This window comes from Coprobacter fastidiosus (genome assembly GCF_982245605.1).
Genome location: NZ_CEVCIF010000024.1, coordinates 1 through 54,538, shown reverse-complemented (window position 1 = coordinate 54,538; position 54,538 = coordinate 1). Strand labels below are relative to the sequence as shown.

41 protein-coding genes are annotated in these 54,538 nt (G+C 39.5%); 28 read left to right on the top strand and 13 right to left on the bottom strand.

Translation table 11 applies throughout. The annotated features are described in order from the left end of the window. The first annotated feature begins 418 nt into the window (after window positions 1-418). Together AC0UMU_RS07830 and phoU are read left to right on the top strand one after the other, a co-directional pair. Window positions 419-2,932 (top strand): glycosyl hydrolase family 95 catalytic domain-containing protein, encoded by a 2,514-nt coding sequence (locus AC0UMU_RS07830; RefSeq protein WP_288640073.1) that lies wholly within the window; start codon window positions 419-421, stop codon window positions 2,930-2,932. A 163-nt stretch (window positions 2,933-3,095) separates the two neighbouring features. Further along, window positions 3,096-3,764, top strand: a complete 669-nt coding sequence (phoU, locus tag AC0UMU_RS07825; RefSeq protein ID WP_031258360.1) for a phosphate signaling complex protein PhoU — start codon at window positions 3,096-3,098, stop codon at window positions 3,762-3,764. A gap of 66 nt (window positions 3,765-3,830) precedes the next feature. Here the strand turns inward: phoU and creD are convergent, their stop codons facing one another. From creD to AC0UMU_RS07790, 7 genes are all read right to left on the bottom strand, one after another. After that, window positions 3,831-5,177 (bottom strand): cell envelope integrity protein CreD, encoded by a 1,347-nt coding sequence (gene creD, locus AC0UMU_RS07820; protein WP_022600676.1) that lies wholly within the window; start codon window positions 5,175-5,177, stop codon window positions 3,831-3,833. Window positions 5,178-5,240: 63 nt separating this feature from the next. Further along, entirely contained in the window at window positions 5,241-5,543 is a 303-nt protein-coding gene (locus tag AC0UMU_RS07815; RefSeq protein WP_278585373.1) for a winged helix-turn-helix domain-containing protein, read from the bottom strand. Next, window positions 5,543-6,160, bottom strand: coding sequence for a hypothetical protein (locus AC0UMU_RS07810; RefSeq protein WP_031258362.1), 618 nt, complete (start codon window positions 6,158-6,160; stop codon window positions 5,543-5,545). Before AC0UMU_RS07810 ends, AC0UMU_RS07815 begins: the two co-directional genes overlap by 1 nt. Before the next feature lie 446 nt (window positions 6,161-6,606). After that, window positions 6,607-7,782, bottom strand: a complete 1,176-nt coding sequence (locus AC0UMU_RS07805) for a TolC family protein (RefSeq protein ID WP_022390507.1) — start codon at window positions 7,780-7,782, stop codon at window positions 6,607-6,609. Continuing rightward, window positions 7,779-10,868 (bottom strand): efflux RND transporter permease subunit, encoded by a 3,090-nt coding sequence (locus AC0UMU_RS07800; RefSeq protein ID WP_288640070.1) that lies wholly within the window; start codon window positions 10,866-10,868, stop codon window positions 7,779-7,781. The genes AC0UMU_RS07805 and AC0UMU_RS07800 overlap by 4 nt, the downstream gene beginning before the upstream one ends. 15 nt (window positions 10,869-10,883) lie before the next feature. Then, entirely contained in the window at window positions 10,884-12,035 is a 1,152-nt protein-coding gene (locus AC0UMU_RS07795) for an efflux RND transporter periplasmic adaptor subunit (RefSeq protein ID WP_288640069.1), read from the bottom strand. Window positions 12,036-12,144: 109 nt separating this feature from the next. Then, entirely contained in the window at window positions 12,145-12,531 is a 387-nt protein-coding gene (locus AC0UMU_RS07790) for a DUF6769 family protein (protein WP_288640068.1), read from the bottom strand. A 614-nt stretch (window positions 12,532-13,145) separates the two neighbouring features. Here AC0UMU_RS07790 and AC0UMU_RS07785 point away from each other — a divergent pair. The 6 genes from AC0UMU_RS07785 to AC0UMU_RS07760 all read left to right on the top strand — a co-directional run bounded on the left by AC0UMU_RS07785 (window position 13,146) and on the right by AC0UMU_RS07760 (window position 19,145). Beyond that, entirely contained in the window at window positions 13,146-13,970 is an 825-nt protein-coding gene (locus tag AC0UMU_RS07785; RefSeq protein WP_009319148.1) for a MotA/TolQ/ExbB proton channel family protein, read from the top strand. 19 nt (window positions 13,971-13,989) lie between these two features. Continuing rightward, window positions 13,990-14,607 carry an ExbD/TolR family protein gene (locus AC0UMU_RS07780; protein ID WP_288640067.1) on the top strand — a complete coding sequence of 206 codons (618 nt, stop codon included), beginning with the start codon at window positions 13,990-13,992 and terminating at the stop codon, window positions 14,605-14,607. A 24-nt stretch (window positions 14,608-14,631) separates the two neighbouring features. Continuing rightward, window positions 14,632-15,300 (top strand): ExbD/TolR family protein, encoded by a 669-nt coding sequence (locus tag AC0UMU_RS07775; protein WP_270738097.1) that lies wholly within the window; start codon window positions 14,632-14,634, stop codon window positions 15,298-15,300. A 23-nt stretch (window positions 15,301-15,323) separates the two neighbouring features. After that, window positions 15,324-16,154, top strand: a complete 831-nt coding sequence (locus AC0UMU_RS07770) for an energy transducer TonB (RefSeq protein WP_278585356.1) — start codon at window positions 15,324-15,326, stop codon at window positions 16,152-16,154. A gap of 347 nt (window positions 16,155-16,501) precedes the next feature. Beyond that, window positions 16,502-17,461, top strand: coding sequence for a PstS family phosphate ABC transporter substrate-binding protein (locus AC0UMU_RS07765; protein WP_288640065.1), 960 nt, complete (start codon window positions 16,502-16,504; stop codon window positions 17,459-17,461). Between the two features lie 31 nt (window positions 17,462-17,492). Then, entirely contained in the window at window positions 17,493-19,145 is a 1,653-nt protein-coding gene (locus AC0UMU_RS07760; protein WP_288640064.1) for a tetratricopeptide repeat protein, read from the top strand. Window positions 19,146-19,220: 75 nt separating this feature from the next. On the opposite strand, the gene AC0UMU_RS07755 is transcribed toward AC0UMU_RS07760, so the two are convergent. Both AC0UMU_RS07755 and AC0UMU_RS07750 read right to left on the bottom strand, forming a co-directional pair. Then, on the bottom strand, window positions 19,221-19,811 hold the full coding sequence (locus AC0UMU_RS07755) for an aminotransferase class IV (RefSeq protein ID WP_009319141.1): 591 nt from the start codon (window positions 19,809-19,811) through the stop codon (window positions 19,221-19,223). Further along, window positions 19,795-20,778 (bottom strand): aminodeoxychorismate synthase component I, encoded by a 984-nt coding sequence (locus AC0UMU_RS07750; RefSeq protein ID WP_022389804.1) that lies wholly within the window; start codon window positions 20,776-20,778, stop codon window positions 19,795-19,797. The genes AC0UMU_RS07755 and AC0UMU_RS07750 overlap by 17 nt, the downstream gene beginning before the upstream one ends. A 296-nt stretch (window positions 20,779-21,074) precedes the next feature. Between AC0UMU_RS07750 and AC0UMU_RS07745 the strand changes: the two genes are divergently transcribed. Continuing rightward, window positions 21,075-23,384 carry a two-component regulator propeller domain-containing protein gene (locus AC0UMU_RS07745; protein WP_288640062.1) on the top strand — a complete coding sequence of 770 codons (2,310 nt, stop codon included), beginning with the start codon at window positions 21,075-21,077 and terminating at the stop codon, window positions 23,382-23,384. A gap of 101 nt (window positions 23,385-23,485) precedes the next feature. Here AC0UMU_RS07745 and AC0UMU_RS07740 read toward each other — a convergent pair whose 3' ends face one another. Then, window positions 23,486-24,493 carry a class II fructose-bisphosphate aldolase gene (locus tag AC0UMU_RS07740; protein WP_288640061.1) on the bottom strand — a complete coding sequence of 336 codons (1,008 nt, stop codon included), beginning with the start codon at window positions 24,491-24,493 and terminating at the stop codon, window positions 23,486-23,488. 277 nt (window positions 24,494-24,770) lie between these two features. On the opposite strand from AC0UMU_RS07740, the gene speA reads away from it, so the two are divergent. The 4 genes from speA (at window position 24,771) to AC0UMU_RS07720 (ending at window position 29,234) form a co-directional block, all read left to right on the top strand. Then, the gene (speA, locus tag AC0UMU_RS07735; RefSeq protein WP_022389510.1) at window positions 24,771-26,666 is read left to right on the top strand and encodes a biosynthetic arginine decarboxylase; all 1,896 of its coding nucleotides are present in this window, start codon (window positions 24,771-24,773) and stop codon (window positions 26,664-26,666) included. A gap of 33 nt (window positions 26,667-26,699) precedes the next feature. Continuing rightward, window positions 26,700-27,458 carry a tRNA pseudouridine(38-40) synthase TruA gene (gene truA / locus AC0UMU_RS07730; RefSeq protein ID WP_288640060.1) on the top strand — a complete coding sequence of 253 codons (759 nt, stop codon included), beginning with the start codon at window positions 26,700-26,702 and terminating at the stop codon, window positions 27,456-27,458. Between the two features lie 107 nt (window positions 27,459-27,565). Further along, the gene (locus AC0UMU_RS07725; RefSeq protein WP_022389508.1) at window positions 27,566-28,468 is read left to right on the top strand and encodes an EamA family transporter; all 903 of its coding nucleotides are present in this window, start codon (window positions 27,566-27,568) and stop codon (window positions 28,466-28,468) included. 136 nt (window positions 28,469-28,604) lie between these two features. Continuing rightward, on the top strand, window positions 28,605-29,234 hold the full coding sequence (locus tag AC0UMU_RS07720) for a DUF3256 family protein (protein WP_169721119.1): 630 nt from the start codon (window positions 28,605-28,607) through the stop codon (window positions 29,232-29,234). A gap of 18 nt (window positions 29,235-29,252) precedes the next feature. Here AC0UMU_RS07720 and AC0UMU_RS07715 read toward each other — a convergent pair whose 3' ends face one another. Further along, window positions 29,253-30,539, bottom strand: coding sequence for a hemolysin family protein (locus AC0UMU_RS07715; RefSeq protein ID WP_009319133.1), 1,287 nt, complete (start codon window positions 30,537-30,539; stop codon window positions 29,253-29,255). A gap of 622 nt (window positions 30,540-31,161) precedes the next feature. Here AC0UMU_RS07715 and AC0UMU_RS07710 point away from each other — a divergent pair. The 7 genes from AC0UMU_RS07710 (at window position 31,162) to AC0UMU_RS07680 (ending at window position 40,799) form a co-directional block, all read left to right on the top strand. Beyond that, window positions 31,162-33,000, top strand: coding sequence for a hypothetical protein (locus tag AC0UMU_RS07710; protein WP_302275750.1), 1,839 nt, complete (start codon window positions 31,162-31,164; stop codon window positions 32,998-33,000). 24 nt (window positions 33,001-33,024) lie between these two features. Next, complete coding sequence (locus tag AC0UMU_RS07705) at window positions 33,025-33,738, top strand: hypothetical protein (RefSeq protein ID WP_302275751.1); 714 nt, start codon at window positions 33,025-33,027, stop codon at window positions 33,736-33,738. Between the two features lie 49 nt (window positions 33,739-33,787). Next, a complete protein-coding gene (locus tag AC0UMU_RS07700; protein ID WP_302275753.1) occupies window positions 33,788-36,397 on the top strand; it encodes an Ig-like domain-containing protein in 2,610 nt (869 codons plus the stop codon). Window positions 36,398-36,408: 11 nt separating this feature from the next. Next, window positions 36,409-36,891, top strand: a complete 483-nt coding sequence (locus AC0UMU_RS07695; protein ID WP_302275755.1) for a hypothetical protein — start codon at window positions 36,409-36,411, stop codon at window positions 36,889-36,891. Window position 36,892: 1 nt separating this feature from the next. Beyond that, entirely contained in the window at window positions 36,893-38,353 is a 1,461-nt protein-coding gene (locus AC0UMU_RS07690) for a hypothetical protein (RefSeq protein ID WP_472300952.1), read from the top strand. A 322-nt stretch (window positions 38,354-38,675) separates the two neighbouring features. Next, complete coding sequence (locus AC0UMU_RS07685) at window positions 38,676-38,948, top strand: HU family DNA-binding protein (protein ID WP_009319124.1); 273 nt, start codon at window positions 38,676-38,678, stop codon at window positions 38,946-38,948. A 279-nt stretch (window positions 38,949-39,227) separates the two neighbouring features. Further along, the gene (locus AC0UMU_RS07680; protein ID WP_039928655.1) at window positions 39,228-40,799 is read left to right on the top strand and encodes an Rne/Rng family ribonuclease; all 1,572 of its coding nucleotides are present in this window, start codon (window positions 39,228-39,230) and stop codon (window positions 40,797-40,799) included. A gap of 60 nt (window positions 40,800-40,859) precedes the next feature. Here AC0UMU_RS07680 and AC0UMU_RS07675 read toward each other — a convergent pair whose 3' ends face one another. After that, a complete protein-coding gene (locus tag AC0UMU_RS07675) occupies window positions 40,860-41,732 on the bottom strand; it encodes a nucleoside phosphorylase (RefSeq protein WP_009319122.1) in 873 nt (290 codons plus the stop codon). Between the two features lie 378 nt (window positions 41,733-42,110). On the opposite strand from AC0UMU_RS07675, the gene hisS reads away from it, so the two are divergent. Continuing rightward, window positions 42,111-43,472 carry a histidine--tRNA ligase gene (gene hisS, locus AC0UMU_RS07670; RefSeq protein ID WP_472300955.1) on the top strand — a complete coding sequence of 454 codons (1,362 nt, stop codon included), beginning with the start codon at window positions 42,111-42,113 and terminating at the stop codon, window positions 43,470-43,472. A 6-nt stretch (window positions 43,473-43,478) separates the two neighbouring features. Beyond that, the gene (locus tag AC0UMU_RS07665) at window positions 43,479-43,979 is read left to right on the top strand and encodes a GNAT family N-acetyltransferase (protein WP_472300957.1); all 501 of its coding nucleotides are present in this window, start codon (window positions 43,479-43,481) and stop codon (window positions 43,977-43,979) included. A 69-nt stretch (window positions 43,980-44,048) separates the two neighbouring features. Here AC0UMU_RS07665 and AC0UMU_RS07660 read toward each other — a convergent pair whose 3' ends face one another. Continuing rightward, entirely contained in the window at window positions 44,049-45,854 is a 1,806-nt protein-coding gene (locus AC0UMU_RS07660) for a MutS-related protein (RefSeq protein WP_472300959.1), read from the bottom strand. A 222-nt stretch (window positions 45,855-46,076) separates the two neighbouring features. Between AC0UMU_RS07660 and AC0UMU_RS07655 the strand changes: the two genes are divergently transcribed. The 6 genes from AC0UMU_RS07655 (at window position 46,077) to AC0UMU_RS07630 (ending at window position 54,461) form a co-directional block, all read left to right on the top strand. After that, window positions 46,077-46,463 (top strand): DUF1573 domain-containing protein, encoded by a 387-nt coding sequence (locus AC0UMU_RS07655; protein WP_022600696.1) that lies wholly within the window; start codon window positions 46,077-46,079, stop codon window positions 46,461-46,463. Between the two features lie 12 nt (window positions 46,464-46,475). Continuing rightward, a complete protein-coding gene (locus tag AC0UMU_RS07650; RefSeq protein WP_473979907.1) occupies window positions 46,476-47,564 on the top strand; it encodes a DUF1573 domain-containing protein in 1,089 nt (362 codons plus the stop codon). A gap of 28 nt (window positions 47,565-47,592) precedes the next feature. Further along, on the top strand, window positions 47,593-48,690 hold the full coding sequence (gene meaB, locus AC0UMU_RS07645) for a methylmalonyl Co-A mutase-associated GTPase MeaB (protein ID WP_009319116.1): 1,098 nt from the start codon (window positions 47,593-47,595) through the stop codon (window positions 48,688-48,690). 81 nt (window positions 48,691-48,771) lie between these two features. After that, window positions 48,772-50,811 (top strand): cation:proton antiporter, encoded by a 2,040-nt coding sequence (locus AC0UMU_RS07640; RefSeq protein WP_122304369.1) that lies wholly within the window; start codon window positions 48,772-48,774, stop codon window positions 50,809-50,811. 348 nt (window positions 50,812-51,159) lie between these two features. Then, the gene (locus AC0UMU_RS07635; RefSeq protein WP_472300964.1) at window positions 51,160-53,430 is read left to right on the top strand and encodes a glycosyl hydrolase family 95 catalytic domain-containing protein; all 2,271 of its coding nucleotides are present in this window, start codon (window positions 51,160-51,162) and stop codon (window positions 53,428-53,430) included. 38 nt (window positions 53,431-53,468) lie between these two features. Then, complete coding sequence (locus tag AC0UMU_RS07630) at window positions 53,469-54,461, top strand: family 43 glycosylhydrolase (protein WP_288640768.1); 993 nt, start codon at window positions 53,469-53,471, stop codon at window positions 54,459-54,461. Window positions 54,462-54,538 lie beyond the last annotated feature (77 nt).

Sequence of the window (54,538 nt, the reverse complement as noted above, 5' to 3'; positions counted from 1 at the left end):
AGCATCTGCCTTACAAGCAGAGGGTCGGCGGTTCGAATCCGTCAACGCCCACTTTCTAAAGTGAAAGCATGTCGAGTAAGACATGCTTTCGCTTTTTTTTGTGTTTGTCCGGAAATCAAAAAGATCGGTTAAGCTTTCGGATGTTAGAAGACTATTCATAAAAAGTCGTTTTTTCTAATTATGGATTGTCTATACAATAAGAGTCTGTTTAAATTTTACTCGGGTCAGGTTTTGAGAATTTTTTCCGTGTATGTTTTTCTATTTTTACGAGGATGATAGCGAGCTATTTGACGAGGGAAAACGGGGGAAAAGACCGGAAGAAAACACAAAAATGACCTGATAATATTTTTTGTCGGAAAATTTAGATAGGCTCTAAATATTGTTGATGATTATTCTTTGAACTAAATCTAAATTATACATGAGAAGAGTTGTAGTGGCAGCTGGATGCATTTTCTTGTTATCGTGTGTATATATCAAAGCCGAAGAATGTTATGCAGAACAAACTTCTGTTGCAATCGCTTGCGATACGGTCGATTATACTAAAGGTTTATCTGTTTGGTTCGATACTCCGAATGATCTTTCGGGGAAAGAAATTTGGACTGTGAATAACGGGAACTCTGGCTCTAATCCCGATTTTGCGTGGGAACAGCGATCTTTTCCGATAGGGAATGGCAGTTTCGGAGGAAATATTTTGGGATCGGTTGAGACAGAACGTATAACATTGAATGAGAAATCTTTATGGAAAGGCGGACCTAATGTCTCGGGAGGTGCACGATATTATTGGGATGCCAATAAGGAGGGGTATAAAGTTTTGGATCAGATACGGCATTCTTTTATTCAGTTTTCAGGAATTAATTCCGTTGCTACGGAGTTGACCCGGAATAATTTTAATGGAAAATGCGGGTATGAACCGGATAGTGAGGAGTCTTTTCGTTTCGGGAGTTTTACTACTATGGGTGAGTTTCATATCGATACGGGAATCGCAGAGTCCGAAATATCCGATTATCGGCGGATACTCTCTCTCGATTCAGCCTTGGTAGTCGTACAGTTCAATGCAGGAGGGGCTTGTTTTTACCGTAAGTTTTTCAGTTCATATCCTGACAGTATAATGATATATCGATTTGAATGTACAAGACCGGGGCGACAAAATCTGACTTTCCGGTATGTGGCGAATCCTCAGGCTTCCGGATCGGTTGAAGCAGACGGAACTACCGGTATTGTTTATAACGGTCGTCTCGACAGTAACGGTATGCAGTTTGTCATTCGGGCAAGAGCGGTAGCGGAAAGTGGTACGGTGACGGTGGAAAATGGCGCGATTAAGGTAATCGGGGCTGATAATGTAACATTCTATGTGGCGGGAGATACCGATTATAAAATGAATTATAACCCGGATTTTAACGATGACCGAGCTTATGTAGGAGTCGATCCCGTTATGACGACACAGAATAATCTTGATTTTGCATTGGCAAAAGGGTATGATGCGGTTTATAATGCCCATCGGGCAGATTACTCCGCTCTTTTTGATCGAGTGAAGATAGACTTGAATGAGAGTAAACTTGTTTCCGATATTCCTACCGACATGCGGCTGTCGAATTATCGGAATGGCATTTCGGATCATTATTTGGAAGAACTTTATTTTCAATTCGGTCGTTATTTGCTTATCGCGTCTTCTCGTGCGGGTAATCTCCCGGCAAATTTACAAGGACTTTGGCATAATAATGTAGAAGGTCCTTGGCGGGTAGATTATCACAATAATATTAATTTGCAGATGAACTATTGGCCGGCTTGTCCGGCTAATTTGAGCGAATGTCAAACTCCGTTGATCGAGTATATTCGTACATTGGTAAAACCGGGAGAACGTACGGCAAAAGCTTATTATGGTCCGGACACTCGAGGCTGGACTACATCTGTTTCATCGAATATATTCGGCTTCACTTCTCCATTGAGCAGTCGGGACATGTCATGGAATTTCAGCTTTGTAGCAGGGCCTTGGCTGGCGACTCATGTATGGGAGTATTATGATTATACTCGGGATGAGGATTTTTTGCGAACTACGGGGTATGAGCTGATTAAAGGCAGTGCAGAATTTGCAGTGGACCATTTATGGCATAAACCTGACGGGAGTTATGCAGTAGCGCCATCAACGTCTCCTGAACATGGACCTGTCGATCAGGGTGCTACTTTTGCTCATGCTGTTGTGAGAGAGATTCTTTTGGATGCTATCGAGGCGAGCAAGATTCTTAATGTCGATGCTTCGGAGAGAGAAGAGTGGCAAGAGGTTCTTAATAAACTGATGCCTTATAAGATCGGTCGTTACGGACAACTGATGGAGTGGTCTGCAGATATAGATGATCCTAAGGATAAACACCGTCATGTAAATCACCTGTTCGGACTACATCCGGGACGCACTATCTCTCCGATTACGACTCCGGAGCTTTCCACGGCATCGAGAATCGTATTGGAAAAACGAGGTGACGGTGCTACCGGCTGGAGTATGGGATGGAAGTTAAATCAATGGGCTCGTCTGCATGACGGTAACCATGCATATCTTTTATTTCAGAATCTTTTGAAAAACGGCACGGCCGATAATTTGTGGGATATGCATCCGCCTTTTCAGATCGATGGTAATTTCGGAGGAACTGCCGGAATAATAGAGATGTTGATGCAGAGCCACATGGGATTTATTCATTTGTTGCCGGCGCTTCCGGATAAATGGGCTTCTGGGGATGTCATAGGGTTATGCGCAAGAGGAAATTTTGAGGTTGATATTCATTGGGAAAAAGAAGAGCTTGTTAAGGCTGTTATTCGGTCTGGATCAGGGGGAATGTGTAGCATTCGTTATAAAGATTCTATGGTGAATTTCGATACAAAAGCCGGCAAAAGTTATTCTTTAATTTATGATAATTCGTTATTCCGAATTTTGGAAAATTAGGAGTAATAATGTTTTTGGGGGGTAGGATTATAGGAGGTTATTCTTGTTTTATTGTAAGAGCATTTAAGTTTTTTGATAATATTTTTTTTGATTTTGTCATTGTATTGTAATATCTATTTTGTCCTTTTGCATTATTTTAGTATAATGCGATAAAAGATCGGAAATAATGAGATATATAGAGAAAGAACTGGAAAATTTGAAAGATGAAGTCCTTGAAATGTGGACTTTGGTTTATTCGCAGTTGAATCGGGCAGGAGAGGCGTTGCTATCTTTGGATAAAGACCTTGCACGAGAGGTGATTTACCGGGAAAAAAGAGTGAACGCTTTTGAGTTGAAAATAGATAGTGATTGTGAGGATATTATCGGTTTGTATACTCCTGTTGCTGTAGATTTGAGATTTGTATTGGCGATGCTTAAAATCAATACTAACCTGGAACGTATTGCTGATTTTTGTGAGGGAATGTCTCGATTTGTTATCGATTATCCGCAAATCAGCGTAGATGCGGAATTATTGGATAAAACCAATTTGCGTGAGATGCTGGATACGATTAAGAAAATGATGGAAAAAGGAAAAGAAGCTCTTACGGAGGAATCTTCTTCTATTGCCGTAGGAATTTTCGATATGGATAACAGGGTCGATGAGATTAATCGTCAGGCTACTCATATTGTCGCTCGCTATATACAAGATAAACCCGACCGGGCAGATGAGTGTCTTCATTTGATAGGAATTATCCGGAAAATGGAACGTATAGGCGATCACTGCAATAATATGGCGGAAGAGATAATTTTTTATCTGGACGCTAAAGTCTTGAAGCATTCTACTAAAAAATAGGATATATGTTTGATATAAAAAATACGGGTGATTATTTAAAAGATGATCACCCGTATTTTTTATATTTTATCTTTTATTTATAGGAGTATTCCAGTTTATTTTCAGAGAACAATACATGATGATCGCCAGTATGATAAATAATCCTATACTTCCGACTAATAGTGCATAGATCTCCATTTGGATGAGAATAAATATATAGATGTATAATAATAGTAACATCCCTCCTATTGTTATCGCTGTTTTTTTGATTTTTAATATTCCGCTTAGGTAGAATGTGAGCAACCCGATTGTCATTATTGTCGCTATTGCATAGGAAAGGGAGAAGTTAAGATGTTCGGAGATGGATACTAAAAGAGTATAAAACAGGCATAACGCCAGACCGATTAACAGGTACTGGAACGGGTGGATATTTTTCTTCTGTAAAACCTCTGCAAAAAAGCAGATTACGAAAGTGAGAATGATGATTAGGAATGCATATTTTATAGAACGTATTGATTTTTGGTATTGATCGACGGGTAGGAGAAGATTTACTCCGAAAGACGAATCATTTAAGTCTATATTCCATTTTTCGGCGGTGAAGACTTGCGGATAGTTCCGGTTCAGATTCAAGATTTTCCAAGTTGCTGAAAATCCGTTTTCGGAAACTTGTCTGCTCTCAGGAAGAAATGCTCCGGTAAAGCTGGGTGTCGAGCAGTTTGATTTTAGGGAGACGAGTGTCGTTTCTCCCAATGGGGTGAACATCACCGATTCAGAACCTTTTATCCGGAGATCTATATTGAACGGTACATCTTCGTCCCTATCTGATAATGATACGGAGCAAGATACCCCTGAAAAGATAAGAAGATTATCTACTCCGGAATTAAAAGACAAAGTCTCGTTTTTCCATTTTCCTTCTACTTGTTCAGTGATGCCGCGTAAATCTGAGATACCTACTATCAGTTTTGCTTCATTTAAGAGAAATTCTTGTCCGGTGATCTTTTTTTGCTGTAAGTATGCAATATCGAATGAGCCGGTAAGTTTGAGAGATGAACGATAAACGACAATATCGTATAATCCTCTTTTCAGGTCTTCTGTTTCTAAATTTCCTGAAATATGCAGCTCTTCCGGTAAGATATATAAATACCGTATTTCGGCTTGTCTCGTTTTATTTTCTTGCTCGATATATTCTTTATAAGGAATTACTAACATCGGGCCGGTTATGTTTTGAGGTTTACTCCATTTTTGCTGTACTTCTGCAGATGCTTCATTTGCCGTTCTATTCCTTTCCGTGATCATGTTCTGTACCATCGTAATCGGTATGATCAAGGCGATAATTAGTAAAGCGATTAGAATAATCTTGATTGTCAGAGCATTGCTTTTGTTGTTTCTCTTTTTTACTTCTTCCTGAATCGGAGTCAATTCGGTCTGTTCCATAGTCGAATATTTTAATTAATAATTAAAAAGTACTTTGCATTACAAAGTTTATAAATAAAAAAATTATAGGTTTTGACTTTTTAAAAAATCTTCTAAAGCCCGAATGTGGGAAATGAAAGCTTCCCGTCCTTCGGCAGTAATGGAAAATCTGGTATTGGGTTTGCGCCCTATGAATTGTTTATTGCTTTTTATGTATCCGAGTTCTTCTAAATTTCGGGAGTGACTTGCCAAATTACCATCGGTCAGATCGAGCAAATTCTTGATGGTGGTAAAATCAACGGAATCATTTACCATTAAGATCGACATAATCCCTAATCGGACTTTGCTTTCAAAGGCTTTATTGATATGTTCGAGATTAGGTTTCATTATTTTCTTCGGTCATATTTCAGGTAAAAGAAGACTCCGTAGATGATATGAAATAGTCCGAATCCAGCAACCCAGAAAAGCAATCCGTATCCGGGGACAAAGCTGTCTATCAACCCTAATATCAATTCTGCGTACCCCAGATAACGGGTATTTGAATAGGTATATTTCGAACCGTTGATTAAAGCTATACCATAAAATATCAACATGATAGAAGATGTGAGACCGTAATGTTGTTGCAGCAGTAAAGAGAAACAAAGGATTCCTCCAGCTAATAACGGGACAAAGAAGTTGATTAACAGACGTATGGATATTGAATCTAATCGTAGCCTGAGACCATTCTTTTTTGCTTTTATCCAAGAAAGATAAAATGCTGTTATTAATGATATAGTCAATAGTATCAGTGCCAGAATGACGATGATTTGTAATCGGTAGGGTGTGTTAATGTTTAAGGTCGTAATTTTTGTAGGGTCAAGTATGTAATAGGCAATGTAAGCTCCGATAAAGGCATATATGCCGACAAATATTGCAGATAAACCGCTTAATGAGAGAAACTTGGAAGACTTCTCCATCAGGTTTTTTATTTCGCTTAATGTGCTTATTACTTCTTTATTTTCCATTTTGTTTCTGTAATAATAAAGTACTTTGTTTTGCAAAGTTGCATAAAAAAATTGTAAAAACAAATTTTTACGTATTTTTTTATCTGAGAAAAGAACTGGAGAAGTATGTATCGTATAGAATCTTTTTGCAAAATAAAAAGACTGTTCCGAAATTCCGGAACAGTCTTTACTTGTCATTACAAAAGAAACAAGATCATTTTTCTGTTTTGCTATTGGTCGGTAAAACTCATCTATCGGTTACAGTGTTTTTGAAGCGAAAGTTTAGTAGTCCGATTATGAAAGATAATCACTGCCATGCAAAAATCAGATGATGCTAATCTCTTTTGTTCACAAAATCATGTTATTCCATCGGATATAACGATCAAGTTATAAAGATATAAAAAAAGAAGTAAGGAAAACAACCGTTTTCTACATTTTGATGTTATAGCGCAACTTTTTGTTAATTTTTACAACTTGTATCGATACATTTGAGAAACGATTTGCTGATATTGGTTTTCTAATTGTAAATAATTTTGCATGCTCTCATATACCTGATTTGCTTCGATAAAATATTCTATCATCGAGAGCTGACCGTTTTCAAGGGCTTTGTTGAGTAAAGAGAGTGTTTTTTGGGATTGTAACAGTTTGTTGTATTCTTGCATAGAGACTTTTAAATTGGTCGCCTGATCATAGAGTTGTCGCAAAGTAGAAAGACTTTGCAGGCGGGTGTTTTCTAATTGCATTTGAGTATATCCGCTTAAAGCTTTTGCCTGTTTTATTTTGTTTCGGTTTTCAAATAGCGGAATAGAAATACCGAACGATATGCCGTTATATTTGTCTGTGGGCTCCATTTCTCGTATGTAACCAATCTCGAATTTAGGAAACCATAGGGATTTGCTTAGCGAAATATTTTTTCGAGCTACTTTCAGTTCGTTTTCGAGTGAACGTAATTCAGGGTCAGCGGCTATGGCTTCTTGACTGTAAATTTCAAAATTTTCCGGAAAATCCACAGGGGAATAATCGGTTAGCTCTTCTCCGATCGGTAAATTTCCATTTAAAGTTTGTAATTCTTTAAGTTTATTATTCCGTTCGGTTTCTATCAACCGCATTTGTGTTTTTATATTATAAAGTTCTAATTCTATTTTGTTGGTCTCCAAGATATTTGCATCACCGGTAGATAACCGTTTCTGATACAGGGCCGAGAGTTTCTGTACATTCTGAAGCCTGAGGCTCAGTAACTTTTGTTGTTGAAAGAGAGAAACCAGATCGAGACAGATTGTTTTTGCATTAAGCAACACTTGCTGGCGGACGATCTGTTTTTGCTGATCATACAAGTCTGATTTTAGATCATAGAGCTGGTTTTTATGAACATATACCGATGGAAAGTCAAAACTCTGCGATACTGACAACTCTCCGGTTTTTCCTATCGAGGCCGGTTTTCCCCATTTCCGTTCGTATGATACATTCGGGTCGGGCAGAGTGTTTTCTGTTGCTGCTTCCAGTTTTTTAGAAAGGGTCAGTTGTTCACTGGCTTGTAATTCTTTATTGTTTTTTTCGATAGATCTGAGTATCGATTCGATGTTGTTCTGTGCCGCTAAATTTCCGGCACAGAACAACAAGAAGACAATTATATAGAATTTCATAAGTCGCTTTTTTTATGGTTCATAATCTGATAAACAATGGGAACGATAAATGCGTTCAATAGGGTAGAGCTTAATAATCCGCCTAAAATTACTTTTGCCATCGGGCTTTGGATTTCGTTTCCCGGTAGATCTCCACCTATTGCCAATGGAATGAGAGCAAGAGCGGAAGACAGGGCTGTCATTAAGATCGGGTTAAGACGATCTAATGATCCGTGTATGATGGTATCTTTCAGATTATAGCCTTCGTTTTGAAGATGGTTGTAGTGTGATACCAGCAGCATTCCGTTACGGGTAGCGATACCGAATAGCGAGATGAATCCGATAATTGCAGGAATACTTATTTCTCCGGATGTCAGTTTCAGCATGATAACTCCGCCGATCAAGGCTAAAGGGAGATTTAGCAAGATAATGCCTGATTGTTTTGCATTTCTGAATTCGTGATAGAGTAATAGGAATATTACCAATACCGAAATCATTGACGTCAGTAATAACGTCCGGGATGCGGCTTGTTCGCTTTCGAACTGACCACCGTATTCAATATGATAATCTTCTGGTAGCTTTATTGTTGCATTTATCTTTTCTTGTATATCTTTTACGACCCCGTGCAAATCCCGGTCGGCAACATTTGCAGAAATTACGATTTTGCGTTTGACATTCTCCCGGTTTATCGTATTCGGGCCGGATGAAGAAGAGATGTCTGCTACATAAGACAACGGTATTTTTGTCCCGTTTGCATCGATCATCAGATTTGCTATTTTTTCGATTTTGTCCCGTTCGTCATCCCGGACCTTTACCGTAAGGTCGAATGAACGTCCGTTTTCGTATACTTGAGATACAACTTCCCCGGCTAATGCAATATCGATGAATTCGGTAAATTCGGGCAGTGTGATGCCGTATTTGGCAAGCATGTCGCGTTTCGGATTAATTTTAAGTTGTGGGCGTTCGATTTGCTGTTCTACATTCAGATCGACGACTCCTTCGACATCTTTTATTGCCGCTTTTATTTGGTTGCCCAAAGAAAACATTTTGTTCAGATCATCACCGAACAGCTTGATTGCGATTTTTGCTTGTGTTCCGGATAGCATGGCATCGATACGGTGAGATATCGGTTGCCCTATTTCTACGTTTACTCCGGGCAAACTTCCCAATTTCTCTCGGATGTCGGCAATCATTTCTTCATGAGAACGTTCCCCCCGTTCATAAGGAGCCTCTATTTCAGAAACGTTTACCCCTAAGGCATGTTCATCCAGTTCTGCACGTCCGGTTTTTCGGGCTACAGTTTTGATTTCGGGGACAGATAACAGTAATTGTTCTGCCCTCTGTCCGATTCGATCCGATTCTTCAAGAGAAATTCCCGGTAACGTACTGATATTTATGGTAAACGAACCTTCGTTGAACGGAGGTAGAAAACTTCGTCCTAATGTGAAGAATAGTGCCAAAGAAACGATAAATAATCCGATCGTCGATCCTAAAACCTCTTTTTTGTGGTGTAAAGTCCACACTAAAGCACGTCCATATACCTGTTTCAGATTTCGAGCGACCCACGGTTCACGGGAGAGTTTTTTATCATTTTTCTTGTCGGTCAGCAGGTAGCTGCAGAGTACCGGAGTCAGGGTAAGAGCTACTACTGTAGAGGCAAATAGAGCTATGATAAATGAAATACCGAGAGGCATCAACATTCGTCCTTCCATACCGCTTAAAAAGAATAGGGGAACAAAGCTGACGATAATGATGAGTGTTGAGTTGAGTATCGGCATGCGTACTTCTTTGGATGCTTCGAAAATTACATCTATCGGACGTTTGCGTTCGTTTTCCGGTAACAGGCGGTTTTCTCGTAATCGTTTATATACATTTTCTACATCGACTATCGCATCATCGACCAAAGAGCCGATTGCAATTGCCATACCTCCCAGACTCATTGTGTTTATAGTAAGTCCCATAAAGTGAAGAGTCAGTATCGATACCAATAAGGAAAGGGGCAAGGCAACTAAAGATATAACGGTAGTCCTTAAATTCATCAAGAAAAAGAATAAGACGATTATGACGAAAACAGAACCTTCGAACAGAGATTTTTGTATGTTATCGATCGAATTGTCGATAAAACGGGATTGTCGGAATACATCGGTGGAGATGTGAATATCCGCCGGCAAATTTTTTTGTAATTCTGCAACGGACTGATCCAGTTTTTCTGTCAGTTCGAGCGTGCTGGTATTCGGTTGTTTGGTAACCGTGATCAATACGGCAGGTTTCCCTTTCTCTGAAGCCATACCGAGTTTGGGCGCTTTGTTTCCGATTTGAATGTCTGCAATGTCTTCAAGTAGAACCGGAATGCCGTTTATTGTCTTTACTGCTGCTTTAGACAGCTCATCGATATGATTTGTCGAAACTACACCTCTGACGATATATTCGTTACTGAATTCGTATAATATACCACCGTTTGCATTTTGATTCATGTTCCGGGTCGTGTTCATGATCTCGTTCAGTCCTATGCCGTAGTGCTTCATGCGGGCCGGGTCGAGCAATATCTGGTATTCTTTGATTTCACCTCCGATAACCGTTACTTGGGCGACACCACCGGTGGAGAGAAGTCGCGGTCTGATTACCCAGTCGGCCAAAGTGCGTAAATCCTGTAAAGACGTAGAATCGGATGTGATGCCGAGTATCATGACTTCTCCCAATATAGAAGATTGCGGTCCGAGAGTAGGAGTCCCGACATTTGCCGGTAAACTTTCACTCATTACTGCCAGTTTTTCGGAAGTTATCTGGCGAGCTCGATATATGTCCGTACCCCAGTTGAACTCTACCCATACGACAGAAAACCCCGTTGTCGAAGAGGAGCGCACGCGGCGTACGTCTGTAGCCCCGTTAACAGCCGTTTCTACCGGAAAAGTAACGAGGCGTTCTACTTCTTCAGGAGCCATGCCCGGAGCTTCTGTCATAATTACGACCGTAGGGGCATTCAGGTCGGGAAATACATCCACTTCCATTTTCATGGCAGTATAACTGCCGATAAAAAATAAAAGTATGGCTGCAAAAAGTATTAATAACCTGTTATGCAGCGAATAGCTGATAATTTTATTTAGCATAATCTGTTCCTCCTGTTAATGGCTGTGAGAATGACCTTCGGGAATAATGCTGCTGTTTGCCGCAAGTTTTACCTGGTAAGCGCCTTTGGTTACGACACGGTCTCCGGGTTTTATTCCTGAGAGGATTTGTACTTCTTCTCCGTCGTTGACTCCAAGAGTAACTTCTTGTTTTTTGTAACCTTCTTTATCGAGCTGGAGATATACGAAATAACTTCCTTGTTCTTCGGTGAGGGCTGTTACCGGAACAGTTATTACGTTATTCATATTTCCGGATAAAAGAAAGACTTCGACATAAGATCCGGGTATAATATCGCCCTTATTGTCGAATTCGAATATGACCGGAAGATAAAAAGACCCGTTGCCGGAGGAGCGTCCGTATGATTTTAGTTTTCCATTGAGACTTTCTAATGTATAGACTTTGTCGTTATACGGAGTTTTAAAATGGGCGGAGGTCAGTGTCGGAAGGAATTGATAATATCGTTCTGAAACTTCGGCCTTCAACATTAACCGACGATTTTGAGAAATGTTCAGTAACGGTTGGCCGATTTCGACATAATCACCGTCATTGACCAGTTTGCTTTTTATGAATCCGTTCATCGGAGATGCGATTGCAATACCGTTGTCCCCTTGATGTCCGGCAGTGGCTTTCCAAGCTACACGAGCGGTTTCATAACTGCTCAATGCTTGGTTATATTCTTTTTCGGATATGATTTTGTCTCGATAAAGGATGGCCGCACGTTCATATTCTTTTTGGGCGGTTCGGTAAGTTATTTCAGCCTTTTCAGCCGGATCTCCGTCCTGTATGTTTTGGGCTGAAATAGAAAGCAATATTGTGCCTTTATTTACGGCAGAACCTTCGGTAAGGGATGCTTTCCCGAAAGAGACTATTCCCGAAGAGGTTGCTGCAATAGTCATATCGTCTCCTTGCGCGGCAAGAACTTGTCCGGATGTTTTAATGACATTTCGGAATGTCTTGGGCTGTATTTCCGATATGACTATACCTGCTGCTTGAGCTTTTTCTTCGGTAAAAATTATTTCGTCTTCATGTTCGTGATCGGTATCGACTTCGTTTTGTTGATGTTCGTGATCGACATCTTTGGGGGTATTGTTATTGCATCCGGCAAAAAAATAAGCCGAGGCAATAATACATATTATAATATGTTTCATTGAAAATTTGTTTTTAATCTGATAATATTTCGTGACGGACTACTCGTTACTTATCGTACACAATAAAATCTCGACACGATAAAATTGAAAATTGTCGTTTTATATATAATCAGATTAAATGGGGTGGAGCTCGTAATCCGGAAGAGAGGCCTTTGTATTCAGAAATGCAAAAGTCTTTATGAGGAATAGGCAACGTTGTACATTCCGTTTCGTCCGGTCTGAAATCGAAAGAAGTGATTGTTGCGGGAAGTGCAATGAAAATATTTGACTGGAGGTCGGGATTTCCGGTAGAAGTCCGGTAAGCAGCAAAACGCGCAAGACAGTCAGTTTCACAGTCAGGCCGGTGTGTAATATCCCGATTTTGTTCGTTTTCGGGAATTTCGGATAATTGCAAGCATATTCTACCGTCGATATGGTGGTGATGAGGCACAATTGTAACGAGCAACATGCAGCATGCCGCTAACCAAAGAAAAGGTAGAAGTACTTTTTTTTTCATTAAAATAGTTCTTGTGCAATTGCTCTTTGTGTACAAAGGTAGTAACAAAAGATCGGATTAGGGAAATGGATACTCGTGTTTTTTTATTTTTAACAAGAATGTTTAGTCTGTTCGGGGCAAGAACTTTTGTCGGTATTCGTCTCTGCATTTTTTGTGAGCAAAGTGGCTTATAATTAAATATTTATTTTGTTACAAAATGCAGAAATTCGTTGTCCGAAAATTTTTTATGGTAAGAAAAACATTAATTTAAAGTTTATATTTGAAAATAATCCTATATAAGCTTGCTGACAAAAAAAACGCATAATTTTTTTCTTTGAAAATAATGTACTACATTTGACCCATAAAAGTTGCTTTAATAGCGGTATTCTTTGGAAAATTTGGAAAAATGCCATGTAAAACAATATCCTGCCTGAGGTTCCGTTGTTTTATAAATAGGTGTTGTTTCGAGGTTACCGATATTGTAAATTATGACAAGACGGTTTTTTATTGCGGAATTTGGAGAACACGGAAGATTAAAAGCTCTTTAAATAGCGTTATAGGAACTCAAAATAATAAAGAAAATAAATTATCAAACTATTTTAATTTAACAGTCAACCACTTAGAATTTTTTTATTATGGAAACTAAAAAAACTGAAACTAAAGCTAAAAAGAAAACATTTCGTGGCATTGAGTCTGCATTTCTTGTGATTGTAGCATGCTTTATTATTGCTTTGTGTATTTTCCATTTCATCTTGGGAAATCCTGCAAACTTTATGGATAATGATCCTACAGGACATCCGCTGCCTGGAAATATGTTGGGTACTATCTATAAAGGAGGTGTAATCGTGCCTGTTCTTCAAACTTTGTTACTTACCGTATTGGTATTGAGTGTTGAACGTGCATTCGCTCTTATGAAAGCTAAAGGTAAAGGAAGCACGACTAAATTTGTTGAAAACATTAAAGCTGCTTTGGCAGACGGTGATATTCAAAAAGCTCAAGCTATTTGCGACAAACAACAGGGTTCTGTAGCAAGCGTTGTTACTTCAGTGTTGAAAAAATATGCTGAAATGGAAGCTAATGATACTTTGACTAAAGAACAGAAACTTGCTTACATTCAGAAAGAAGTTGAAGAAGCTACCGCTCTTGAGTTGCCGACATTGGAACAAAATCTTTCGGTTGTGGCTACGATGACAACATTGGGTACGTTGACCGGACTTCTCGGAACTGTGTTAGGTATGATCAAGGCATTCGCCGCTTTGGCAAATGCTGGTGCTCCCGACTCAATCGCTCTGTCAACCGGTATTTCCGAAGCACTTGTAAATACAGCTTTCGGTATCGGTACTGGTGCGTTAGCCGTTATTTCTTATAACTTCTTTACCAGCAAAATCGATAAAATTACCTATGCTATTGATGAAGTAGGTTTCTCTATCGTACAAACTTATGCAGCAACTCACAAATAATTAAAGACTTGTTGAGATTATGCCAAAAATAAAAGTAAAAAGGAAAAGTACGTTCATCGACATGACGGCGATGAGTGACGTGACTGTACTTTTGCTTACGTTTTTTATGTTGACCTCTACTTTCGTACAAAAAGAACCTGTACAAGTAGCGACTCCGGCATCTGTTTCGGAAATTAAGATCCCCGAAACAAATATATTGCAGATTCTGGTAGATCAGAAAGGTAAGATCTTTATGAGTCTGGATAATCAGGATAATCGGGTCGATGTATTGCAAAATGTAGGCAGAGAATACGGTATTGAGTTTACTCCTGAAGAAATCAATAAATTTAAACTGATGAATTCTTTCGGAGTTCCTCTTGCCCAGATGAAGTCTTTTTTAGCTCTTCCGACGGACAGGCAGGATGTTATCTTGAAAGATTACGGGATTCCCATCGATACGACGGCCAATCCCTCTAACGAGTTTAAAGCTTGGGTTAAAACAGCCAGGAATGTGAACGGAGATTTGAGAATTGCAATTAAGGCGGACAGAACGACTCCTTATTCCAGAATAAAAGAGATTATGTCATCTTTACAGGATATCAGGGAGAACCGTTATAATCTGATTACTACGCTTAAGAGTATTCCCGCAGATAATTAATAACAGTCATAAAGGAAAAATATTATGGCAGAAGTACAACAAAAAGATAACGGGGGAGGCAAAGGTAAGCAGAAAAAGATGACGATCCGCGTGGACTTCACTCCTATGGTGGACATGAATATGCTTTTGATCACATTTTTCATGCTTTGTACATCATTGAGTAAGCCGCAGACGATGGAAATCAGTATGCCTTCCAATGATAAGTCTATTACAGAAGAAGACCAGACGAAAGTTAAAGCGTCTCGTGCCATTACGTTGATTCTGGGGGGAGATGACCGAGTATTTTATTATACCGGTGAACCTAATTATGAGGATTACACTTCATTAAAAGAAACTACGTATGAAGCCGATGGTCTGAGAGCGATGTTGATGGGACGTAATGCAGAGATCGTTGCCAAAATAAAAGCTCTGAAAGCTGAAAAATTGGAAAAGAAATTTTCAGATGAAGAGTATAATAAACGGGCGATTAAGATCAAGGATGTAAATACTGCTCCCGTAGTAATGATAAAGGCAACAGATGATGCGACTTATGAGAATCTTGTCGATGCTCTTGATGAGATGCAGATTTGCAGCATCAGTAAGTATGCGATTGTTGATATAACCGAAGGTGATGAGTTCTTGTTGGATAACCTTGAACAGAAAGGAAAACTGACGGAGAATATCGATCGGGATCAATTAAAGAAAACTAATTAGTACTCATTTAAAAAAGAAGAAAAATGGCAAAAATAGATTTAACTTCGAAAGAATGGTGCGATTTGGTTTTTGAAGGACGTAATAAGAGCTATGGAGCATACGACTTGCGTATGACTTCTTCGAAACGACATAATGTTGCAATGCTTATTATATTGATTGTAGCAGTTGTTGGTTTTTCGCTCCCTTCTTTAATTCGTATTATGACTCCTGAGAAAGTAGAAGATTTTACGGTTACAGAAGTAACGCAGTTGTCAGATCTTCCTAAAGCAGAAGTCAAGAAAAATGAAGAATTGAAGCCGATGGCTCCGACGACTCCTCCTCCTCCTTTGAAGAGCTCTATCAAATTTACGGCTCCGGTCATAAAGGATGATAGTGAGGTTTCCGATGAAGAAGATATCAAATCGCAGGATGAATTGGCTGCTAATAGTAAGATCGCTATTTCTATCGCCGATGTAAAAGGTAATGATGAGATAAACGGACAGGATATCGCGGATTTCAAGGAATTCGTTCAGCCTGAAGCTCCGGTAGAAGAAGAAAAACCGTATCAGGCCGTAGAACAGATGCCTCAATTCCCTGGTGGTGAAGCAGCATTGCTGAAGTTTATCAATGAAAAGATCAAATATCCTATTCCTGCACAGGAAGCGGGTATTCAGGGACGTGTGGTAGTGCGTTTCGTAGTTTCTAAAACCGGTGAAATCAAGGATGTAACGGTTTTGAGAAGCGTCGAATCCTCTTTGGATAAAGAAGCTGTGCGAGTTATCCAAATGATGCCTAAATGGATTCCGGGGAAACAGAACGGTAATAATGTTCCTGTTTATTTTACAGTTCCTGTAGTGTTTAAACTTATGCAGTAAGATTGTTGTTATTATATTAACAATATCACCTAAAGTACTCCGCTCCTCTATGTCTTCAGATGTAGGGCTGCGGGTATTTTAGATTAAATACCTATAGTTATGGAAACAGAAAATGATCTTCAAAAGCCGCAGAAACCCACAAAAAAAATTAATATGGGTTATATTTTCGGGATATTTATGATCCTGATTTATTTTGGGATGGCTTATCTTTTAATTTTTACGCCTCTTTTTGAAAACACTTTTTCAGAAATATTTCGGTATAGTATAGGAATTGTTTTCGCAATATATGGTATCTTTAGGGCCTATAGACAAATTAGAAACCAGAGGTATAGTTAGGAGATTTTATAATGAAAACAAAAAGATCATTCTGTCTTTCAGTTTGTGCAGCATTTATCCTTGCGGGGATTTTTGCGGCATGTAATTCCTCGAAGAAAAAAGGAATTAGCGAAACCCCTACGTCAGGACTTATCAAAATAAGTGCAGACCAAACCTTTGAGCCGATTATGGAGCAGGAGATAGATGTTTTTGAAGGGCTATATCCTAAAGCGAATATAATACCGGTTTATGCCGATGAGGTGGATGTTGTAACATCTCTTATACAAGATAGTGTGAGGTTGGCAGTTACGACCCGGAGACTTTCTCCGAAAGAAGTAGAGACTTTGAATGCCCGGAAACTTTATCCGAAAGAAGTAAAAATTGCTACGGATGGAGTCGCCCTCATTGTAAATAAAGCAAATCCGGATACGTTGATTACTATGGACCAGCTTCGCCGGATTCTTACGGGAGAAGTTACGGAATGGAGTCAGATCTATCCTGAATCTAAATTAGGTAAATTGCAGCTTGTATTCGATAATCCGAATTCAAGTACGGTGCGTTTTGCAATAGATTCTATTTGTGCGGGAAAACCTTTGTCGAAAAATCTGAATGCTCAGGATAACAATGAAAATGTAATCGATTATGTTTCGGAAGTGCCTAATGCTATCGGTGTAATCGGAGCTAGTTGGATCGGAAATAAAAATGATTCGACGCGCCTCTCTTTCTCAGATAGAATTACGGTGATGGGTGTCAGTCGGGATGATGTAGCTTATCCGTCGAATAGTTATCAGCCCTATCAGGCTTATTTGGCAATGGGATTATATCCATTGACCAGAGATGTTTATATAATAACTACCGATCCCAAAAGCGGTTTGCCGAGTGGGTTTACTACATTTGTCGGATCGGATAAAGGTCAGCGGATTATTTTGAAGACCGGAATTGTTCCGGCGACACAAGCAATCCGTATCGTAAATGTAAGAGAAAATTTATAATAATAATATATAATAGAAAACTATAGAAATTATGCGAACTAAGTCAATGTTACTTGCTTCTTTTCTTTTTATCGGAGGAGTGGTGAGCTCTGCTTTTGCAGAATCGTATACGGATGGTATCGAATATTTTAAATCAGGGCAACCCGACAGGGCGAAGATCATTTTGGATAAAACTTTGAATGACCCGTCTACTAGAAAGGCCGAGGCATATTTTTATTTAGGAGAAATTTATTCGGGAATGAATAAATTAGATTCTGCCGGTATGTATTATGAAATGGGGTTACAGGCAGATCCTCTTTATCCTTATAATTCGATCGGTAAGGGTAAATTGATGTTGAAAAGTAATAAAAAAGAAGCTGAATCTCTTTTTAAAGCTGTAATCAAATCGGATAAAAAGAATCCTGAGATTTATCTGGCCATTTCAAAAGCATATTATGAAAATGTAATGCCTGAATATCAGAAGTATCTGGACAAAGCCTTGGATGTAGATAAAGAGTATGCACCTATTTATGTATTCGAGGGTGATATTTTGGTCAAAGATAAGAAATATGGTGAAGCGTGCGGTTTTTATGAAATGGCACAAAACTTCGATGAAAACTGTCTGGAAGCTTATGTGAAATATTCGAATATTTATTTTCCTATTAATGCGGGGCTTGCCATCGCCAAATTGGAAGATCTGTTAAAACTGAAACCTAATTCTGCTATTGCACAACGCGAATTGGCCGAGGCGTATTTTAAGGATAGCAAATATAATCAAGCCGTAGAAGCTTATGCCCGTTATATGGCTAATCCCAATCATTTCGAAAGCGATCAGTCTCGTTATGCAGCGCTGCTTTTCTTTGATAAGAAGTATCAAGAATCTCTGGATCTTGTAGATAAAATGATTGTAAAAAATCCGAATGATTTTATTTTGAAACGTTTGGCGATGTATGACAATTATGAGCTGAAAAATTATGATAAAGCTCTCACTGCAGCAGAGACATTTATGAATACTCCGGGAAATCCCCAATTCAATACACAAGATTATATTATTTATGCAAATATATTGATTGAAAACAAATTGGCGGATAAAGCCATACCGGTATTGGAAAAAGCTATTTCTCTTGATCAAGAAAAGATCGAACTTTATAAGGAATTGAGCGAAGCTTACCGTGCTGCTGGAGATATGCTGAAAAGTGCTGATGCGTATAATGAGTATATGAAACGTAATCAGGATGTCAGCCTGACAGATTACTTCTTCTTGGGTACGATTTATTATCGTGCTGCTTCTGCCGAAGCACCGGCAGCCGAAGCAACTCCAGAGGAAAAGGCTGCAAAACTTGCTATTCAAAAGCCGATATATCAAAAAGCCGACAGTTTATTTGCTATTGTAGCAGAGAGAGCGCCGGAAGATTATCGCGGACATTTGTGGAGAGCCCGTGCGAATTCCGGTCTTGATCCTGAAACGACAGAAGGATTGGCAAAGCCATATTACGAAGCTCTATTGACTGTTCTTGAAAAGGCTCAGAATCCGAATAAGGCGGCGTTACTAGAGGCTTATAAATATATCGGTTTCTATAATTATCAAAAAGAGTATGCTGCAGGAAAGAATGTTTATCCTGAGACCCGCAAATGGTGGAGTAAGATGTTGACTATCGATCCTAATAATGAGATCAAAGCTCTTTTGGATCAACTGCCTCAATAAAAATCATTTTCTTTCGGAATCGTTCCGATAATTAAATATTAAGAACTCCCGATAGATATTGTCTGTCGGGAGTTTTTAAATATTTATACTTGTTATGGGTAAGATGATTTCTCCGAAACCGATCATTGCATTAAATAGAGAAATATGTTTGTATTTGCTAATATCATCGGTAGAAATACGAGCTTCATGTATTGTGCTTTGTTTTAGCAGGCATTCCCTTTGTATCCCTTTCAGTAGAGGGCTTTCCGGAGTTTCCCATCTGTTCCCATCCGAAAAAGCCACGTTGCAGATAGAGGTGTCGGTAATCAGATCGTTTTTGACGATTAGAATATCATCATATTTTTGTCTGGATGCAAATAATCGGTTTATTGTTTCCCTATTCGTTGTTTTCCATGAATATTCGATAGTATTATCTTTTACCAGTCTCAAAGACGATACAGGACGTACTTGATAAGGGATATATTCTATGGATACTATTTCTTTGTTATAGATAATGCGGCATTTAGTTAATTCTTTATAAGGGGAAGGGTCGATTATATTATCGATATTTATTTCATCTATCTTTCCGAAAAAGTGTAGTCGAGTAGAATTTAATCTTTGATTGTGTAGATCGATATTGAACGCTTTACCGTCAATAATTCGTATGGTTTCAATGAATAGGGACATATACTTTTTGTTTCATTTCATTATATTCTTTAATCACATCGCTTTGTGCGGTTATGCCTCCTCCGCTTTTAAAAATCTTTTTATTTCCTTGTTGTTCTATAAATCTTATCATAACGGCGCTTTCTAATGTCGATTTATTGCAATATCCCATGATCCCGGTGTAAAATCCTCGATTATAAGTTTCGGCAGACCGTATAATTTTCATGGTAGCCTTTTTAGGTGCACCTGTAATTGAGCCGGCAGGGAGAAGATTGTAGAGAATGTCTCCGACTTTTTCAGGGAAGACGAGCTTAAGCTTTCCTCGTATTTCGGAACTGACTTGTAGAAGTTCTCCTTTATTGGTTATAATTTTGTCTATATACCGATATCGGGGTACGTGTACATTATTGGCTATTTTGCTCAAATCATTTCGTATGAGATCTACGATCGTTGCATGTTCTGCACTTTCTTTAGGATCATTTAATATTTGCATTTCGGCATCCGGAACTCTGGAATCTATCGTTCCTTTCATTGGAAAAGAAGATATTTCATCATTGCAAATTTGAATAAAGATTTCCGGAGAAAATACGGTTAGCTGATTTTTTATCCAAAGGCGATAAGGGGCTTGGCTATGTTCGAAAATTTCTTTTAATGAAAGATTCGTTTCTACCGAAGTTGCACAAGTCAGGTTCGTTAAATACGAATTACCTCGTAATATATTTTCTTCTATTATAGAAAACGAGTGCCGATATTCACTGAAAGGGATAAATTGAGGTTTCCATGTTATCGGTAAAGAGATATTTTTGTGACCTTTCGGACAGTTCGTTACTCCGTTAAAGTCATATAGAATTAAGTCGGGATCAATATCGGATAGTTCGAGAATGTAGGCTTCGTCTCCTTGATAATTGATGATAAATATAAATTCTTTTCTGTATTTTCCGAGATTATTTAACTCTTTAATAATATCGGTTTGTGAGAATAAGTGCATAAGTTGGTAGATTTGTTTTGCAAAAATAAGGGCTGTACTCTGATTTTTATGAAAAATATATTTGAATTTTAAGGCCAGTCTAAATTTTTCAATGAAAAATACTATCAAGTTATCTATTGTTTTTCGGTCTATTTCCCTACTTCGCAGTCATGTTGCTGCGTTTCTTAGCAGAAAAAATATTCTCGAAACAGTTCTCAAAAAATATGTCCATATAAAATTTAGACAGGTTCTTAGATGTATGATTTGTGTTGATTCTTGAGAATAATTTTTATATTTGTCTCAAACTACTATTCCCCATGAAACTCTTAGTCTTTATTTTATCATTGGCTATTATAAATATTCCGGTTTGCTTATCTCAGGGGAAAAAGGTATTGCAAATCAGTTCTTATACTGTTGACGACGGATTATCTCATCGAGTGATATCTAATATAATACAGGACTCTAAAGGATATATCTGGATGGCGACATGGAATGGGTTGTGCCGCTATGACGCTTCTCGTTTTGAAACATGGAATATGTTACCGAACGGTTCGACGATAGGAAGATTACTTCGAATAGCAGAAACAGAAGACGGGCATATTTATTGTCATAATTATAATGATAGCGTTTATATTTTTGATCCAGTTACTTGTAGATTTATGCAGTGTACAGGAGCTGAGCAATTAATTTCTTATCCGCCTAATCCTTATTTATTGCAAGTCGAGCAAGGCGGATTGCTTATTATCCACCGTGATTCTGGAGAGCGATATTTTCTTCCTGTGAAGAGTAATAAACGGTTGAAGAATACTTTGCATGCCTCATTTTTTGATAGACAGGGTAATTTTTGGGTCAATTTTGATGATGTTTTATATAAATTATCGTTTTCACCGGAATCTTATACTTACCGGACACATATAAAAACAGAGAATTCTTTACTTTTTGGAGATGAGATCAGAGCGATTGCATGTAGTACAAAATCCGGACGATTGTGGATCGGTGCTAAAAGCGGAGATATTTATGTTTATAGTAAGGAGGGAGATTTTGAGGGGTATCTTTCGAAAAATGGGTCTGTAACGCAAGTTCCTGTCCATTTCGGTGCTAATGCGTATGTGATAAAAGAGGATAGATCGGGAAGAATATGGATCGGGACAAAAGGAGATGGTCTTTATAGCCTTGTCCCTGAGGGAGATAAAAAATATACTGTCAGTCATTATACGCAAAAGTCTCATGGGTTGGCTGATGATCGGATATATTCCTTGTTTTTTGATGATTCGGACAGATTGTGGATCGGGACGTTTGGTAATGGATTTTCTATTGTCTCTGTGAGGGGGAATAGTGTGAATTTATTAAAGAACGGACTTCCCGGACAGCGTATCAGGTGTATAGGGCCTTTTGAGGCGGGTCTTATTTGTGCCTCAACTAATGGATTGTATCTTGTTGACAGCTCAGGAAGGGTGTTGCAAAAAATCGGGAACTCCGATTTTACATTTGTTCATAAGTCCAATAGAGGGGATATATATGTTTCTACGATTGGGGCGGGTATTTTCAGATTGTGTTCAGAATCCGGACATTGGCAGCTTATTCCTGTTAGATTAGGAAATGTTTCTTATGATGTCGTATTATCTATTGCAGAAGAACTTTCGGGAAATATTTGGTTTGTGTCTGATAATAGTCTGGTGCGGTTGTTTACAGATGGAAACATACAAACTTTCAATCAAGATTTTTTCGGGAAAAATATCACTTTCTCAGAAGGTATTCCCATGCTGAAGGATAATAAGCTTTTCTTAGGTACGGCGGACGGTTTTATAGAAATGAGTTTAGAATCTTCGGAAAAATTTCTTCCTCCTTTATATTGGAGATATATTCAGGTCGAGGACTCTTTGATTGTCCCGACAGATAGTTTGTTGACCGTTCGTTTGGGAGAACATGTCCGGATAAGTCCTGTGGCTCTGGATTATCGGCCGGGAACTATACGTTATAGTTATCGTTTGGATGCTGATACCGTTTGGCGAGATCTTGATTATGGTAAAGTTATAGAGTTGGATAATTTGTCAGAAGGCAGCCATGTGTTGACGGTCCGTTCTACGGATAGTTACGGTATGTGGATGAATAATGATCGTGCGTTTATAATTGACGTACGCTCTTCCTTTTATAAAGGAGTAGTATGGTTTATTGTGATAGGCTTATTGGTCGTTGTTTCGATTTTCTTGTTTTATAATCGTCTACCTTTTGTTTCGAGGAATTCATTGCCAGATATATCTCCTTCATTGCCAAAAGTGGACTTTTCTCCTGACGAGCAATTTTTGGAAGCGGCAAAATTGTTTGTAGAGTCGAATATGGATAAGCCGGAATTGTCTGTTGATGATTTTGCTGCTTATATGGGGATGAGTCGTACGATTTTGTATAACCGTATGAAAGATTTGCTTGATAAGACTCCGGCGAATTTCATAAAAGAGATGAGAATTAAACGAGCGGTACAATTGTTGAAATTAAATATATATACTGTTTCGGAAATAGCTGATATGACCGGTTTTAATGATGCAAAATATTTCAGTAAGGTTTTTAAGAGAGAGATTGGTGTTTCTCCGATGTCTTATGTTGATGAACAAGTGCGAACTAAGAATTGATTTTCTAATGAGATTATCTGATGCGTGAAGTTTTTCGAAGTTGTAAAAAAATAGCGATGATAAGATTTTATCACCGCTATTTTTTTATTTACTATTTTTGATTAACAGCAGCAACCACCTTTTCCTGCGCTACCCAAAACATTTTCGATTTTGTGTTTGTACAGTTTCTTCATGTTGTCGCGAGCCGGACCTAAATATTTACGAGGGTCGAATTCTGCCGGTTTTGTGGCAAATACTTCGCGAATGGCAGCAGTCATAGCCAAACGGCTGTCAGAGTCGATGTTGATTTTGCAAACAGCCGATTTAGCTGCTTTGCGCAATTGTTCTTCAGGAATACCGATTGCATCTTTCAAAGCACCGCCATATTTGTTGATTGTAGCGACTTCTTCTTGAGGTACAGATGATGAACCATGAAGAACGATGGGGAATCCCGGAAGTTCTTTTTCTACACCTTCCAATACGTCGAAGCGCAAAGGGGGAGGAACGAGGATCCCGTCAGCATTACGAGTACATTGTTCCGGTTTGAATTTGTTAGCACCATGAGATGTTCCGATAGAAATAGCCAGGCTGTCGCATCCGGTTTTGGTAACGAAATCTACTACTTCTTCGGGTTTGGTGTAGGTGTGATGTTCTGCAGAAACTTCATCTTCTACACCGGCCAATACACCGAGTTCTCCTTCTACGGTTACATCGAACTGATGAGCGTATTCTACTACTTTCTTAGTAAGGGCTACATTTTCGTCGTAAGGAAGGTGTGATCCGTCGATCATTACAGACGAGAATCCCATGTCGATACAGGATTTGCATAATTCAAAAGAATCCCCATGATCAAGATGAAGAACGATTTGGGGATTTTTGCAACCTAATTCTTTGGCGTATTCAACTGCGCCTTCAGCCATATAGCGAAGCAACGTCTGATTGGCATATTGACGAGCTCCTTTTGAAACTTGAAGAATAACCGGAGAGTTGGTTTCTACTGCAGCTTGGATAATAGCTTGCAACTGTTCCATATTATTGAAGTTGAAAGCCGGAATCGCATAGCCACCTTTAATAGCCTTAGCAAACATCTCTCTGGTGTTTACGAGGCCTAAATCTTTGTAACTAACCATTTTTTTAATGTATTTGCGTTAATAAATAAAAACTACACAAAGGTACTAAAATTCTTACAAACCGAAACATCCGAAACTTAAAAAAATATGTGAAAGCACTCTGGCCTGCAATATCATGATAGAGCCCGATAAATTTAGGTTTCTTCTTTTCCCTTTCATTTTTTATAAGTATTTTTGCCCACTTGATAATTATGAAAACCGTTTAGAGTGTCTAATGGTTTAATTTTCTGTAATTAAGTTCGTTATTAATTTATAAAACATTTCAGATTAAAAGAGAATGAGAAGATGGCGTATTGAGGATTCGGCCGAGCTGTATAATATTAACGGATGGGGGCTGAAATATTTTTCTATTAATGACAAAGGTCATGTAGCGGTAACACCTCGTGAGGGGAATGCTTCGGTCGATCTGAAGGAGTTAATGGATGAGTTGCAGGTAAGAGATGTTACATCACCTGTTCTGGTACGTTTCCCGGATATTTTGGATAACCGGATCGAGAAAATCTCAAAATGTTTTGAGCAGGCTGCGGAGGAGTATGGCTACACGGCACAGAATTTTATCATTTATCCGATAAAAGTAAATCAGATGCGTCCGGTAGTGGAGGAGATCGTTAGCCACGGTAAAAAATTCAATATCGGACTTGAGGCGGGGTCTAAGCCTGAATTGCATGCTGTTTTGGCTATTAATATCGATGAAAATTCCCTGATAATCTGTAACGGTTATAAGGATGAGAATTATATCGAGTTGGCTTTGTTGGCGCAAAAAATGGGTCGTCGTATTTTTCTGGTGGTGGAAAAATTGAATGAGCTGAAATTAATCGCTTCTATTTCTAAACGGTTGAAGATACGTCCGAATATCGGTATTCGTATAAAACTTGCGAGTTCGGGCAGCGGCAAATGGGAAGAGTCGGGAGGTGATGTCAGTAAATTCGGACTTAATTCCAGCGAATTGCTTGAAGCATTGGATATTCTGGAAAAGAATAAAATGCAAGATTGCTTGCATCTGATACATTTTCATATAGGTAGTCAGGTTACCAAAATCCGTCGTATAAAAAATGCTCTACGCGAGGCTTCTCAATTCTATGTACAGCTTCATAATATGGGCTTCAATATCGATTTTGTCGATATCGGAGGCGGATTGGGAGTCGATTATGACGGGACTCGCTCTTCTTCGAGCGAGAGCAGTATGAACTATTCGATACAGGAATATGTGAATGACTCTATTTCTGCATTAGTGGATGCTTGTGTGAAGAACGATATTCCTCAGCCTAATATTATTACGGAGTCGGGACGTTCCCTGACCGCCCATCATTCTGTCCTTATATTTGAAGTTCTTGAAACGACGACTTTACCTTCGTGGTCAGAAGATGAGTCTGTTTCGGAAAAAGATCATGAATTGGTTCAGGAGTTGTATAAATTGTGGGATACAATGAATCAACCCCGCCTTATCGAAACTTGGCATGATGCCCTGCAAATACGGGAGGAAGCTCTCGACTTGTTCGGACTCGGAATGCTCGATTTACGCACTCGTGCCCAAGTGGAGCGTCTTTTTTGGTCGATAGCGCGCGAAGTATATGAAATGGCCAATGAGATAAAGCATTCTCCTGAAGAATTGAAGAAGATTGCTAAAATGTTGCCGGATAAGTATTTCTGCAACTTTTCATTATTCCAGTCTTTACCCGATTCTTGGGCGATAGATCAGATATTCCCGATAATGCCGATAAGCCGGTTGGATGAGAAACCCGAACGTACCGCAACCATACAGGATATAACTTGCGACTCGGATGGTAAAATCGATAACTTTATTTCTACCCGTAATTTTAATTATCATCTTCCGGTACATAGCCTTACTAAAGATCCCTATTATATAGGAGTGTTTCTTGTCGGGGCTTATCAAGAAATTCTGGGAGACCTGCACAATCTGTTCGGCGACACGAATGCAGTGCATGTAAGCGTGTATAAAGATCATTATGAAATCGAACAGGTAATTGACGGGGAGACGGTTGCAGAAGTGTTGGATTATGTACAGTTTAATCCGAAAAAGATGGTTCGGAGTGTAGAGACGTGGGTAACGACTTCTATGAAATCCGGTATTATAACACCGGAGGAGGGACGTGAGTTTTTATCGAATTACAGATCGGGATTATACGGCTATACCTATCTTGAGAAAGATTGATAAAAAGCGGTACAGACCAAAGGAGAGGTTACAGTGCAACGTTATTTTTTGTATTTGGCTTATAACGGTACTCGGTATCACGGTTGGCAGGTACAACCTAATGGTGTGACAGTACAGGAGCGCATAGAGGAAGCTTTGACTTTATTATTACGGAGAGAGACTCCGATTGTCGGGGCGGGAAGAACGGATGCCGGAGTACATGCCCGTTTGATGGTCGCACATTTTGATACGGAAGATGTGCTTCAGGATTTTCAAGGGTTAGTAGAGAAGTTGAACCGGGTATTGCCTTCTGATATTTCTGTCTATAAAATCGTTCCGGTACGGGCGGATGCTCATAGTCGGTTCGATGCCTTGTCCCGCACTTACCGTTATTATCTGGTCGACCGTAAAGATCCGTTTTTCGGGATGTATGCTTGGCGTTATCATGGAAATCTCGACTTCGAAAAGATGAATGAGGCAGCCTCTTGTTTGTTCCGTTATACCGATTTTACAAGTTTCAGTAAGTTGCATACCGATGTGAAGACCAATAATTGCCGTATTATGAAGGCTTGTTGGAAAAAAGAAAACGATTTGTGGGTGTTTGAAATTAAGGCAGACCGTTTTTTACGAAATATGGTGAGAGCGATTGTCGGCACTCTTTATGATGTGGGAAGAGGGCGACTTTCGGTCGGGGATTTTTGTCGGGTTATAGAAGATAAGAATCGTTGCAAAGCCGGAACTTCAGCTCCCGGGAATGCTCTCTTTCTTGTGAATATAGAATATCCTGAAGAAATATTCGATGTGCAATTTTAGCGCCTGTTTAAGTCTTGTTCGGGTCAGGTTTGTGATTTTCTTTCGAGAATGTTTTTTGAGAAAATTTGTGATCGCAGAGACGTTATGCTTTTGAATGATTAATCGATATGTGGCTTACATTTGCTTTTATTTCGGCAACCCTTTTGGGGATGTATGAAGTTTTTAAAAAGATGGCGTTGGAAGGAAACGCTGTAATTCCCGTACTTTTTCTGAATACGGTATTTTGTAGTTTGTTGTTTCTTCCTGTTATTTTATTATCTCGTTTCTGTCCGGAAATGATGCAGGATACCCTTGTATATGTTCCCAAAGTTTCTTTTGAAACGCATCTTTTTATAATATTAAAAGCCGTAATCGTATTGGCTTCGTGGATTTTTGCATATTATGCGATGAAGCATTTGCCTATTACGATTGCAGCAACGATCAAAGCATCCCAGCCGGTTCTTACATTGTTGGGTGCTTTATTGGTTTTTGGAGAACGGTTGAATTTGTATCAGTGGATCGGGGTTACGATCGCTATCATCTCTTTCTTTATGTTGTCGTCTGCCGGAAAAAAAGAAGGAATCAGCTTTGTTCATAATCGTTGGATATGGTTTATTGTTCTGGCGACTATAACGGGATCGATGAGCGGACTGTATGATAAATATCTGATGTCAAACGGTTTTGACCGTATGACTGTTCAAGTGTGGTACACCTATTATCAAATGGTGATCATGTTTTTTATTTTACTGTTCTTGTGGTATCCTCATCGAAAAAAGACTACGCCGTTTCGGTGGCGGAACAGTATTTTTCTTATTTCCCTGTTTCTTGTTGTCGCAGATTTTGTTTATTTCTATGCGCTGAGTTTTCCCGATTCCATGATTTCTATAGTCTCTATGGCGAGACGTAGCGGAGTCGTAGTCAGTTTTGTCTTTGGTGTATTCTTTTTCCGGGAAAAGAATATCAAGGATAAAGCTATCGATTTGATATTGGTATTGATCGGTATGTATTTTCTCTATTTGGGAAGCCGGTAAACATCTTGTTACTCGTTTTCGATCACGGCAGATGGCTGTCGGACAAGATTTGAACAAGAGTTATGTCTTTATTCTTTTTCCGTTTTACCGTCTTCTCGTTTTTATTGTTTATCTTTGTTTTTCAAAGAAAGATGTTATGAACAGAGTTATTCTTGCTTTTTGTTTTCTATTATGTATATCGGGGCTGAAAGCCCAACAAGTCGCCGCTTATTTTGTCTCTATGCCGGAAGAATTGTTGCTTCAGATAGAGCCGAACCGCCGTAAGGATATGATAGATTTTTTTCAACACGGACAGAAAGGCGGCATTACGAATGCTTTGGGCGGAAATTCCGAGATCACGGCGATGTCGGATAAATATATGTCTGTATCTCTTTCTGATGTCTCTAAAATGGAGATATGTGTTTTGTCTAAAGATACGGCGGATATTATTGCGGTAGTTCGTACGGTGTGCGCTCCCGCATGCGATAGTCGGATAAGCTTTTATGATGAACAGTGGCAGCTTCTCGACACGAAAGATTTTCTGCAGCTTCCTGTCAATGCCGATTTTTTTGTCGCTCAAGAAGTTTCCGGCAGAGATGAGGCTTTGGGAATGGTAGATATGATGCTTGCCGAATATCGTTTTTCTCCGGATAATGATGTATTGACGGTTGATTGTACGATAAAAGATTATCTTCCGGATGAGATTTATAAACAAATCGCCCCTTTTTTGAAAAAAGAGGCGTTACAATATTATTGGAACGGAAAACGATATGAATTAAAAAATTGATCGTCTTAAACGTATTTTTTATTCGTCTTCTTCCTGATCGTTTATCCGGGTAGCCAGAACTTTATCGATACGGGCTGAGTCCATATCGACAATTTCGAATTCGAATCCTTGCCACTGGAATTTTTCTCCTGTAGTGGGAATATGTTCCAATACCCCTAAGATAAGCCCGCTTAACGTATTATAATTATATTCATTATATAGACCCTCCAGATCGAAGTGTGCCAAAAAGTCATAGAAAGAACATTGTCCGTCTACGAGACATGACCCGTCTTCCCTGACAACGATATCCGGTTCTTCTCCCAGTTCGGGGAGTGCACCGAGCAAGGCCTCCATAATATCTCCCGAAGTGACGATTCCTTGAATGCTTCCGAACTCATCTGTTACCAGACCATACTTTATCCTTTCTTTTTTCATTTTTTCCAGTGCATTATATACGCTCATCGTTTCGGGAATATAATGCGGCGGGATGATATGCTGCCAAATTGAAAAATCGGGAGAGTCTATTTTACCGAACAAGTCCTTTGATTGAAGTATACCTACGACATGATCCAATTTTCCGTCGGATACGGGATATACATGATAAAAATTTTGGCTTATCTCTTTTTTCAAAGTTTCTTTATCGGTAGAAATGTCTATCCATGTGAGTTCATTTCGGTGAGTCATGATAGAGCCGACATTTCTGTCTCCCAAATTAAAGACCCGTTCGACGATATCTTGTTCTACTTCTTGTACCTCACCGTCTTCAGTCCCTTCTCTGATAATTGCTTTAATCTCATCTTCGGTGACTTTTCCCTCTTCATTGGGATTTATGCCTAATAATTTCAAAACCAAAGCTGTACTTTTTGTTAATAATATTACGAACGGAGCTGCAATTTTCGATATAAAATACATCGGCTTGGATACGATGCGAGCAACACGTTCGGCTGCTGCCATACCGATTCGTTTGGGGACAAGTTCCCCGATGATTAAAGTCAGATAGGTGACGATCGTAACGATTATAATTTTGGCTATGGCTAATGAGTATGGAGCTAACGGCTCTATTTGGGCGATTATTACGGCAAAGTTTCCGGCAAAAGACTCCCCGGAATAAAGACCGGTAAGAATTCCGATAAGAGTAATTCCGATTTGGATAGTAGAGAGAAACCGGTCCGGCTCGTTAGCCAATTTTAACGCTGTGCGGGCGGTTTTGCTGCCTCGTTTGGCGTCAGCCTCAAGTCGGGATTTCCTCGCCGATACGAGGGCGATTTCCGACATAGATAAAGTTCCGTTTAAAATGATAAGAATAAGAATAATGATAATTTCCATAAATTAATCTTTAATTTCCCGAAGATAGTGCATTCATAAAAAAACTCATAATTTCAGAAAGATAATTTGCAAACTTTATTTTAATAGGTCTGTTTGAATTTTGTGAAAGAGCATTTAGTCAGCTGTTGTTCAGACATATTTTGATCAGAGGCTCTTATTTATTTGCTATTACCGGTTTTGTTGCAAAATAACACTCCTTATTGTTTGCTGAGTTTGTTTGTAAAAATATTTGTGTAAAATTTTACATGTTTTTTTATCATTTTGTTGTGGCCAACTCTCATGAACGTTTGTTAAAACGCAAATAATCACTATCTTTGTCGTGTCGTTGAAAGCGTCGGCTTTGTTTCGACAATACATATTTGGTAAAAGCGTTTAGTTTTATCCTGGTTCAAAAAATCGCCAATTTTTTAGCAGAAGGATATAACAGTGCAAACGTTCATGCTTAGCCATATAGTCACGTGAGTGAGTATATACGGTCGGGCGTGGGTTGGCTGTTTATTTCTGCGTAGGTGTTTGGCGATACCTTTGAATCGATAAACTGACAAGTTCCCACGCTTTTTTTGTGTCTTTATGTTTAATCGCCGGTTCGGGAATTTAGGGCATGAAGTTTTGCTTGAAAGCAATGGAAAGAAAATTATTTATTTTCTTTTTTGTCCTTTTCGTCTGTTCTTGTTCAAAAGAAGAGACAGAGACCGGGGATATAGAAGAGTCTGATTCTGTCGAGACGGTATTCAGTGAGAATGCGGTGGTGTTAAACGAGCGACAAATCAAAGCCATAGTTACTGTTGACGGAGGTGTCCTCTCTTTTGAGAATACGATAGAGGGTAAAGATCTCCCGTCGATCGGTCAAATCCTTTTCACATCTGAAAAATCAAAACACTTGCCCTATGGTTTTTTAGGTAGGGTTACTCAAATAACGGAGGAAGCGGGTCGGTATAAGGTCGAGACAGAGCCGGCTCCTTTAGATGCCGTGTTTGACAGGCTTGTTATAAAAGAAAGTGTCGATTTAGTGCCTGCTACCCGCGTTTCGGTCCGGAAAGATGAAGATGGATTTTTTTGTATGGAACAATCCGTAACATTCAAGCAAAATTCCGCATCGATTACCGGAACGGCCAGTCTGGGTTTTAAGTTGGATATTCATATCGATATTAATAACCGTGCTCATAAACCTCCTTATGGGTATATAATTCTGCAATCTAAGGTCTCAGGTAATTTGAATTTCAGTTTGTCGGCGGAAAAGAGATTGGAATTGAGACATCCGATAGGCAATGAGATTCCGCTATCCGCTTCTTTAAGTAATATTGCTATCTCTCCGGTATTGCAGCTATATGGAATTGTAGAGGGAGAGGGTGAAATATCCGTCGATGCAGATATGACTTATGCGAAGAAGACGATCGGTGCTATTGAATATAAAGACGGAATATGGAGTGGAAATGCGCGGGATTGGAACAGCGGTGATGATGATTTCGGTTTTAAAACTACGGCCGGTATATCGTTGAATGGCGGTTTCTTTGCGGGAATAGCAACGGCTATCGAATTGAGGTTGTTTAATAATGAAAATATGAAAATTGCCATCGAACCTAAATTCGGGCTGAACGAAACAGGGAATTTTGTCATCGATTTGGTTGATACGGATTTGTTTAGAAAAAACAAAGATTCAAAAATTAAGGCCGGGTTAGGGATAAAAATTGGGGCGAAAGTAGATGCTCAAATTTTTGGAGAAGGAGCGGAATTTCCTATTTGGGATAAATCATTTTTTGAAAAAGAATCATATCTTTTCCCTGTTTTTGAGAATAAAAATATTAAGATCGATAAAGATCGTAAATCGGTCTCAGCCGACTATTCTGTGGGACGTGACCTGTTATTCGGAGCTGCCGTAGGAGTGGCTTTATATAAAGGTAGTCAGATAGATTCTTATTCTAAACCTGTAAATTATTTTTTGAATGAGGACTTCTCAAATCCGTTGACATGTTCGTTCGATAACTTGCAGGATGATGTCGAATATACACTTTGTCCCTATGTGATGTGGGGAGATTCCTCTTATCCCGGTGAGCCGATACATACGTTTACGTTAAAGAAAGAAGAAAATAACGGCTTGGTCGGGCATTGGATCGAAGTCCATTCACAAGGATATTATCACAGTTTTTCCAATCCCGAAAATAATGAAGAATGGGATATGGATATTGATAATGGGAGTGAATATATATTTTTTTCCGATGGAACTGTCATCAATATTTATGATAAACCGGAAGAAGCACCAGCAAGCAGTGTTGTAGGGTCTTGGCAATTATCCGAAAATAAATTGATTCTCAAGTTTGAAGAGAATGGAGATTATGAGCAATTGGTACCGTTTGTAAACGTAGTAGAATTGAATGAATCGATGTTGATTTTAGATAGTTATAGTAAGAATGGAAATTATGAGGCATACGAAAAGGATACTTTTATAAAGGTTACACAGTAATAATCACTTTAAAATTATACTAAAATGAAAATGAAATTTTTGTATTTGATAGGAATCATACTGATCAGCGGTTTATCGGTGTCATGCGATAAAGATTCGGAAGATATAGGAGAAGATACGGACGACAGAGTATCATTCAGTACCCCTCGGTTTAGCTCTATAACAGAAACCTCAGCTTATCTTAACGGTGGGATTCATGGAAAAGGCGTAAAATTCGATTCGCGCGGAATTTGTTATTCGACAAGTCCGAATCCGACGGTAGCAGACCAAGTAATCACTGTAGCTGGAGTGGGAGATACAGTGACATATTGTATAGAAAGATTATCCAATAATACGACCTATTATGTAAGGCTGTTTGCCCGATTAGAAGGTAAAACCGTATATAGCAAGATGAATTCTTTTACGACAACATCTGCTTATGCGCCTGATAATATAATAAATAAATATCTTTGGTTATATCCAAGTACAGATAATGGTACAAAAATCGATGTTTTGACAATAAAGCATCTGAGCCAATCGGAAGGCTTAATAGATGAGAATTTAGTAGAATATTCTTATTCTGTTACGGGGTTGAGATTGGCGGAATACTTCTTAAAAGAATATGACTCCTATTATAATTTGAAATATATATATCAAATAAAATTGATTTTCACTTCAAGTTCATCTGGAAATATCAGTGGAACACGAGCAGATACAAATGGTGAAAGTGTTTCTTTTACAGGAAGTTTTTTCTTTTAAGTATATAAATACTTAATAATGTACGATGAAAACAAAAATATAGACCATTATGTCACGAATGAAAAAATTTTTTACGCTTTTTCTGATCTTTGTACTGTTTCCGGCTATACAGGTAATGGCGGGAGGTACTTATCATCTGAAAGTCGGGGACTCTCAAAGGGTGAGTTTTACACCCCATGACGGTATTTTAACCCATACGATAAGATGGGTGTCATATTCTCCCTATATCGCTGTTTCGGAATATATCGGAACGACAGCTACGATTAAAGTATTAGCGCCGATTGGCGTCTCTCGTGTGATCGTACAATGTGAATATGAGTATATACAATATATTGGGAACTTTCCTCGTTATTTCTCGGCTGTGGAAGATTTTACGATATATGTCGATCCGTCCGACCCTACGGATATTACCCTGCAAAGCAGTCTGACCCTCAATGTCGGAGACTTTGCAACGCTGACGCCGACTCTCTATCCGGCCGGTGCAGAGACGGAACTCTCATGGTCTTCGAGCAACAGTTCCGTAGCCTCGGTAAGTGCATCGGGAAAAGTTTTCGGAGGAGAGGCCGGGTCTGCAAATATAACGGTAAGAACGAGTAACGGATTATCGGCAACTTGTCGGGTGACTGTCAAGAATCCGGTACTCTCGCTTCGGATAAATCCGGCAGCGGGATTACTCGAGAAAGGTTCTTCCGTAACTCTGACTGCCGGTTCGAATAATGCGGACATTTATTATACATTAGACGGTTCTGTCCCTACTCGAAACAGCCTTGTTTATTCATCACCCATACCGATCGACCGGAATGTAACGTTGAAAGCGATAGCTTATTGCGATGGTTATACGCAAAGTAGTGTAGTAACCGCCGATTATACGGTTACAGGTCTTAAAACAGTCGGTTGCTATCCGGAAAATAATGCCGAGAATGTAGGCCGGAATGCTATACCTTCTATTACTTTCAATTCCGAAATAAGCGAAAGCGATAAATGGAATGACATTAAACTGAAAAACGGCTCGACGGTGATTCCCGGAGAGAAAATCATTTCGGGAAACACCTTATACTTTGTTCCGGATGAGCCTTTGGAATATAACAAATCATATACATTTACACTGCCCGCCGATGCTGTAAAGACCGACTTAAATGAACCGAATTTCTCATATTCAAGTTCGTTTACGATGTTCGCATTATATGATGTGAGTAATGTCGTTTTGGATTTAGGAAATAATTACAGTTCTATGCTGTTGTCTGATAATAAACAATTGGTAATATGGGGCGAAATGTTTCCTGAATATATGTATGATGTTCTTTCTTTTTCTGCAGGAACTTATTATATGATGGCTATAAAGACAGATGGCAGTTTATGGGCATGGGGCGATAATCAGGCTGGACAGTTGGGTGATGGCACGATAGATGATCGAGAATCGCCTGTTAAGATTATGGATAATGTTCGTTCTGTATCTGCGGGATGGACATATACAATGGCAATAAAAAATGATGGCAGTTTATGGGCATGGGGTAATAATCAATATGGGCAGTTTGGAGATGAGAAAAACTCTCCTGCTAAGATTATGGATAAAGTGGCTTTTATTTCTGCCGGTGCACGATATGCCATGGCTATAAAGACAGATGGTAGTTTGTGGTCGTGGGGATATAATTATAATGGAGAGTTGGGAGATGGTACGACAACCGATAGGCATTCACCCGTAAAGATTATGGATGATGTTGCTTCTGTATCTGCGGGATGGGAGCATACCATGGCTATAAAGACAGATGGCAGTTTATGGGGATGGGGTGATAATTTCTATGGACAATTGGGAGATGGCACGACAACGAGTAGGTATTCGCCTGTAAAGATTATGGACGATGTACTCTCTGTTTCTGTGGGAGCAGGGGGAATGCACACAGTGATTGTAAAAACGGATGGAAGCCTATGGTCGTGGGGTTATAATAGTTGTGGGCAATTGGGAGATGGCACGACAACGAATAGGTATTCACCTGTAAAGATTATGGATAATGTTATTTTTGCTTCTGTAGGAGAAGCCCATACAATGGCAATGAAAGCAGATGGCAGTTTGTGGGCATGGGGTGATAATTCATATGGACAATTGGAATTGGGAGATCAAACGACGACCGCTACTGCTATACCGATAAGAATTATATCTAATTTTTCAACGATTCAAAGCATAGACTTCGACAAAGAAAAAATAGAGTTGCGCATAGGCTCAAAATCTGTTTTACAGACCTACTTGCAACCTTTTAATGCCGAATATGAAAATATATTATGGAACAGTACGAACGAAAATGTCGCTACAGTCTCCCCAAAAGGCGTGATAACTGCTGTCGCTCCGGGTACGACGACGATAACGGCGACGGTAGAAACGGAAAAAGGTGCGGATTGTTCAGCTTCTTGTATCGTAACGGTATCGGATGTGTCGGGAATAAATGCTGTCCCGTATAATCCGTTATCTGCATGGATCGATAATGGAATGTTGCATATAAAAGGATTGAAACCGGGAAACATCTTCTCTATATATGATGCGATGGGCAAGCCGGTCTATCGGGGTACAGCCGAATCCACGGAGATAAATAGACCGATTGAAGGGAAAGGCATTTTTATTGTGAAGACGGAAAACTGTGCGGTTAAAGTCATAAATATAAATTAGTGTACAGCTCTATGAAAACAAAACTTTTATACATAATCGGAATCATGGCAGTGCAATGCTGCCTGATTTCACTATCATCCTGCGGTGGAGAAGACTCGAATGACGAGGTAGGAACAAACGGGATATCCGGTGGATATGCTCCCGAAAATATCATCAACAAAACACTTGTCCTGAAGAATAAAGACGGCTCGGTCAAATTGGATAACGAACATTTTAAACAAGGAGTCTCGGTAAATAACGTCACCGTAGATTATGACAAGTATGCACCATCCTATTCTTATACCGTTACAGGGAAGAATTTGGCGACATACACTTTTAATGCTACAAAAAAGACATATATCCCGTATTACGGTAGTTATCACTATTCCAAATTCTCATTTCAAATCGATTTGATTTTTACCTCGGACTCGGGCGGAAACTATAACGGGACACAAACAAATGCGAATGGCAAGAAAACTAATATTTCAGGAACATTTACACTAAAATCATTCTGATATGAAAGTAATAAAATTTTTTCTGTTTTGTACTTGTTTGCTAATGATAGCATGCGGAGATGAAGACGGAGTGGGGAATGAACACACAGGCTACGCCCCCGCCTCTATCATAGGGAAAGACCTGTGCTTGAGCAGGGACTCCGATATGGATAATTGGTATGTCAAGATACTGCAAACACGAAACGAACTTAAAATGGTCGCCCAAGATTGGGAACTCGGTAATTTAAGTTGTCGATATGACAAAACCGGAAACAATCAGGCAAAACTCAAAATAAGCTATACGATAACCATATTGGACAAGCAAGTACGACATACCGAAGAACTGAATATCCTCTTCACCTCGGAACATGGCGGAACATTCAGCGGTACGGATAAAGTCAGCTCGGATGGCAATACATACGAACAGGAAGCATCAGGTTATTTTACGTTCGATACCGGTGAATTATCCGATTTTGATGATGAGGCTACCGGAGATGAAGACGTAGATTTCTCCTATCTATGCAACTCCTGGAAACTCCGAAGTTCGGAGAAGTATCTGACATTTTATTCGGACAAAACATATCTGATTGTCACTAACGACAACGGCTATCGGGAAGAGAGAGGTTCATATCGGATAGATGTTGCCACAAGCCTGATTTACCTGACCTCCGATCAAGGAACGACAAAACAATACGAAGTCGATCTTCTCATCAAGAATGAATTGGAATGGCGGCAATACAATCAGCAGACAGGAAAATACTCTTACGAAACATACCTCTATTCCGATAAAGACGGAACGGAAAACAATCCCGGAGGCGGCATCGGAACAGAAGAATCTGAAAGCGATGTTTTATACGTATCATTTGAAGAGATTGCTAGGAATAATATTACTACTAATAGGGTTGAAGATTATTTAAAGTATAAATTACAATACAAAAATCCGGAAAATTATACGAGTAGTAGCAAATACCTGAAAGCAGGCATTTGCTATGGTACTTCTCCGCACCCTACTATATTTAAGGATAAGACCACTCAACAGTCGAAAGTTGATCCTAAGGGAAATGCTGTATTGTTATTAAGCGGGTTGGAAGATGCCACCACTTATTATTTGCGTCCATATACAGAAGAAAACGGGAAAGTAACCTATTACAAGGAGACTGAAATAACTACTTTCGGTAAATATGTAAATGCAGAGGTTGTACGGGTTGGAAAAGATAGATGTAAAATAGATTACACTATTGCAAGTGGTACATACGAAGTTACTGTGCATATATACAATTATGCGACCGAAAAGGATACGTATGAACATATCGGCTATAAAAGAGCCGGAGATAGTGGTTCGTCGTCTATATATAACATTCCATACGGTATTGCCCCATATGGATATGGTAGTGGGCTTTTTATTAGTATAACTTTTAAAGATATCGATAATCCCGGTCACAACTATACTATGATAGTGTCGACTATTTATCCTGAATATTGATTATGTGCATTTTCTGTTTCACTCGTCAGATAACTCGCTATCTGACGAGTGAAAACACAAAAATGACCGGATAATATTTTTTGTCGGAGAATTCAGTCAGGTTCTAAGGGTAAAATATTCTTTAATTATTGTATATAAGGGTGTTTGTTTGAAAAATTATTACGATATTTGCAGTCACGTTCTGTTCGGAACATGGAGAAATAATGGTTTTTGTAAAAATATGGGAGTTTCCTTTTCTTGTGAAAAGAAAAAGCTATATATTTGCAAGCCAAAAAATTATAAACAAAGAATTATATAATCATAATAAAAAAATCGTAGAAAAATGACTAAGGCAGACATTGTAAACGAGATTTCAAAAAACACAGGAATTGAAAAAGCGCTCGTTCTGGCAACAGTAGAACAATTCATGGATTCGGTAAAAAGCTCGTTGGCAAAAGGTGATAATGTGTATCTGAGAGGATTCGGAAGCTTCATTGTGAAAAAAAGAGCTCAGAAAACTGCAAGAAATATCTCTAAAAATACGACGATTATTATTCCGGAACACAATATCCCGGCATTTAAACCTGCTAAAACTTTCATGGGAGAAGTGAAGTAATTTATTATAGTATTAATTATTTAAACGCATAAGATCATGCCAAGCGGAAAAAAAAGAAAAGGACACAAGATGTCCACGCATAAGCGCAAAAAAAGACTGAGAAAGAATAGACATAAGAAGAAAAAATAATGTCTGTCTTTTCATAAAGAAACAGAGAACCCAAAGAGCAAACTTATGGAAGAACATTCAAAAGTTTGTTCTTTGTTCTTTATAGTCCTCTGTTTTAACAAGTCGTATTATTTGTATTTAGCATTTAACAATAACCTAAAACGTATTGATGTGTCCACTGAATTAGTAGTTGATGTCCAACCCAAGGAGGTTTCGATCGCTTTGCTCGATGACAAGCGTCTTGTAGAGTTGCAGAAAGAAGCCCGGAATATATCGTTTTCGGTAGGCGATATTTATTTGGGAAGGGTGAAGAAGCTGATGCCTGGACTAAATGCCGCATTTGTGGATGTAGGTTATGAAAAAGATGCTTTTCTTCATTATCTGGACTTAGGTTCTCAATTTAACTCATGCGAGAAGTTTATTAAGCAGTCGCTTTCGGATCGTAAGCGGGTTTTGTCGATCTCGAAATTTAACATGTTGCCGGAGATCGATAAAGAGGGTACGGTAAGCGAAACGCTTAAAGTGGGACAAGAAATCTTGGTGCAAATATCTAAAGAACCGATTTCGTCCAAAGGCCCTCGGTTGACTGCGGAAATTTCTTTTGCAGGTCGTTTTCTGGTGTTGCTGCCTTTTTCCGATAAGGTCTCGATTTCTCAGAAAATAAAGTCTAACGAGGAAAAAGCGCGTCTGAAACAGTTGATACAGAGTATTAAGCCAAAGAATTTTGGAGTAATCGTGCGTACTGTTGCAGAAAATAAACGAGTTGCCGAGCTGGACAATGAGTTAAAGACTTTGGTCAAATGTTGGGAAGATTGTCTGGTAAAATTGCAAAAGGCTAAAACTCCTTCTCTTATTTTTGAAGAAACCGGTCGTACGGTGGGCGTTTTGAGGGACATTTTCAGTCCGTCGTTTGAAAATATATATGTCAATGATGAGGATGCCTATCAGCAGATCTATAATTATGTGAGCTTGATTGCTCCCGAACGGAAGGATATTGTCAAACTGTATAAGGGGAATCTCCCTATTTTTGATAACTTTGCTATTACCAAACAAATAAAATCTTCATTCGGAAAAACGGTTTCGTTTAAGAACGGGGCATACCTGATTATAGAACATACCGAGGCATTGCATGTCATCGATGTGAATAGCGGTAATCGGTCAAAATCGACCGCCGGCCAGGAAAGTAACGCATTGGATGTGAATCTTGCCGCTGCAGAGGAGATTGCCCGTCAATTGCGACTGAGAGATATGGGGGGGATTATCGTTATCGATTATATCGATATGATGGAGCCTGATAATCGTCAGAAGTTGTATGACCGGATGAAAGAATTAATGGCACAGGACAGAGCCAGACATAACATTTTGCCGTTAAGTAAATTCGGATTAATGCAGATTACCCGTCAAAGGGTACGTCCGGCATTGGATATAAATACCAGTGAAGATTGTCCTACTTGTTATGGGAAGGGTACGATTCGCCCTTCAATCCTTTTTACCGACCGTCTTGAAGATAAGATATCTTATTTAGTACATAAGCTCAAAGTAAAGAAGTTCTCTTTACATGTACATCCTTTTATTGCGGCGTTTATTAATAAGGGATTTTTTTCCCTGAAATGGCAATGGAGATGCAAATATGCATTCCGCTTCAAGTTGATACCGAATCAATCTCTCGCGTTTCTGGAATATAAATTTTATGATGGGAATAACAGTGAGATAGATCTGAAAGAAGAGATCGAAATTAAATGATGAAATTTCTCTTCGAAGAAAAAATAACGGACTCTTTTCTTTAGAAAAGAGTCCGTCTTGTTATATACGATCCAAAACTATTTCGATAAGATCTTTGATCGAATTTTTATAATTGCTATTGGCATGGTGGGCTACGCGATTGGCGATAATCGTGCATACGGTCATGGCTTTATGTCCCATAAGCTTGGATAGCCCGGCAAGAGCAGAGCTTTCCATCTCGTAATTAGTGATCACATGTCCGTCTTTATACTTGAACGCTTCTATTTTTTTATTCAGGTTCTTGTCTGCCAGAGGAACCCTCAGTTCCCGTCCTTGAGGTCCGTAAAACCCGTTTGCAGAAATCGTTACACCTTTTACCATCTCGCCTTTCCCGATTTGCTCTACCAGTTCTTTATCTGCATCGATTACATAAGGAGCAGCCCACAGGGAGTTCCATTCGACAAAATTGCAGAAAGCCTTTTCAAATTCGAGATCGCAAACGTCATTGCGCCCGGCATAAAAATTCAATACTCCGTCAAAACCGATCGATTTTTCAGATATGACGAATGTTCCTATGGGAACATGGGGTTGCAGGCCTCCCGAAGTTCCGATACGCACCATTGTCAGTTGCTTGAATTCAGGCTTTTCGTTCCGGGTTTCAAAATCGATGTTGGCAAGAGCATCCAGTTCGTTTACAACAATGTCGATATTGTCTGTTCCTATTCCATGAGAAACGACGGTGATGCGTTTCCCTTTATAAGCACCTGTTATGGTATGGAATTCACGGCTGCTTATATCACATTCTTTTGTGTCGAAAAATGACGCTACAAGATCTACTCGGCCGGGATCGCCTACCAGAATGATTTTATCCGATAATTGTTCGGGACGTACGTGCAAATGAAAAGCACTTCCGTCTTGGTTGATAATTAGTTCTGATTCCGGAAAATGTTTCATAGCTTTCGGTTTTATGTTTATAACTTGAAATACGAATATAAGCATTATTTTTAAGAGCCCGGTGGAGAATATGTATAAATTTTCCAATAAAAAATACTATCGGGGAGTCTTTGTGTTTTCTTCCGCTCTATTCTACCGTCTTTTATACATCAGGTAGGCTGTTTATTCTTTATCGGAAAGGAAGAACATCTGCGAAGACGACTTTCAAAAATGTCTGTGCAAGATTCAAGCAGGTTTTGGAACGGGAAGTCCCGAAGGTTAAAAAGTTTATCTATATGTCCCTATATCGTGAAAATAAAAAAGTCGTATATTTGCAATCATATATAAAAATACTTTTGATTGTTAATGTCCCTGTTCGGGGATCTCAGAATAAGAAATATGGCAACAAAACCTGCAATACCTAAAGGAACCCGGGATTTTTCTCCGGAAGAGATGGCGAAACGGAATTATATATTCGATACAATCAGCGAAGTTTTCCATTTATTCGGATTTCAACAGATCGAAACTCCCGCGATGGAGAATCTTTCTACTTTGATGGGAAAGTATGGAGAAGAAGGCGACAAGCTGTTGTTCAAAGTGCTGAATTCCGGAGACTTTCTTTCAGGAGTGACGGATGAAGTGTTGTCTGCTCGTAATACGAACAAACTTGCCTCCATGTTGTGCGAGAAAGGTTTGCGTTATGATCTTACCGTTCCTTTTGCCCGTTTTGTCGTCATGCATCGGAATGAAATCGGTTTCCCTTTTAAGAGATATCAGATACAACCGGTTTGGCGTGCCGACCGACCGCAAAAAGGCCGTTATCGTGAATTTTATCAGTGCGATGCCGATGTTGTCGGTTCTGATTCGTTGTTGAACGAGGTAGAATTGTTGCAATTGATGGATGAGGTATATTCCCGCTTCGGAATACGTGTTGCCATCAAGTTAAATAACCGCAAGATATTGAGCGGTATTGCCGAAGTCATCGGAGAACCTGAAAAGATTGTCGATATAACCGTTGCAATCGATAAACTCGACAAAATCGGTTTGGAGAAGGTCAACGAAGAGTTGAGGGAAAAAGGCATATCGGAAAAGGCGGTAGCCATGTTGCAACCCATTATCTTGCTGGAGGGATCGAATCGTGAGAAACTGGCTACTTTGAAAAATGTTCTTGTCGATTCGGATACCGGTTTGAAGGGTGTTTCGGAATTGGAGTATATTCTGGATCATTTGGAACTGTCTCCTTTGCGTTCTGTTTTGGAAATCGATCTTACTTTGGCAAGAGGTCTGAATTATTATACCGGGGCTATTGTGGAAGTAAAAGCTCTCGATGTTCAGATAGGCAGTATTACCGGAGGCGGGCGATATGATAATCTGACCGGGGTATTCGGGATGCCGGGTGTTTCAGGTGTAGGCATATCTTTCGGTGCAGACCGTATTTTTGACGTATTGAATCAGCTCGACTTATATCCGAAAGATTCATTGTCTGCAACGCAAATAATGTTTGTCAATTTCGGAGAAAAAGAACAGTCGATTTGTATGGAACATGCATTCCGGTTGCGTCGTTGCGGTATTCGTACAGAGATTTATCCGGAGGCGGCCAAAATGAAAAAGCAGATGGGATATGCCGATTCAAAGAAGATTCCATACGTGGCTCTTGTCGGGGAAAACGAAATCGCAGCCGGTAAAATTACGGTAAAAAATATGACTACCGGAGCGCAGCAAATGCTGACCGTAAGTGAATTAGCGGATTTTTTGAAATAAACTATTATGATATGTTCGAGAAAAGCCGGAATAGAAGATATTCCTCTAATCAGGAATTTGGCGGAAAGATCATTTTTGCCTACTTATAAAGAAATTCTTTCTTCCGATCAGCTTGACTGGATGTTTGACTGGATGTATTCTGTTGATAGTCTTCAGCAACAGATTGAGGATGGTCATGTTTTCTTCATCGCTTATGAAGGAGATTTGCCTTGCGGTTACGTCTCGGTCGAGCGGCAGGGAGACACGCTGTTTCATTTGCAGAAAATATATGTTCTTCCCGATTTTCAGGGGAAACATGTGGGGCAGCATCTCGTGCGGTTGGTATTTGATTATGTAAAATCTCTTTGTCCCGGAGAATGTAGTACGGTAGAGTTGAATGTAAACCGGAATAATAAAGCCAAGTTTTTTTATGAGCGCATGGGATTTTCCGTTGCCCGTAGCGGGGATTTTCCGATAGGGAACGGTTATTATATGAATGATTATATAATGGCGATTAAATTGTCTTGATATTCAAAAAATAGATTATATCAAACCCTCGTTTATTGAAAAATTTTAGATCGGCACTTAGGCAAGTTTCTATTCTTTCGGGATAATTCCCATTTTTCCCATTAAAAAGCAGGCATTCATATTTTGTGCGACTCCCGGTTGCAATTTATAAGAAAAGGATAACTCGTTGTCGTTTATATCTGCTTCGAATCTGAAATTTTCGATAGTGTCCGGCCATTTTTCGGCTAAACTTCCTAATAGCAGATCATGAGTTGCAATAACTCCGGCAGCATTGAGTTTTACCAGTTTTTGAACCAAAGCCAAAGAGCCTTTTTGCTTATCTGTGGAATTTGTTCCCTTTAATATTTCATCTAAGATGATGAACAGTTTTTCTCCCGATTCAAGTCTGTCTATAATTTGTTTCAACCGTTTCAGTTCAGCGAAAAAGTAGGATTCCTGATCGCTCAGGGAGTCTGTTGTCCGTAAACTTGTAAATAATTTGCATGGAGACAGTTGCATCTCTTTTGCACAGACTGGTGCACCGATACATGCCAAAAGATGATTGATTCCGATCGTTCTCAAATAAGTGCTTTTCCCTGCCATATTAGCTCCTGTTATTACGAGGAAAGAGGGGCGTTGCAGCATCTTTACAGGATTGCAAACACATCGTTCGGGTTCTATCAGCGGATGTCCTAATTCCGTTGCTTTCATTACCGGATTATCGTTGTCATTTAATACGGGAAATGTATATTCAGGATGATTGAACCGGAATGTGGCGAGAGAGCAGAGAGCGTCGAAACGGGCAATAGTTTCTATCCATCCGGGTAGAAATTTCCCGTTGTTGCGTATCCATTTTTCTATTGCTGCCAACTGTTTGAAATCCCAGAGGAAAAATCCGTTTAATATTGCAAATCCTATGGCATTGTATCTTTGATCAAGGTTACGCAGATATTTTCCTAATTGTTTTATGCGGGATGATACGGGAATCCCCTCTGTGTGCAAATCTGTACGGATGTTCTGAAGTAGCGAACTCGAGAATTCCGATTTTTCGAGTTGTTCGATAAGTCCGGCGTAAGTATTTAAAGACTTCAGCCCTTCGTTCAGTTTGTTCTGTGTACGGCTTACTCGTCCGGAAAGAATTGTCGCATAGCAGAAACATGTTAAAAATAGGAAAAGGATATAGTTTCCCGTCCCGACACCGAAGATCCACATCAGGATTAGAATTCCGAAAATCCAAGGGATAAAAGACAAGATTATGTGTAGCCATTTAGAAACATAAATCGGTGAATCGTTCGATAATTCTGAAATAATCTGTGCATCTGTTTTACTTTCCCGGGAGGTTATTCCGTTTGCCAAGAAGTCGATTCGGAGCTCAGTCAATAAAGAAAGTTCTTCGACCGCCTGTTGCCTGTTGCGTATTTTATCGGGATCGGTTAGCGGATGGGTTATCCATTCGACTAGTTTTTGCTGTCCAATGATGGATGCACTTCGGTTCAGATAGGCGAAAAGAGATTTTTTTCCGAAAATATCCAAATCGTTCGAAAAGTCATGTGTCGGATCTATATATTCTTTTCCGGTATCGATTCCTTCAAAATCATATCTTTTCAGTTGCAGCTCTTTTTTGCAAATGGAAATCTTTGCTTCCAAAAAACTTTTTCGGGCAAAAAAACGATCATGGATACGCATCATTCCTAAAAAACAAGCTATACCGGCAATAATTGTACCGATAATAATTCCGGTATTGTATCCCCATAAGAAATAAAGAACGGTTAAAGTCAGAATAACCCAGCATAGACGTAAAGTTCCGATGCTGTAGATTTTTTTTCGAATACGTACAAGGGCTTGCTGTGTTACTTCGAGCAAATGGTTATAATAATGAACTGTATTATCGGTCATACTGTTATTTGTTTTGTCGGTAAAGATACCAATTTGTTAGCATCTGTCTGCATTTTATACAAGATCAAAAGAGTTTAAATATATAATTTTTGTCCTAAGATTCAGACCGGCATATATGAGGCTTCCCTTTTTCGGTTTATTTATGATAAACTTTGCAAAGAGGAGAGTCTTTAAAACATAAAATTGTATTTTTGTGATTGTCTAATGTAATTAAAAACGATTATGAAGCGTATTTATTGTTTGATGATTTTGTTGTTGTGTGCAACATCTGTCCTTTTGGCTCAAAAAAAAGCTGAAATAGAATTTAAGCAGACAAAGTATGATTTTCACGAGATAGCTGAGGAAAATGGTGATGTGTCCCATGTATTTACATTTATCAATAAAGGAAATGCCCCGTTGATTATTACCCGTGCTTCGGCAAATTGCGGGTGTACCAAGCCCGAATATCCGGTAAAGCCGGTTGCCCCCGGTAAAGAAGGTCAGATCAAAGTGACTTATCAGCCGAAAGGCCGTCCCGGCAGTTTCTCGAAAAATATTTATGTATATACCAATGGAGAGCCGGAACGGGTGGTATTGTTAATTACAGGAACAGTGATCCCAAAACCTTAAAAAACGAATTTTATGATAAGACGGAGTGCTACCTTATTGCTATTTGCAGTTCTGTTCGTTTCCGGAGTTTATGCACAAAAGACGGCTAAAATATCTTTTTTGGAGACAACGCATAATTTCGGTTCTTTTTCTGAAAAACTGGGGAGTGTAAGTTGTGTTTTTTCGTTTGTGAATACGGGGGATGCGCCATTGATTATAACTCGTGCGACGGCATCGTGCGGGTGTACTCGTCCTGAATTTCCGATGCAGCCGGTAGCTCCGGGCGACAGCGGGCAAATAAAAGTGACTTATAATGCAGTAGGGCGTCCCGGCAGTTTTGAGAAGAATATTTCGGTGTATGCCAATACCGATCCGGAACGTACGACTTTGATAATTAAGGGGAGTGTGATTCCGGTCCAACGTAGTGTCGCTCCGGCTTACGGACATACGATGGGGACTTTGGGGCTGAAAGCCGTACATGTTCCCTTTTTTGAAGTATATACCAATAAAACCAAAGTGGAGAAGATCGATATTATAAACAACGGAAAGATGCCTCTCACATTAGAATTTGACAAAGTTCCTCGCCATTTGGACGTTTCGGTATTGCCTGAGACTTTGTCTCCGGGAGAAAAAGGCCGGATATTGATAACTTATCATGCCGACAGGGCTAAGGATTGGGGAATCCGCCGGGATGAGTTTTGGGTAAAGTTGCCTTCTTCCGATAAACCGCAGCCTCAAAATAAAATAACTGTTTCTGCAGATATTCAGGAAGATTATTCGGGAATGACTCCCGACCAAATTGCAAAAGCTCCTCATCTCGAAATCGGTAACGATTTAGTGGATTTCGGAACTATAAAAGGAAATACTGCAGTTTCTAAATCGGTGAGTTTGACTAATACAGGCGTTTCTAATCTCCAGATCCGCAAGGTCAATAACGAATCGCAAGTTGTTTCGGTATCTCTCCCGCAGATGAGTATACAGTCAGGAAAATCGATAGATATGAAAATAACGGTGAGGCCTTCGAAATCTCGCAGCCGCTTATTGAACCATTGCATTTTCATTATTACTAACGACCCTGCAAGGCCTACGATATCATTGCCTGTTGTTGCGACATTTGAATAATATATTATTTTATTGGAGAATTATTACTATGGAACACATCGAGAACGATAATAAATATGAGGGATTAGCGGTTAATAAGGGTGTAGCACAACCTCCTGCCGTAAATCCGTATTTAAATAAAATCAGAAAGGTTCGCAGGCGGCAATATACGGCAGCCGAATATACCGAGCATATTTTAAAGGGTGATATTACGGTGTTGAGTCAGGCTGTTACGTTGGTAGAAAGTAATTTGCCCGATCATCAGATACTTGCGCAAGAAGTAATCGAGAAATGTCTGCCTTATGCAGGGAGCTCGGTACGAGTAGGCATCACCGGTGTTCCCGGATCGGGTAAAAGTACATCGATCGATGCGTTCGGACTTCATGTTCTTAAAAAAGGAGGTAAACTTGCCGTGTTGGCGATAGACCCGAGTAGCGAGCTTTCAAAAGGAAGTATTTTGGGAGATAAAACCCGGATGGAAAAACTTTCTGTTGCAGATAATGCCTTTATAAGGCCTTCACCTTCTGCCGGATCTTTGGGAGGTGTAGCTCGTAAAACCCGTGAAACGATCGTTTTATGTGAGGCTGCCGGATTCGATAATATATTTGTGGAAACTGTCGGAGTCGGGCAGTCTGAAACAGCGGTGCATTCTATGGTCGATTTTTTCCTTTTAATACAGTTGGCCGGAACAGGTGACGAGTTACAGGGAATTAAGCGGGGAATTATGGAGATGGCTGATGGAATCGTGATTAACAAAGCAGACGGCAGTAATATTGAAAAGGCGAAACTTGCACAAGCACATTTTCGCAATGCGTTGCATCTTTTTCCACCGACTCCGTCCGGTTGGATACCGCAAGTGCTGACTTATTCCGGGTACTATGAGATCGGTATCGGAGAAGTGTGGAATATGATTGATGAATATATCGCTTTTGTTAAGAAGAACGGTTATTTTGAGCATAAACGTCAAGAACAGGCAAAATATTGGATGCTGGAAACCATAAATGATCAGTTGAAATCTCATTTTTATCAAAACTCTGAAATCGTATCGTTGCTTCAAGAAAAAGAAAATAGAGTTTTGCATTCGATACAAAGTCCTTTTACTGCAGCTAAAGAGGTGTTGGATTTTTATTTCGGTAAAATTCTTTGATATTGGGGAGAGTATAGTTCCGGTGTATAATAATCTGTCGGGTAGTTATTTACAAAATCGATTCGCAATCCGTTTAAAAGTATGCAGTTTTCAGAATTTAGTTTACAGTTACCTGTTACCGATCCGACTTTAATATTCTTTCTCGTACTTGTCATCATTCTTTTCGCTCCGGTGATATTGGAGCGTTTGCATATTCCTCATATTGTCGGGCTGATTTTGGCAGGAGTCCTTGTAGGACAGCATGGTTTCAATATTTTGAAACAAGATAGCAGTTTTGATTTGTTCGGAAAAGTGGGGTTATACTATATAATGTTTCTGGCAGGTCTGGAAATGAATATGGAGGATTTTAAAAGTATCCGAGTTAAGGCTACGGTGTTGGGGCTTCTTGCTTTTATATTTCCTCTGGGTATAGGGATTTGGACTAATATGCATTTGCTTGAATATAGCCTCGTGACCTCTGTGCTGCTTGCCAGTATGTATGCTTCGCACACCTTGATATCTTATCCGATAGTTCTCAGATATGGCATCAATAGCCAGCGCTCTGTCGGCATTGCCGTGGGGGGAACTGCCGTCACCGATACGTTGACATTGTTGGTATTGGCGGTAATAAGCGGTTTATATAAGGAAGAAGCATCTGATCTGTTTTGGGTGTGGCTGCTTGTGAAGGTGGTTGTATTGAGTTTGGTTATCATGTATCTTTTCCCTCGTATTTGTCGATGGTTTTTCCATCGCTATAATGATAACATTGTGCAATATATCTTTGTCATGGCTCTTGTGTTTTTGGGCGCAGGATTGATGGAGCTTATCGGAATGGAAGGGATTCTCGGCGCATTCCTTGTCGGATTGGTCTTAAATAAGTTGATACCTCATGTTTCTCCTTTGATGAGTCACTTGGAGTTTGTCGGTAATGCTTTGTTCATTCCTTATTTTCTGATTGGAGTAGGAATGTTGATTAATATTAAAGTGTTATTCGGACATTTTGATTCACTTAAAGTAGCTTTTGTAATGATTGTCGTAGCTCTTTCGGGAAAATGGATTGCTTCTTGGTTGACTCAGAAGATATATAAAATGCGGGCTGTCGAGCGGGAGTTGATGTTCGGATTGAGTAATGCGCAAGCTGCCGCAACATTAGCTGCCGTATTGGTAGGGTATAATATTATTCTTCCTGATGGACAGCGTTTGCTGAATGAAGATGTTCTGAATGGTACGATTTTATTGATCCTTGTAACATGTGTAGTAAGTTCGTTTATTACCGAGTATGCCGCGAAACGTATCGTAATGGATAGTGCGGTCGAGGTGGTCGGCGAAAAGGTACAGAAAAGGGAAAAATTTTTGATTTCTCTTGCTAATCCCAGAACTTTGGAACAGCTTGTCGGCTTTTCTTTGTTGTTAAGGGATAAGAAAGACAGAGACAATTTTGTCGCTCTTAACGTAATAAATGACAATAATGATTCATTGAAACAAGAACTTCAAGGGAAACATGCTTTGGAACGGGCCACCCAAATAATGACAGAAGCGGATGTAGAGCCGAAGACCGTAATGCGTTTTGACATGAATATTGCGACCGGTATTTTTCATACGGCAAAAGAGCATGACGTAACGGACATTATTATCGGATTGCATCATAGGAAGAGTATTGTCGATTCGTTTCTGGGAACGTTGTCTGAAAATCTGTTGAAAAAAACGTGCATGCAAATTATGATAGCCCGTTTTCATATTCCGGTCACTTCTTTGCAATGTATTATTGTTGCTGTTCCTCCGAAGGCGGAATTTGAATGCGGATTTGTTAAATGGATTTCCCATTTGTGCCGTATAAGCGGGCATTTAGGTTGTCAGATTCATTTTTATGCACATCCGCAAACATCGGGATATATTCGTAAATATATTCGAAGGAAACATCGGGATATAGATGCTGTTTATACCGACCTTGTCAGTTGGGAAGATTTGCTTATACTGACCGGACAAATGAATTATGAATGTTTGTTGGTGATTGTTTCGGCACGGCAGGGAGCGATTTCTTATGACTCTTCTTTTGAAAAGCTTCCGGGACAAATATCCCGATATTTTAACAATAATAGTGTCGTACTGCTTTTCCCTGAACAGAATGGGGAACAGCAATAAGAGCCAGTCGTCTGAATTTTCCGACAAAAAAATATTGTCAGGTCTTCTTTGCGTTTTCTTCCGGTCAGTTTTTATCGTGTATTCTTAATGCCTACCGTCTAAGATTCTACTCTTTTATGAATTTTATTTGTTTTCTTGAAATAGCGGTCTGCTAATTGTCGATACAGATAATTTTTTCGGAAAGAAACCGAGGTAGAATATTTTCGGATTCTTAAAATAGATTAAATAGCAGGAGATATATATAAAATCTTTTCCTGCTAAGTTTTTTTTAATCGGGATTTTAATTGTTGCGTTCTTTTTTTGCACTTGTTTCGTACCGGAATGATAAACACACACACATATACGATTATGAATTTAAAATTACGTTTTTTCTCTCTATTATTCATTGCGTTTTTATTCCCGAAATGTCTTTTTGCGAGTTCCACGCTTCTACATCTGGATTGGAAAAATTATCTGGCAAAATATGACTTGCTTTGGAATCGTTTACCGGAGAAACTCTGGCAGTCTCCTTTTATGGGGAATGGAATGTTAGGCACGTATATCGTGTATGAAAAAGATTGCAATTCGATGCGTTTTGAGGTGTGCCGGAGCGATGTTCACGATCATCGTGCCGTACCTGAGACAGGAGACGGAAATATATTGTTCAATCGTTCTCGTCTTATGATCGGACATTTTTTGATGAAGCCGTGCGGTCGCATTCTGAAGTGTGACATGCGTACGGATATTTATAATGCGGAGACGTCAGGGACAATTATAACGGATAAAGGCTCGATACGATTTGAAGTTTTTGTGCATTCGCTTGATATGGGGATTATCGTAAAGACTGATGCGTCGTCCGGAGAAAACGGGTTTACATGGCAATGGGTCTCGGATTCTCCGAATTCTCCTCGGTATGATAAGTTTAAAGCAAGCGGGAATACTTCAAAGGTGGTACGGGAATATAAAGAAAATGCTCCGGCTGTTGTGGATGAAGAAAACCGGACGGCATTGTTTACTTATTTGAATGGCGGACAGACTGCTGTCCGTTGGCATATTTCGGGAAAAGGCAGTGCCCGGAGTCTATATGTGACTTGCGCCCATTCTTATCCTGAACATAATGCTTTGCAATTGTCTCGAGAATATCTTGACCGGATCTTGAAACCTTCTTATTCGAAGTTGAAAAAGACGCATCGGGAGTGGTGGAATAACTTTTATCAGAAAAGTTTTATTTCTTTACCGGATAAGAGAATCGAGAATTTTTATTGGATACAATTATATAAATTGGGATCGGCTACCCGTGCGGATCGGGGGATTATCGATAATACAGGACCATGGATGGCTTTGACGCAATGGCCTGCTGCATGGTGGAATTTGAATGTGCAGCTTTCCTATTGGACAACTTATCCTTCTAATCATTTGGAACTTTCCCGCTCTTTGTCCAATACGATTTTTGCAGGAGAAAAGAACTTGATTCTAAATGTTCCGAAGAAATATAGATATAATTCTGCTGCTTTAGCACGGGCTACAGCTCCTGATTTGGTCGGATGGGTACGTGAAGCCGGAGCGTCGAAAGACGGTCCGGAAATCGGGTTATTGACATGGGCTTGTCATAATATATGGCTGGAATATCGGTATTCGATGGATAAGGAAATTTTAAAAAAGTTGTTTCCTATATTGAAACGTTCGGTCAACTATTATCTGCATTTTTTGAAAGAAGAAGATGATAAGCGGTTTCATCTGCCTTCTACCTATTCTCCGGAATACGGCAGCGCCTCGGATTGCAATTTTGATCTGTCGTTGTTGAAATGGGGATGTAAAACACTTTTGGAAGCTGATTCTATATTGGGAATAAAAGATGATTTGTGTTCCCGTTGGAAAGATGTTTATGCAAGACTGACTGATTTCCCTTCCGATCCGGATGAAGGCTGGATGATAGGTCGGAATCGACCGTATGATATGTCGCACAGACATTATTCTCATTTGTTGATGGCTTATCCGCTATATCTTGTAAACCGAGACCAACCGGGAGGTAAAGAGATGATCGTTAAGAGTGTAAACCATTGGCAAAGTATAAAAGGTGCTCTTGAAGGATATTCGCGTACAGGAGCGGCTTCTTTGTATGCTTCTGTCGGGGAAGGGGATAAGGCTTTAGCTTATTTGGAGGAATTTATGCAAAAGTCGATGCAGCCGAATACTTGCTATCAGGAGGGCGGGAATCCGGTTATAGAGACTCCTCTTTCGGGTGCTCGGGCTTTATTGGATATGGCATTGCAGAGCTGGGGCGGTAAAATTCGTATTTTTCCGGCGATTCCCGGAATATGGAGGGACTTCGCTTTTGATAATTTACTGGCAGAAGGAGCTTTTGAAGTGAGTGCCGTTCGTAAAAACGGTAAGGTCGCATGGATACGTGTTCACAGTTTGGCGGGAGAACCGTGTTTGATCGAGTGTGATTTTTCGGGGGAACTGTATCAAAAAGGGAAACGGAGATATAAGATCGATCGAATTTCCGATACTCTTTTTAGCTTGGATTTGAAAGCCGGGGAAGAGGTCGTTCTGTATGGAGATCCGTCTTTTAAAGATTTTAGAATAGGACCTGTTTCCAGTACTGAAAACAGAAAACCTTTTGGCTTTTACAACTGATGAAGAGATTATTTAATTCACATTAAAATTATGATTATATGAAAAAAAATTTGCTGTTTGTCTCATTGCTAATGGTCGCAGTAGCCGGAATGACGGTTTTCGAGGTGTCTGGAGCGGATGATAAGAAAAAGAAAAAAACACCGGTGACTTTGGGCCCTAACCCTTTTGTAACCCATATATTTACAGCAGATCCTTCTGCCCATGTGTGGAAGGATGGTCGTTTGTATGTATATCCTTCACATGACGTAGATCCGCCTCGAGGGTGCGACTTGATGGATCGTTATCATGTATTTTCTACAGATGATATGGTAAACTGGACTGATCATGGGGAGATTTTGAATTCGAGTCAAGTGCCGTGGGGACGTCCTGAGGGAGGTTTTATGTGGGCTCCTGATTGTGCTTATAAAAACGGTACTTATTATTTTTATTTCCCACATCCGAGTGGTACGGATTGGAATAATACATGGAAAGTCGGAATTGCGACGAGCAAGTATCCGGCAAAAGATTTTAAAGTGCAAGGGTATATCGAAGGGCTCGGCGATGCTTTTGCCATGATCGACCCTTGTGTATTTGTGGATGATGATGGTCAGGCATATTTTTATTATGGCGGTGGCGGAAGATGTATTGGCGCCAGACTGAAAGATAATATGGTAGAATTAGCGGAAAAACCACATAAGATGGAGGGTCTTTCAGATTTTCACGAGGCTGCTTGGGTACATAAGAGAAACGGAATTTATTATTTGTCTTATTCCGATAATGTTCCTCATCCCAATGGAAACAGGATGCATTATGCCACCAGTACGAGCCCGTTAGGACCATGGACTTATCGCGAAGTGATTTTGGAGGCTACGGGTTCGGGTACGAGTCATGGATCTATCGTGGAATATAAAGGGGAATGGTATTTGTTTTATCATGATTGTTCTATTTCAGGAAGGGGAAATCTGCGTTCGATCTGTGTAGATAAATTGTATTATAATCCAGACGGAAGCATTCAATTGGTAAAACAAACAAAAGGTGGAATTAAGAAATAAAGTTTTGTATTGAATCGGAAAGAGAAAGAAGGTGTCTAAAAAGGATGCCTTCTTTTTTTTGTCATGCCGCCCTTTTA

What these genes read in the sequence shown, in the direction of transcription:
- AC0UMU_RS07830 (WP_288640073.1), top strand. Translation starts at nt 419, where the DNA reads ATGAGAAGAGTTGTAGTGGCAGCTGGATGCATTTTCTTGTTATCGTGT.
- creD (WP_022600676.1), bottom strand. Translation starts at nt 5,177, where the DNA reads ATGGAACAGACCGAATTGACTCCGATTCAGGAAGAAGTAAAAAAGAGA.
- AC0UMU_RS07815 (WP_278585373.1), bottom strand. Translation starts at nt 5,543, where the DNA reads ATGAAACCTAATCTCGAACATATCAATAAAGCCTTTGAAAGCAAAGTC.
- AC0UMU_RS07810 (WP_031258362.1), bottom strand. Translation starts at nt 6,160, where the DNA reads ATGGAAAATAAAGAAGTAATAAGCACATTAAGCGAAATAAAAAACCTG.
- AC0UMU_RS07805 (WP_022390507.1), bottom strand. Translation starts at nt 7,782, where the DNA reads ATGAAATTCTATATAATTGTCTTCTTGTTGTTCTGTGCCGGAAATTTA.
- AC0UMU_RS07800 (WP_288640070.1), bottom strand. Translation starts at nt 10,868, where the DNA reads ATGCTAAATAAAATTATCAGCTATTCGCTGCATAACAGGTTATTAATA.
- AC0UMU_RS07795 (WP_288640069.1), bottom strand. Translation starts at nt 12,035, where the DNA reads ATGAAACATATTATAATATGTATTATTGCCTCGGCTTATTTTTTTGCC.
- AC0UMU_RS07790 (WP_288640068.1), bottom strand. Translation starts at nt 12,531, where the DNA reads ATGAAAAAAAAAGTACTTCTACCTTTTCTTTGGTTAGCGGCATGCTGC.
- AC0UMU_RS07785 (WP_009319148.1), top strand. Translation starts at nt 13,146, where the DNA reads ATGGAAACTAAAAAAACTGAAACTAAAGCTAAAAAGAAAACATTTCGT.
- AC0UMU_RS07780 (WP_288640067.1), top strand. Translation starts at nt 13,990, where the DNA reads ATGCCAAAAATAAAAGTAAAAAGGAAAAGTACGTTCATCGACATGACG.
- AC0UMU_RS07775 (WP_270738097.1), top strand. Translation starts at nt 14,632, where the DNA reads ATGGCAGAAGTACAACAAAAAGATAACGGGGGAGGCAAAGGTAAGCAG.
- AC0UMU_RS07770 (WP_278585356.1), top strand. Translation starts at nt 15,324, where the DNA reads ATGGCAAAAATAGATTTAACTTCGAAAGAATGGTGCGATTTGGTTTTT.
- AC0UMU_RS07765 (WP_288640065.1), top strand. Translation starts at nt 16,502, where the DNA reads ATGAAAACAAAAAGATCATTCTGTCTTTCAGTTTGTGCAGCATTTATC.
- AC0UMU_RS07760 (WP_288640064.1), top strand. Translation starts at nt 17,493, where the DNA reads ATGCGAACTAAGTCAATGTTACTTGCTTCTTTTCTTTTTATCGGAGGA.
- AC0UMU_RS07755 (WP_009319141.1), bottom strand. Translation starts at nt 19,811, where the DNA reads ATGTCCCTATTCATTGAAACCATACGAATTATTGACGGTAAAGCGTTC.
- AC0UMU_RS07750 (WP_022389804.1), bottom strand. Translation starts at nt 20,778, where the DNA reads ATGCACTTATTCTCACAAACCGATATTATTAAAGAGTTAAATAATCTC.
- AC0UMU_RS07745 (WP_288640062.1), top strand. Translation starts at nt 21,075, where the DNA reads ATGAAACTCTTAGTCTTTATTTTATCATTGGCTATTATAAATATTCCG.
- AC0UMU_RS07740 (WP_288640061.1), bottom strand. Translation starts at nt 24,493, where the DNA reads ATGGTTAGTTACAAAGATTTAGGCCTCGTAAACACCAGAGAGATGTTT.
- speA (WP_022389510.1), top strand. Translation starts at nt 24,771, where the DNA reads ATGAGAAGATGGCGTATTGAGGATTCGGCCGAGCTGTATAATATTAAC.
- AC0UMU_RS07725 (WP_022389508.1), top strand. Translation starts at nt 27,566, where the DNA reads ATGTGGCTTACATTTGCTTTTATTTCGGCAACCCTTTTGGGGATGTAT.
- AC0UMU_RS07720 (WP_169721119.1), top strand. Translation starts at nt 28,605, where the DNA reads ATGAACAGAGTTATTCTTGCTTTTTGTTTTCTATTATGTATATCGGGG.
- AC0UMU_RS07715 (WP_009319133.1), bottom strand. Translation starts at nt 30,539, where the DNA reads ATGGAAATTATCATTATTCTTATTCTTATCATTTTAAACGGAACTTTA.
- AC0UMU_RS07710 (WP_302275750.1), top strand. Translation starts at nt 31,162, where the DNA reads ATGGAAAGAAAATTATTTATTTTCTTTTTTGTCCTTTTCGTCTGTTCT.
- AC0UMU_RS07705 (WP_302275751.1), top strand. Translation starts at nt 33,025, where the DNA reads ATGAAAATGAAATTTTTGTATTTGATAGGAATCATACTGATCAGCGGT.
- AC0UMU_RS07700 (WP_302275753.1), top strand. Translation starts at nt 33,788, where the DNA reads ATGTCACGAATGAAAAAATTTTTTACGCTTTTTCTGATCTTTGTACTG.
- AC0UMU_RS07695 (WP_302275755.1), top strand. Translation starts at nt 36,409, where the DNA reads ATGAAAACAAAACTTTTATACATAATCGGAATCATGGCAGTGCAATGC.
- AC0UMU_RS07690 (WP_472300952.1), top strand. Translation starts at nt 36,893, where the DNA reads ATGAAAGTAATAAAATTTTTTCTGTTTTGTACTTGTTTGCTAATGATA.
- AC0UMU_RS07685 (WP_009319124.1), top strand. Translation starts at nt 38,676, where the DNA reads ATGACTAAGGCAGACATTGTAAACGAGATTTCAAAAAACACAGGAATT.
- AC0UMU_RS07675 (WP_009319122.1), bottom strand. Translation starts at nt 41,732, where the DNA reads ATGAAACATTTTCCGGAATCAGAACTAATTATCAACCAAGACGGAAGT.
- hisS (WP_472300955.1), top strand. Translation starts at nt 42,111, where the DNA reads ATGGCAACAAAACCTGCAATACCTAAAGGAACCCGGGATTTTTCTCCG.
- AC0UMU_RS07665 (WP_472300957.1), top strand. Translation starts at nt 43,479, where the DNA reads ATGATATGTTCGAGAAAAGCCGGAATAGAAGATATTCCTCTAATCAGG.
- AC0UMU_RS07660 (WP_472300959.1), bottom strand. Translation starts at nt 45,854, where the DNA reads ATGACCGATAATACAGTTCATTATTATAACCATTTGCTCGAAGTAACA.
- AC0UMU_RS07655 (WP_022600696.1), top strand. Translation starts at nt 46,077, where the DNA reads ATGAAGCGTATTTATTGTTTGATGATTTTGTTGTTGTGTGCAACATCT.
- AC0UMU_RS07650 (WP_473979907.1), top strand. Translation starts at nt 46,476, where the DNA reads ATGATAAGACGGAGTGCTACCTTATTGCTATTTGCAGTTCTGTTCGTT.
- meaB (WP_009319116.1), top strand. Translation starts at nt 47,593, where the DNA reads ATGGAACACATCGAGAACGATAATAAATATGAGGGATTAGCGGTTAAT.
- AC0UMU_RS07640 (WP_122304369.1), top strand. Translation starts at nt 48,772, where the DNA reads ATGCAGTTTTCAGAATTTAGTTTACAGTTACCTGTTACCGATCCGACT.
- AC0UMU_RS07635 (WP_472300964.1), top strand. Translation starts at nt 51,160, where the DNA reads ATGAATTTAAAATTACGTTTTTTCTCTCTATTATTCATTGCGTTTTTA.
- AC0UMU_RS07630 (WP_288640768.1), top strand. Translation starts at nt 53,469, where the DNA reads ATGAAAAAAAATTTGCTGTTTGTCTCATTGCTAATGGTCGCAGTAGCC.